General features: G+C 55.0%; 56 protein-coding genes, 1 pseudogene and 1 riboswitch (2 of these 58 only partly in view). Of the genes and pseudogenes, 32 read left to right on the top strand and 25 right to left on the bottom strand.

Annotated elements, in window-relative coordinates:
• Positions 1–613, top strand: partial view of a 6-phosphogluconolactonase gene (gene pgl, locus KAJ71_RS13285; RefSeq protein WP_248946168.1) — the 3' portion only. It extends 383 nt beyond the left edge of the window; only the last 613 of its 996 coding nucleotides appear in the window; the start codon falls outside the window, past its left edge; it ends in the stop codon at positions 611–613.
• Between the two features lie 78 nt (positions 614–691).
• Here the strand turns inward: pgl and KAJ71_RS13280 are convergent, their stop codons facing one another.
• A complete protein-coding gene (locus tag KAJ71_RS13280; protein WP_248946167.1) occupies positions 692–1,174 on the bottom strand; it encodes a kinase inhibitor in 483 nt (160 codons plus the stop codon).
• 75 nt (positions 1,175–1,249) lie between these two features.
• Positions 1,250–2,524, bottom strand: a complete 1,275-nt coding sequence (gene bioA / locus KAJ71_RS13275) for an adenosylmethionine--8-amino-7-oxononanoate transaminase (protein ID WP_248946166.1) — start codon at positions 2,522–2,524, stop codon at positions 1,250–1,252.
• Between the two features lie 91 nt (positions 2,525–2,615).
• Between bioA and bioB the strand changes: the two genes are divergently transcribed.
• The 4 genes from bioB to bioD are packed head-to-tail and all read left to right on the top strand — an operon-like array spanning position 2,616 to position 6,228.
• Entirely contained in the window at positions 2,616–3,653 is a 1,038-nt protein-coding gene (gene bioB / locus KAJ71_RS13270) for a biotin synthase BioB (RefSeq protein WP_248946165.1), read from the top strand.
• On the top strand, positions 3,653–4,804 hold the full coding sequence (bioF, locus tag KAJ71_RS13265) for an 8-amino-7-oxononanoate synthase (protein WP_248946164.1): 1,152 nt from the start codon (positions 3,653–3,655) through the stop codon (positions 4,802–4,804). Before bioB ends, bioF begins: the two co-directional genes overlap by 1 nt.
• On the top strand, positions 4,788–5,555 hold the full coding sequence (bioC, locus tag KAJ71_RS13260) for a malonyl-ACP O-methyltransferase BioC (protein ID WP_248946163.1): 768 nt from the start codon (positions 4,788–4,790) through the stop codon (positions 5,553–5,555). Before bioF ends, bioC begins: the two co-directional genes overlap by 17 nt.
• On the top strand, positions 5,548–6,228 hold the full coding sequence (bioD, locus tag KAJ71_RS13255; RefSeq protein ID WP_248946162.1) for a dethiobiotin synthase: 681 nt from the start codon (positions 5,548–5,550) through the stop codon (positions 6,226–6,228). Before bioC ends, bioD begins: the two co-directional genes overlap by 8 nt.
• A 26-nt stretch (positions 6,229–6,254) precedes the next feature.
• Here bioD and KAJ71_RS13250 read toward each other — a convergent pair whose 3' ends face one another.
• Entirely contained in the window at positions 6,255–6,965 is a 711-nt protein-coding gene (locus tag KAJ71_RS13250) for an ABC transporter ATP-binding protein (protein WP_248946161.1), read from the bottom strand.
• 127 nt (positions 6,966–7,092) lie between these two features.
• On the opposite strand from KAJ71_RS13250, the gene KAJ71_RS13245 reads away from it, so the two are divergent.
• The 3 genes from KAJ71_RS13245 (at position 7,093) to KAJ71_RS13235 (ending at position 10,388) form a co-directional block, all read left to right on the top strand.
• On the top strand, positions 7,093–7,446 hold the full coding sequence (locus KAJ71_RS13245) for a hypothetical protein (RefSeq protein ID WP_248946160.1): 354 nt from the start codon (positions 7,093–7,095) through the stop codon (positions 7,444–7,446).
• A 581-nt stretch (positions 7,447–8,027) separates the two neighbouring features.
• The gene (gene uvrB / locus KAJ71_RS13240) at positions 8,028–10,040 is read left to right on the top strand and encodes an excinuclease ABC subunit UvrB (RefSeq protein WP_248946159.1); all 2,013 of its coding nucleotides are present in this window, start codon (positions 8,028–8,030) and stop codon (positions 10,038–10,040) included.
• A 102-nt stretch (positions 10,041–10,142) separates the two neighbouring features.
• Positions 10,143–10,388 (top strand): VF530 family protein, encoded by a 246-nt coding sequence (locus KAJ71_RS13235; RefSeq protein WP_021180393.1) that lies wholly within the window; start codon positions 10,143–10,145, stop codon positions 10,386–10,388.
• Here KAJ71_RS13235 and yvcK read toward each other — a convergent pair.
• Complete coding sequence (gene yvcK, locus KAJ71_RS13230) at positions 10,385–11,302, bottom strand: uridine diphosphate-N-acetylglucosamine-binding protein YvcK (RefSeq protein WP_248946158.1); 918 nt, start codon at positions 11,300–11,302, stop codon at positions 10,385–10,387. The two genes, KAJ71_RS13235 and yvcK, sit on opposite strands and share 4 nt — an antisense overlap.
• 263 nt (positions 11,303–11,565) lie before the next feature.
• Positions 11,566–11,708: riboswitch (molybdenum cofactor riboswitch) on the top strand.
• Here yvcK and moaA point away from each other — a divergent pair.
• From moaA to KAJ71_RS13200, 6 genes are all read left to right on the top strand, one after another.
• Positions 11,699–12,682, top strand: a complete 984-nt coding sequence (gene moaA, locus KAJ71_RS13225; protein WP_248946157.1) for a GTP 3',8-cyclase MoaA — start codon at positions 11,699–11,701, stop codon at positions 12,680–12,682. Its footprint overlaps the riboswitch before it by 10 nt.
• A 69-nt stretch (positions 12,683–12,751) precedes the next feature.
• Complete coding sequence (gene moaB, locus KAJ71_RS13220) at positions 12,752–13,264, top strand: molybdenum cofactor biosynthesis protein B (RefSeq protein ID WP_248946156.1); 513 nt, start codon at positions 12,752–12,754, stop codon at positions 13,262–13,264.
• 3 nt (positions 13,265–13,267) lie between these two features.
• Positions 13,268–13,747: a cyclic pyranopterin monophosphate synthase MoaC gene (gene moaC / locus KAJ71_RS13215; protein ID WP_248946155.1), complete on the top strand. Its 480-nt coding sequence runs from the start codon at positions 13,268–13,270 to the stop codon at positions 13,745–13,747.
• Positions 13,744–13,989, top strand: a complete 246-nt coding sequence (moaD, locus tag KAJ71_RS13210; protein WP_248946154.1) for a molybdopterin synthase sulfur carrier subunit — start codon at positions 13,744–13,746, stop codon at positions 13,987–13,989. The genes moaC and moaD overlap by 4 nt, the downstream gene beginning before the upstream one ends.
• A gap of 2 nt (positions 13,990–13,991) precedes the next feature.
• Entirely contained in the window at positions 13,992–14,444 is a 453-nt protein-coding gene (moaE, locus tag KAJ71_RS13205; RefSeq protein WP_248946153.1) for a molybdopterin synthase catalytic subunit MoaE, read from the top strand.
• A 250-nt stretch (positions 14,445–14,694) separates the two neighbouring features.
• Positions 14,695–15,402, top strand: coding sequence for a Bax inhibitor-1/YccA family protein (locus KAJ71_RS13200; RefSeq protein WP_248946152.1), 708 nt, complete (start codon positions 14,695–14,697; stop codon positions 15,400–15,402).
• Positions 15,403–15,882: 480 nt separating this feature from the next.
• Here KAJ71_RS13200 and KAJ71_RS13195 read toward each other — a convergent pair whose 3' ends face one another.
• Genes KAJ71_RS13195 through KAJ71_RS13175 form a run of 5 tightly spaced genes read right to left on the bottom strand, consistent with a single transcriptional unit; the run spans position 15,883 to position 21,587 of the window.
• Positions 15,883–16,989: an ABC transporter permease gene (locus KAJ71_RS13195; RefSeq protein WP_248946151.1), complete on the bottom strand. Its 1,107-nt coding sequence runs from the start codon at positions 16,987–16,989 to the stop codon at positions 15,883–15,885.
• Positions 16,990–16,998: 9 nt separating this feature from the next.
• Positions 16,999–18,135 (bottom strand): ABC transporter permease, encoded by a 1,137-nt coding sequence (locus KAJ71_RS13190; RefSeq protein WP_248946150.1) that lies wholly within the window; start codon positions 18,133–18,135, stop codon positions 16,999–17,001.
• The gene (locus tag KAJ71_RS13185) at positions 18,132–19,868 is read right to left on the bottom strand and encodes an ATP-binding cassette domain-containing protein (RefSeq protein ID WP_248946149.1); all 1,737 of its coding nucleotides are present in this window, start codon (positions 19,866–19,868) and stop codon (positions 18,132–18,134) included. Before KAJ71_RS13185 ends, KAJ71_RS13190 begins: the two co-directional genes overlap by 4 nt.
• A gap of 9 nt (positions 19,869–19,877) precedes the next feature.
• Positions 19,878–20,864: a secretion protein HlyD gene (gene hlyD, locus KAJ71_RS13180; RefSeq protein WP_248946148.1), complete on the bottom strand. Its 987-nt coding sequence runs from the start codon at positions 20,862–20,864 to the stop codon at positions 19,878–19,880.
• Positions 20,865–20,888: 24 nt separating this feature from the next.
• Entirely contained in the window at positions 20,889–21,587 is a 699-nt protein-coding gene (locus tag KAJ71_RS13175; protein WP_248946147.1) for a transcriptional regulator, read from the bottom strand.
• A gap of 325 nt (positions 21,588–21,912) precedes the next feature.
• Between KAJ71_RS13175 and rhlE the strand changes: the two genes are divergently transcribed.
• The 3 genes from rhlE (at position 21,913) to dusC (ending at position 25,316) form a co-directional block, all read left to right on the top strand.
• On the top strand, positions 21,913–23,280 hold the full coding sequence (rhlE, locus tag KAJ71_RS13170; RefSeq protein WP_248946146.1) for an ATP-dependent RNA helicase RhlE: 1,368 nt from the start codon (positions 21,913–21,915) through the stop codon (positions 23,278–23,280).
• Positions 23,281–23,352: 72 nt separating this feature from the next.
• Entirely contained in the window at positions 23,353–24,312 is a 960-nt protein-coding gene (locus KAJ71_RS13165; protein ID WP_248946145.1) for a D-2-hydroxyacid dehydrogenase family protein, read from the top strand.
• 74 nt (positions 24,313–24,386) lie between these two features.
• Positions 24,387–25,316, top strand: coding sequence for a tRNA dihydrouridine(16) synthase DusC (gene dusC / locus KAJ71_RS13160; protein ID WP_248946144.1), 930 nt, complete (start codon positions 24,387–24,389; stop codon positions 25,314–25,316).
• Here the strand turns inward: dusC and KAJ71_RS13155 are convergent.
• The gene (locus tag KAJ71_RS13155; protein ID WP_248946143.1) at positions 25,313–26,074 is read right to left on the bottom strand and encodes an arylamine N-acetyltransferase family protein; all 762 of its coding nucleotides are present in this window, start codon (positions 26,072–26,074) and stop codon (positions 25,313–25,315) included. The two genes, dusC and KAJ71_RS13155, sit on opposite strands and share 4 nt — an antisense overlap.
• 76 nt (positions 26,075–26,150) lie before the next feature.
• Positions 26,151–27,086 carry a LysR substrate-binding domain-containing protein gene (locus KAJ71_RS13150; RefSeq protein WP_248946142.1) on the bottom strand — a complete coding sequence of 312 codons (936 nt, stop codon included), beginning with the start codon at positions 27,084–27,086 and terminating at the stop codon, positions 26,151–26,153.
• Between the two features lie 78 nt (positions 27,087–27,164).
• Here KAJ71_RS13150 and KAJ71_RS13145 point away from each other — a divergent pair, with 78 nt between their 5' ends.
• Together KAJ71_RS13145 and KAJ71_RS13140 are read left to right on the top strand one after the other, a co-directional pair.
• A complete protein-coding gene (locus KAJ71_RS13145; RefSeq protein WP_248946141.1) occupies positions 27,165–28,028 on the top strand; it encodes an EamA family transporter in 864 nt (287 codons plus the stop codon).
• A gap of 815 nt (positions 28,029–28,843) precedes the next feature.
• Positions 28,844–29,596 (top strand): SDR family NAD(P)-dependent oxidoreductase, encoded by a 753-nt coding sequence (locus KAJ71_RS13140; RefSeq protein ID WP_248946140.1) that lies wholly within the window; start codon positions 28,844–28,846, stop codon positions 29,594–29,596.
• A gap of 131 nt (positions 29,597–29,727) precedes the next feature.
• On the opposite strand, the gene ansP is transcribed toward KAJ71_RS13140, so the two are convergent.
• Positions 29,728–31,194: an L-asparagine permease gene (ansP, locus tag KAJ71_RS13135; protein WP_248946139.1), complete on the bottom strand. Its 1,467-nt coding sequence runs from the start codon at positions 31,192–31,194 to the stop codon at positions 29,728–29,730.
• Between the two features lie 354 nt (positions 31,195–31,548).
• Entirely contained in the window at positions 31,549–31,986 is a 438-nt protein-coding gene (locus tag KAJ71_RS13130; protein ID WP_248946138.1) for a PACE efflux transporter, read from the bottom strand.
• 119 nt (positions 31,987–32,105) lie between these two features.
• On the opposite strand from KAJ71_RS13130, the gene KAJ71_RS13125 reads away from it, so the two are divergent.
• The 5 genes and pseudogenes from KAJ71_RS13125 to KAJ71_RS13105 all read left to right on the top strand — a co-directional run bounded on the left by KAJ71_RS13125 (position 32,106) and on the right by KAJ71_RS13105 (position 37,014).
• The gene (locus KAJ71_RS13125; protein ID WP_248946137.1) at positions 32,106–32,993 is read left to right on the top strand and encodes a LysR family transcriptional regulator; all 888 of its coding nucleotides are present in this window, start codon (positions 32,106–32,108) and stop codon (positions 32,991–32,993) included.
• A 34-nt stretch (positions 32,994–33,027) separates the two neighbouring features.
• Positions 33,028–33,504 (top strand): annotated as a pseudogene (locus KAJ71_RS13120) (outer membrane protein); the annotation flags it as partial.
• A 227-nt stretch (positions 33,505–33,731) separates the two neighbouring features.
• A complete protein-coding gene (locus KAJ71_RS13115; RefSeq protein WP_248946136.1) occupies positions 33,732–34,835 on the top strand; it encodes an adenosylhomocysteinase in 1,104 nt (367 codons plus the stop codon).
• Between the two features lie 156 nt (positions 34,836–34,991).
• Positions 34,992–35,921, top strand: coding sequence for a D-alanyl-D-alanine endopeptidase (gene pbpG / locus KAJ71_RS13110; protein ID WP_248946187.1), 930 nt, complete (start codon positions 34,992–34,994; stop codon positions 35,919–35,921).
• A 172-nt stretch (positions 35,922–36,093) separates the two neighbouring features.
• A complete protein-coding gene (locus tag KAJ71_RS13105; RefSeq protein WP_248946135.1) occupies positions 36,094–37,014 on the top strand; it encodes a DUF808 domain-containing protein in 921 nt (306 codons plus the stop codon).
• An 82-nt stretch (positions 37,015–37,096) separates the two neighbouring features.
• On the opposite strand, the gene KAJ71_RS23715 is transcribed toward KAJ71_RS13105, so the two are convergent.
• The 6 genes from KAJ71_RS23715 to KAJ71_RS13080 form a co-directional block, all read right to left on the bottom strand.
• On the bottom strand, positions 37,097–37,180 hold the full coding sequence (locus KAJ71_RS23715; RefSeq protein WP_023654377.1) for a small membrane protein YohP: 84 nt from the start codon (positions 37,178–37,180) through the stop codon (positions 37,097–37,099).
• A 109-nt stretch (positions 37,181–37,289) separates the two neighbouring features.
• On the bottom strand, positions 37,290–37,838 hold the full coding sequence (locus tag KAJ71_RS13100; RefSeq protein WP_248946134.1) for a GNAT family N-acetyltransferase: 549 nt from the start codon (positions 37,836–37,838) through the stop codon (positions 37,290–37,292).
• 278 nt (positions 37,839–38,116) lie between these two features.
• Entirely contained in the window at positions 38,117–38,929 is an 813-nt protein-coding gene (locus tag KAJ71_RS13095) for a MetQ/NlpA family lipoprotein (RefSeq protein ID WP_098928156.1), read from the bottom strand.
• Between the two features lie 118 nt (positions 38,930–39,047).
• Positions 39,048–39,881: a DUF1460 domain-containing protein gene (locus tag KAJ71_RS13090; protein WP_248946133.1), complete on the bottom strand. Its 834-nt coding sequence runs from the start codon at positions 39,879–39,881 to the stop codon at positions 39,048–39,050.
• Positions 39,882–39,960: 79 nt separating this feature from the next.
• Positions 39,961–40,503: a GNAT family N-acetyltransferase gene (locus tag KAJ71_RS13085; protein ID WP_248946132.1), complete on the bottom strand. Its 543-nt coding sequence runs from the start codon at positions 40,501–40,503 to the stop codon at positions 39,961–39,963.
• Positions 40,504–40,971 (bottom strand): acyltransferase, encoded by a 468-nt coding sequence (locus tag KAJ71_RS13080; protein WP_024485763.1) that lies wholly within the window; start codon positions 40,969–40,971, stop codon positions 40,504–40,506.
• Positions 40,972–41,178: 207 nt separating this feature from the next.
• On the opposite strand from KAJ71_RS13080, the gene KAJ71_RS13075 reads away from it, so the two are divergent.
• Positions 41,179–41,769 carry a Yip1 family protein gene (locus KAJ71_RS13075; protein WP_248946131.1) on the top strand — a complete coding sequence of 197 codons (591 nt, stop codon included), beginning with the start codon at positions 41,179–41,181 and terminating at the stop codon, positions 41,767–41,769.
• A gap of 57 nt (positions 41,770–41,826) precedes the next feature.
• On the opposite strand, the gene KAJ71_RS13070 is transcribed toward KAJ71_RS13075, so the two are convergent.
• From KAJ71_RS13070 to KAJ71_RS13055, 4 genes are all read right to left on the bottom strand, one after another.
• On the bottom strand, positions 41,827–43,200 hold the full coding sequence (locus KAJ71_RS13070) for an NAD-dependent succinate-semialdehyde dehydrogenase (RefSeq protein ID WP_248946130.1): 1,374 nt from the start codon (positions 43,198–43,200) through the stop codon (positions 41,827–41,829).
• Positions 43,201–43,350: 150 nt separating this feature from the next.
• Positions 43,351–45,048, bottom strand: coding sequence for a D-lactate dehydrogenase (gene dld, locus KAJ71_RS13065; protein WP_248946129.1), 1,698 nt, complete (start codon positions 45,046–45,048; stop codon positions 43,351–43,353).
• Between the two features lie 43 nt (positions 45,049–45,091).
• The gene (map, locus tag KAJ71_RS13060; RefSeq protein WP_248946128.1) at positions 45,092–45,886 is read right to left on the bottom strand and encodes a type I methionyl aminopeptidase; all 795 of its coding nucleotides are present in this window, start codon (positions 45,884–45,886) and stop codon (positions 45,092–45,094) included.
• Complete coding sequence (locus tag KAJ71_RS13055) at positions 45,883–46,086, bottom strand: ParD-like family protein (protein WP_248946127.1); 204 nt, start codon at positions 46,084–46,086, stop codon at positions 45,883–45,885. Before KAJ71_RS13055 ends, map begins: the two co-directional genes overlap by 4 nt.
• Before the next feature lie 170 nt (positions 46,087–46,256).
• On the opposite strand from KAJ71_RS13055, the gene ddlA reads away from it, so the two are divergent.
• Complete coding sequence (gene ddlA / locus KAJ71_RS13050) at positions 46,257–47,363, top strand: D-alanine--D-alanine ligase (RefSeq protein WP_248946126.1); 1,107 nt, start codon at positions 46,257–46,259, stop codon at positions 47,361–47,363.
• A 50-nt stretch (positions 47,364–47,413) separates the two neighbouring features.
• Here the strand turns inward: ddlA and KAJ71_RS13045 are convergent, their stop codons facing one another.
• A complete protein-coding gene (locus KAJ71_RS13045; RefSeq protein WP_248946125.1) occupies positions 47,414–48,196 on the bottom strand; it encodes an ABC transporter substrate-binding protein in 783 nt (260 codons plus the stop codon).
• A 33-nt stretch (positions 48,197–48,229) separates the two neighbouring features.
• A complete protein-coding gene (locus tag KAJ71_RS13040) occupies positions 48,230–49,384 on the bottom strand; it encodes a pyridoxal phosphate-dependent aminotransferase (RefSeq protein ID WP_248946124.1) in 1,155 nt (384 codons plus the stop codon).
• Between the two features lie 141 nt (positions 49,385–49,525).
• Here KAJ71_RS13040 and KAJ71_RS13035 point away from each other — a divergent pair, with 141 nt between their 5' ends.
• From KAJ71_RS13035 to KAJ71_RS13010, 6 genes are all read left to right on the top strand, one after another.
• Positions 49,526–50,452, top strand: coding sequence for a LysR substrate-binding domain-containing protein (locus KAJ71_RS13035; protein ID WP_248946123.1), 927 nt, complete (start codon positions 49,526–49,528; stop codon positions 50,450–50,452).
• A gap of 96 nt (positions 50,453–50,548) precedes the next feature.
• Entirely contained in the window at positions 50,549–52,846 is a 2,298-nt protein-coding gene (gene bglX / locus KAJ71_RS13030) for a beta-glucosidase BglX (RefSeq protein ID WP_248946122.1), read from the top strand.
• Positions 52,847–53,018: 172 nt separating this feature from the next.
• Complete coding sequence (locus KAJ71_RS13025; protein ID WP_248946121.1) at positions 53,019–54,059, top strand: ABC transporter substrate-binding protein; 1,041 nt, start codon at positions 53,019–53,021, stop codon at positions 54,057–54,059.
• Positions 54,056–55,054 (top strand): FecCD family ABC transporter permease, encoded by a 999-nt coding sequence (locus tag KAJ71_RS13020; protein ID WP_248946120.1) that lies wholly within the window; start codon positions 54,056–54,058, stop codon positions 55,052–55,054. Before KAJ71_RS13025 ends, KAJ71_RS13020 begins: the two co-directional genes overlap by 4 nt.
• Entirely contained in the window at positions 55,047–55,826 is a 780-nt protein-coding gene (locus tag KAJ71_RS13015) for an ABC transporter ATP-binding protein (protein WP_248946119.1), read from the top strand. Before KAJ71_RS13020 ends, KAJ71_RS13015 begins: the two co-directional genes overlap by 8 nt.
• Positions 55,819–56,453, top strand: partial view of a substrate-binding domain-containing protein gene (locus KAJ71_RS13010; RefSeq protein ID WP_248946118.1) — the 5' portion only. The gene runs 97 nt beyond the window's last position; only the first 635 of its 732 coding nucleotides appear in the window; it begins with the start codon at positions 55,819–55,821; the stop codon falls past the right edge of the window. The genes KAJ71_RS13015 and KAJ71_RS13010 overlap by 8 nt, the downstream gene beginning before the upstream one ends.

Raw genomic sequence — 56,453 nt, 5'->3', positions numbered from 1 at the left:
GCCGCATTCGGCCAATATTGACCCGACCAATCAATTGCTGCTGGTGCCGTGCCTGAAAGAGGACCGCATCCGCCTGTTCAATCTGAGCCAGCAGGGCCAACTGACGCCACACGGCCAAGAGGCCGTCGCAACGGCAAGCGGAGCAGGCCCTCGCCATATGGCATTCCATGGCAACGATAAATTCGCTTACTGCGTCAATGAACTGGATGGCACGGTGGACGTGTTCGCCATCGAAGCCAACGGTGGCAAATATACGCTGGTGCAAAGCCTGGACATGATGCCTGCCGATTTCACCGGCACGCGTTGGGCGGCGGATATCCACCTCACGCCAAACGGCCGTTTCCTGTATACCAGCGATCGCACCGCCAGCATCCTGACCGTATTCAGCGTCTCGGAAGACGGCGGCAAGATTGCGGTGGTAGGCCACCATGCCACAGAAGAGCAGCCACGCGGTTTCAACATCGATCACAGTGGTCGCTTCGTGATTGCGGCAGGGCAGAAATCTGGCCATATCGGTGTGTATCAGATTGACCAGAACAGCGGTGAACTGACGGACTTGGCGCGTTACCCGGTCGGCAAAGGCCCAATGTGGGTGAGCGTGCTGGCAAAATAATGGGTTAAAAATCGGGGCGAAGTACTTCGCCCCTGAAACCGCGAACATGGCGCTGTATGCTGCGCCCATCAACGTTTCTCAGCTGTATTTTACAGATAGCGTCGCTTTGCCAAGGCTATGGAAATGGATGTTAAAACCGACCATTGCGCCGCTCGCCTCTGCATCCACTGGAATGCTTTCTACGTCCAACGCATGCACGGTGAACTGATAACGATGACTTTCACCCTGCGGCGGAGCCGCGCCACCGTAACCGGCTTTTCCGAAATCGGTCCGGGTTTGTACTGAGCCTGCCGGTAGCCCTGGTTTGTCGGAACCTGCACCTTGCGGCAGTTCATGCACGTTTGCCGGGATATTGGCGACCACCCAGTGCCACCAGCCGGAGCCGGTAGGGGCATCGGGATCGTAAACCGTGATGGCAAAGCTCTTGGTGCCTGCAGGTGCATCTTCCCAGGCCAGATGAGGGGAGAGGTTATCCCCGTGGTAGCCCATGCCGTTAAATACCTGCCGCTCAGGCATTTTTGCGCCGTCTTGCAAATCGTTGCTGTGCAAGCGAAAAGCCATAATGACTCCCAGTTGTCTAAAATACCGAACCCCTAAGCTAGATCGGTTTACCGCCACAATACAACCTGAAAACCGTTACTCCACCGCAGCGGCGATAGCCGCAGTCAGCCGGGTGAGCTGCCCTGGCGTAATGATATAAGGCGGCATCAGGTAGATCAGTTTACCGAAGGGCCGGATCCACACGCCGCGTTCGACAAATCCTCGTTGCAGCAACGCCACATCCACCGGCTGATGCATTTCCACCACGCCAATCGCCCCAAGTACCCGCACATCGGCCACCTTGGGTGATGACATCAGTGGTAAGAGCTGCTGTTTAAGCTGTGTTTCAATGGCGGCGACCTGATGTTGCCAGTGATTTTCCTCCAACAAGCTCAGGCTGGCGCAGGCGACGGCACAGGCCAACGGGTTGCCCATAAAGGTTGGCCCATGCATAAAGCAGCCTGCGGCCCCGTTACTGATCGTTTCTGCTATTTGGCGTGTGGTCAGGGTGGCGGAAAGGGTCATATAGCCACCGGTCAGCGCTTTGCCCAGGCAAAGAATATCCGGCACTACGTCGGCATGTTCACAGGCAAACAGTTTGCCGGTGCGGCCAAAACCGGTGGCGATCTCGTCGGCAATCAGCAGGATCTGGTGGCGATCGCACAGCTCCCGCACGCGTTGCAGATAGGTTGGATGATAGATACGCATCCCACCGGCTCCTTGCACCACCGGCTCCAGGATCACGGCGGCTATTTCCCCGGCGTGCTGCTCCAGTAAATCGGCAAACGGCGCAATGTCCTGTTCGTCCCAAGGCTGGTCAAAGCGGCACTGAGGCGCAGTGGCAAACAGGTGTGTGGCCAAATAGCCCTGATACAGACTGTGCATGGAGTTGTCTGGATCGCAGACCGACATCGCGCCAAAGGTATCGCCATGATAGCCGTGGCGTAAGGTCAGAATACGCTGCCGCCGTTCGCCACGGGCTTGCCAATATTGCAGCGCCATCTTTAATGCCACCTCGACCGCTACCGAACCAGAATCAGCCAGGAATACGCACTGCAAGGCTTCCGGTGTCATTGCCACCAGCTTGCGGCACAGTTCGATAGCGGCGGGATGAGTGATGCCGCCGAACATCACGTGCGACATTTTCTCCAACTGTTGCACGGCTGCTTGATTCAGTTGCGGATGATTGTAACCGTGGATCGCCGCCCACCAGGAAGACATGCCATCCACCAGCAGGCGGCCATCGTCCAGTTGCAGCTCGACGCCGCTGGCGGACACCACCGGATAGCAAGGCAAGGGCTGAGTCATGGAGGTGTAAGGGTGCCAGATATGGCGTCGATCGAATTCAATATCGCAGGGAGAAACAGACATTAACTGTAAACCAAATTTTAATAGAATGGTTGACAGTATAATCGCAAACTCTACACTGACGACACTTTTTTCCCTTTTGGAGACGCCGTAAATGGCCGATCGCATTCACTGGACAGTAGGGCAAGCCCAGGCCCTGTTTGATAAACCCTTACTCGAACTGCTGTTCGAAGCACAAACCGTTCACCGCCAACATTTTGATCCGCAGCAGGTGCAGGTTAGCACGTTGCTGTCGATCAAAACCGGTGCCTGCCCGGAAGACTGTAAGTACTGTCCGCAAAGTTCGCGCTATAAAACCGGCTTGGAATCCGAACGGCTGATGCAGGTGGAACAGGTGCTGGAGTCGGCGCGCAAGGCCAAAGCGGCTGGTTCGAGCCGTTTCTGTATGGGGGCTGCCTGGAAAAACCCACATGAGCGCGATATGCCTTATTTGCAACAGATGGTGCAGGGCGTCAAAGCGATGGGGATGGAAACCTGCATGACGCTGGGCACGCTGGATGGCGCACAGGCAGAACGGCTGGCCGAAGCGGGGCTGGATTATTACAACCATAACCTGGACACCTCGCCGGAATTCTACGGCAACATCATCACCACCCGCAGCTATCAGGAGCGCCTGGATACCTTGGATAAGGTGCGTAACGCTGGGATCAAAGTTTGCTCTGGTGGGATTGTCGGGTTAGGCGAAACGGTGCGTGACCGCGCTGGACTGCTGGTGCAACTGGCCAATCTGCCCAAGCCGCCGGAGAGCGTGCCGATCAATATGCTGGTGAAGGTGAAAGGCACGCCGCTGGCCGATAATGAGGACGTCGATCCGTTCGACTTCATCCGCACCATTGCCATTGCCCGCATCATGATGCCAACGTCCTATGTCCGCTTGTCGGCAGGCCGTGAACAGATGAGTGAGCAGACTCAGGCGATGTGCTTTATGGCCGGTGCCAACTCCATCTTCTATGGCTGTAAATTGCTGACTACACCCAACCCGGAAGAGGATAAGGATCTGCAACTGTTCCGCAAGCTGGGCCTGAATCCGCAGCAAACCGCCACCGAACAGGGTGACAATCAACAGCAGCAAGTGCTGACCGAGCAGTTGTTGCACGCCGATACCGTTGAATTCTACAACGCGGCGCTGTAATGGGCTGGCAGCAACGGATCGAACAGGCGTTGGAGGAGCGGCGCGGGGCCGCTGCTTATCGTCAGCGGCAGGTGAATCAAGGTGGTAATGGCCGGTATCTGCAACTCGACGGCCAGCGCTATGTGAATTTTTCCGGCAACGACTATCTGGGCCTGAGCCAACATCCTGAGGTGATCACCGCCTGGCAGCAGGGGGCGCAGCGCTTCGGTGTTGGCAGCGGCGGTTCTGGCCACGTTACCGGTTTTTGCCATGCTCATCATGAGCTGGAGCAGCAACTGGCAGAGTGGCTCGGCTACCCGCGTGCGTTGCTGTTTATCTCCGGCTATGCGGCTAATCAGGCATTGTTGGCCGCCCTGATGCAGGCCGACGATCGCATTCTGGCGGATAAGCTTAGCCACGCCTCTATATTGGAAGCGGCCACTCACTCACCGGCACAACTGCGGCGCTTTCGGCATAACCAGCCCCAGGCATTAGCTACCTTGCTGCAGAAAGCGTGTGCAGGCCAACAGTTAGCGATCACCGAAGGGGTGTTCAGCATGGACGGCGATAGCGCACCGCTGGCCGAACTACATCGGTTGACGCAGCAGGCAGGTGCCTGGCTGATGGTAGATGATGCACACGGTATTGGTGTGCGTGGCGATCAAGGGCGCGGCAGTTGTTGGCAGCAAGGGGTGCGCCCGGAGATGCTGGTCGTGACCTTTGGCAAGGCATTCGGTGTCAGCGGCGCGGCGATCCTTTGCGATGAACCATTGGCTGAATATTTGCTGCAATTCGCTCGCCATCTGATTTACAGCACCGCGATGCCGCCAGCCCAAGCCTGTGCCTTGCAGGCGGCGTTAGGCTGTATTCAGCAAGGGGATGAGCTACGTGAGCAGTTGCAAAAACGCATCCAGTATTTTCGTGCTGGAGTAGCGAGTCTGCCGTTAACGTTAAGCGCATCGGATACCGCTATCCAACCGTTGTTGGTGGGGGATAACCAACGGGCGCTGGATTTGGCGCAGCGCCTGCGAGAGCAGGGATTGTGGGTCAGCGCCATCCGTCCGCCGACGGTGCCACCAGGGGGGGCGCGGTTACGCATTACGCTCACTGCGGCACACCAGCCACAGGATATCGATCGCTTGCTGGAGGTATTGCATGACGTCTGCCATTGAGACAGTGAACAAGCAGGCGGTGGCGGCGGCCTTCAGCCGGGCAGCGGCGAGCTACGATACCGCAGCGGTGCTGCAACGGGAGGTTGGTGAACGCTTACTGGGGATGGGGCTGTCTCATCCTGGCCAACAGGTATTGGATGCCGGGTGCGGCACGGGCTATTTTAGCCGTCGTTGGCGTGAGCTGGGTAAGCAGGTCAGCGCGCTGGATCTGGCACCAGGCATGCTGGCATTTGCCCGTCAGCAGCAAGCGGCGGATCGCTATCTGTTGGGGGATATCGAGCACATCCCTTTGCCGACCGCCTCGGTGGATATCTGTTTTAGCAGCCTGGTGGTGCAGTGGTGCAGCGATCTGCCTCTGGCGCTGGCTGAGTTGTATCGGGTGACGCGGCCCGGTGGACTGATCCTGTTTTCTACTTTGGCTCAAGGGGCTTTGCACGAGTTAGGTGACGCCTGGCAGCAGGTGGATGGCGAGCGTCATGTTAATGACTTCCTGCCGCCAGCTAACATCGCCGCCGCCTGTCATCCCTATCGGCACCAGCTTACGGTCGATTGGCAAACGCTCAGTTATCCCGACGTGATGACGCTGATGCGATCGCTAAAGGGCATAGGCGCGACTCACCTGCATCAAGGGCGTGAAACCGGCCTGCTTTCCCGCCAGCGGCTAGCCGCGTTGCAGGCAGCCTACCCTTGTCGGGATGGGCAGTTTCCTCTCAGTTATCATCTGGTTTATGGAGTGATTTATCGTGATTAAGCGCTGGTTCGTTACCGGAACTGACACCGAAGTGGGCAAAACCGTGGCCAGTAGTGCCCTGCTACAGGCCGCCTGTGCGGCAGGATGGGTATGTGCTGGCTATAAACCGGTAGCGTCAGGTAGTGAGATGACCGATAAAGGGTTACGTAACGGCGATGCGTTGGCGTTGCAGAGAAACAGCAGCGTAGCGCTGGATTACGCCGTAGTGAACCCTTACACCTTTGCCGAACCGACCTCGCCGCATATTGTCAGCCAGGCCGAAGGGCGACCTATCTCGTTGGCGCGGCTTTCCGCCGGTTTACGCCATCTTGAACAGCAAGCAGATTGGCTGTTGGTGGAGGGGGCAGGCGGTTGGTTCACCCCGCTTTCTGAGCATGACACCTTTGCCGACTGGGTACAGCAGGAGCAACTGCCGGTGATCCTGGTAGTAGGCATTAAGCTGGGCTGCATCAATCATGCTCTGTTGACTGCGCTGGCGATCCAACAGTCAGGCCTGACTATGGCAGGCTGGATCGCCAATGACGTTACCGCGCCAGGAAAACGCCATCAAGAGTACCTTGCTACCCTTAGCCGCCTATTGCCCGCGCCCCTATTGGGTGAGATCCCGCATTTACCACAGGTTGAGCAGCAGGCATTGGGGCAGTACCTCGATTTAACCAGACTGAACCCTTGACCTGATGGCCCACGGAAGGGCCAGATTCACACCGTCAGATAGGTATCAATCAATCCCTCATCCAACTGCCCCAGCGTGCCATTGGCCACGTTACGGCCTTTATCCATCAGACAGAAGCGGTCTGCCAGATGACGGGCAAAAGGGAGTTGGTGCTCAACCAGCAAAATGGTCATCCCCAACTCCTGATTCATCTTACGCAGCATCTGGCCGATCCCCGTCGCCAGTGAAGGCGACATCCCGGCGGTTGGCTCATCGAGGATCAGCAGTTCCGGTTCCAGCACCAATGCACGGCCTATCGCCAACTGCTGTTGCTCACTTTGGCACAGATCGCCCGCCCGGTGCATGCGCATCGCCTGCAACCGTGGGAACAGGCTGTAAATGATGGGGGGAATACGGCGTGCCTTGTCACGCCCGGCTAGCAGGGCCACTTGCAGGTTCTCTTCTACGCTCAGCTGGGAAAATATTTGCCGCCCTTGTGGCACGTAACCAATGCCCAGTAACGCCCGGTTTTCTACCGGCTGGGGTAGCAGGTTCTGTGGTGGCTCATCTGCCAGCTGCCAGGTAATACTGCCGCTGACGATCGGCAGGTGTCCCATGATGCAATTGATCAGCGTGGTTTTACCCACCCCATTGCGGCCAAGCAACAAGGTACATTGCCCACGAGGCAATTCAAGGCTGACATCCCACAGCGTATGCTGTTGCCCATAATATTGGTTTACCGCCCGTAAGCTTAACATTTGGCATCTCCTCCAAGACCGATATTCACGTATGGATAACGTTGACCGCAGCAAGCGGTGTCTCTCCCGGGTGTGGCAAATGCTGTGCTGATTACTCTAATCGAGGCTCAGGCTAAAAAATTGGAAAATGGCCGCTACCGGTCGTTTTGCGGCTCTAGGGGGGCTTTTGGATATGCAATGTGCTTTTTCGCCGAAGATAGCCGAGTTGGCTCCGGCCGGTTTTAACCAGATTTGCCGGTTCTTCACGCAGATAACGCCCCCGAACAAGGAATGCAATTCCCAGGCCAGCAGGCGTTGCGCAACAAAAAAGGAGTTTGTTATTGTTTTGTTAACTGATTTAGGCCTAGTGCGTAGGGGGCTTTATCAGGGCAATAAAGTTAACTTGGGCGTTTTTTGCACCGTTACCGTGCGGCAGGGCAAGCTGTTGGTGCAGGTAATAAAGGTCGTTGCCGCAACTTGCAACCCTTGTAAAGCAAAATAGCTAAAAGAGCGTTTTCGTTATCACGGCTTTTAGCATTAATCGGCATAACCAAAGCAGAATTATTGTAAAAAAATAACTAAAAAACCGGCTCCGCTGACGTTTCATTGGGAAAACTGTTCTTTCCGCAACTCCCGCCCCCCATGGGGTAGTGAGAGTTATCCACTATTCCTGTGGATAACCTTGTGCATTATACTTAGAAAAGCGGTGTGAACAGAGAGCGGGCGCGGGTTGTGTGCAGGTTGTCCGCATTCTCGTCTTTTTATTAAAAATACTTAATATCAATAAGTTAATTAAAATCAAGCCAACGGATATCGTTAACGTGCAGATGGGTGGTTTTTCAGCACAATGTCAGCCAAAAGTTAATTCGTGACGCAATCTGGGGATAACAGGTGATTGACAATAAAAATGCCATAGTATTGTCACCTTGTCGGTGCGCTCGTGCCCCGTTAACGGACGGGTATAGCGTAAATCAGCTTGAAGCTGGTTTTATATCCAGTATCATGTGTACTGGCGGAAATCTTCCGGTCTTTCCATAATTAGCCCGCTACCGTCTGGCCGCAAACCTGAAAGATGATGGAGATATGAGCAAAAAATTCAAACTGCATTCCGAATTCAAACCGGCCGGCGATCAGCCGCAAGCCATCCAAAAGCTGGAAGAGGGCCTGAAAGACGGCCTGGCGCATCAAACGCTGCTGGGGGTTACCGGCTCGGGTAAAACCTTTACCATCGCCAATGTGATCGCCGATCTCAACCGGCCCACCATGGTGCTGGCGCCTAACAAAACCCTGGCGGCGCAGCTGTATGGCGAGATGAAAGAGTTCTTTCCCGAGAATGCGGTAGAATATTTTGTCTCCTACTACGATTACTACCAGCCAGAAGCCTATGTGCCAAGCTCCGATACCTTTATCGAGAAAGATGCCTCGGTCAACGAACATATCGAGCAGATGCGCCTGTCGGCCACCAAAGCGCTGCTTGAGCGGCGCGATGTGATAGTAGTGGCTTCGGTTTCCGCGATCTACGGTCTGGGCGATCCGGATCTGTACCTGAAAATGATGCTGCACCTGACCAAGGGCATGATCATCGACCAGCGTTCGATCCTGCGCCGTCTGGCCGAGCTGCAATATACCCGTAACGATCAGGCCTTCCAGCGTGCCACCTTCCGCGTGCGTGGCGAAGTGATCGACATTTTCCCGGCGGAATCGGACGAGCTGGCGCTGCGCGTTGAGCTGTTCGACGAAGAGGTTGAACGCCTGTCGCTGTTCGATCCGCTAACCGGCCAGATTGAGCAGGTGGTGCCACGTTTTACCATCTATCCCAAATCTCACTACGTCACCCCGCGCGAACGTATCGTGCAGGCAATGGAGGAGATCAAGGTGGAACTGGCTCAGCGGCGCAAAGTGCTGCTGGAAAACAACAAGCTGTTGGAAGAACAGCGGCTGACGCAGCGTACCCAGTTCGATCTGGAGATGATGAACGAGTTGGGTTACTGCTCCGGTATCGAGAACTACTCACGCTATCTTTCCGGGCGCGGTGAGGGTGAACCACCGCCAACCCTGTTCGACTACCTGCCTGCAGACGGATTGCTGGTGGTGGATGAATCCCACGTCACCATCCCGCAGATCGGCGGCATGTTCAAAGGCGACCGCTCACGTAAAGAGACGCTGGTAGAGTACGGTTTCCGTCTGCCTTCGGCGCTGGATAACCGGCCGATGCGTTTTGAAGAGTTTGCCGCTGCGGCACCGCAGACAATCTATGTGTCCGCCACGCCGGGCAAATACGAGCTGGAGAAATCCGGCAGCGATATTATCGATCAGGTGGTGCGCCCAACCGGCCTGCTGGATCCGATCGTCGAAGTGCGCCCGGTGACTACTCAGGTGGACGATCTGCTTTCCGAGATCCGCAAGCGCGTTGCCATCAACGAGCGCGTACTGGTCACCACACTGACCAAGCGCATGGCAGAAGACTTGACGGAATACCTGGAAGAGCACGGTGAGCGGGTGCGTTATCTGCACTCGGACATCGATACGGTAGAACGTGTCGAAATCATCCGTGATTTGCGCCTTGGCGAGTTTGACGTGTTGGTGGGCATCAACCTGTTAAGGGAAGGTTTGGATATGCCTGAGGTGTCGCTGGTGGCGATCCTGGACGCAGACAAAGAAGGCTTCCTGCGTTCTGAGCGCTCACTGATCCAAACCATTGGCCGAGCGGCGCGTAACCTCAACGGCAAGGCGATCCTGTATGGCGACAGGATCACCGATTCCATGGCCAAGGCGATAGGCGAAACGGAACGCCGCCGCGCCAAGCAACAGGCGCATAACGAAGCCAACGGTATCGTGCCTCAGGGCCTGAACAAGAAGGTTTCGGATATTCTACAGCTTGGGCAACCAAGCAGCCGTGGCAAGCACAAAGGGAAGGGCAAAGCGGCAGAGAGTGCGGCGCAATACCAACTGCTCACCCCCAAAGCGCTGGAGCAAAAAATCCAGGCGTTGGAGGCACAGATGTATTCTCATGCACAGAATCTGGAGTTCGAGCAGGCCGCTGCGGTGCGTGATGAAATCCACCAGCTGCGCGAGCAATTTATCGCGCTATCATAATGAACCCAAGGGGTGTGGTATGCACGCCCCGGTAAATTTTCTTGCCGTACGCCCATTTGCTGATTAAGGTGTGCGCCCCAAGTATTGAGACGAGTAGCCGCCATGACCGCAACCCCATCCAAAGACCCGTTACACGGCATTACGCTGGAGCAACTGCTGAACAAGCTGGTAGCCCAATATGGCTGGAACGGGCTGGCAGAGCGTATTCGCATCAACTGCTTCAGCAGCGATCCGAGCATCAAATCCAGCCTCAAGTTCTTGCGCCGCACCCCGTGGGCACGCAAGCAGGTGGAAGATCTCTACATCGACAGCGTTAGCGATAATCCTTGGCTCCGGGGTCAAGATTAACCGCGGCTAGCTAGCTGCACTAACGCGGTATCCAGCGCCTGGCGTAATAGTTGGCGATCGTGGCGATACGGGATATCGCTGGCTTCCAGCGGTTGTTGCACCACAATGCGATCCTGCATGGCGCTGGTATCCACCGCCGGGCCAACGATCACGGCGTCAATCATTTTACGGCCGATCTTCTCTTCCATCAGCGCCAGTTTGTCTTGCAGCGTCAATGCGGCTGCGGCGACGCTCAACTCGCGGCCCAGGTTACCGATATACACCATATTGGCGCTACTGCGGCGCAGGGCCTGAGTCAGATCCCCAAGCAGCAACAGTGGCATCAGGCTGGTAAGAAAACTGCCTGGCCCGATCAGGATCAGATCGGCCTGCGCGATTGCCTCAACCGCTTCGCGGGTGGCGTGTACCGGCGGGGAGAGCATCAGCTCTTGCGGCATGATCCTCAGTTGATCGATATTGACTTCACCGTAGACCTGGTGCCCTTCATGATCGTGGGCCATCAGATCGACCGGCTGTTCCGACATCGGGATCAGCGCCGCGTCGATCTTTAGCAGACTACGAACCAGATTGATCGCCTCCAGCGGGCGCACGCTCAGGTGATCCAAGGCTTTCAGCATCAGATTCCCCAGGTTATGCCCCGCCAGTTCCCCGTTGCCGCTAAAACGGTATTCAAACATCGCCGAGGCGACGCTAGGCTCGGTAATCAGCTGATTGAGGCAATTACGGGTGTCACCCCAGGCAATACCGCCTTCAGAACGGCGGATACGGCCGGTAGAACCGCCGTTATCGGTAGTGGTGACAATGCCGGTCAGGCGAGAACCCAACGACGACAGCGAAGACATCACACGGCCAAGACCATGACCACCACCTAATGCCAAGACGCGATCAAGATCGGCCAGGGTACGGTTGCGCATAAAATTCCTTAACTCTGGGTAGGTAGACTGCCCGCTTAAAGTAGCGGATTTGGCACAAAAACGCGATAAAGAGTGTGATTTGCGTGATTCTGGTCAATTCGTTGGCGTAACGGTTGTTTATTATGGTTATCCAGACTTGAGGTGGTGAAAAATCGTTGTATACACAATTATATAGCGTAAATCCACATTGGCTATCGCGGTTGTTTAGCGCTAGAATTATCTGGAAAACCACGGTTTCGTTCCGGCTACTTGAGGTAGCGGGGATGGGATCAAAACTCCTAGCCTTGGTACCTACGTTGTTCTTTGGAGCAATAGGGTATCCTGGCCGTGGCGATGTCAGCCACCAGGGTGCAGAGTGGAAACGCTCGCATCTCCCGTATTTGGAAGGTGTTACAGGTGCCGCAACTCATTGATGCTTTTGAGCGCAAATTCTATTATTTGCGTCTATCGATCACCGACGTGTGTAACTTTCGTTGCACCTACTGTCTGCCGGATGGCTATAAACCGAGCGGCAGTCCCAAGACCTTCCTCTCTCTGGATGAAATTCGGCGTGTCAGCCGTGCCTTTGCCGAGCTGGGTACCGAAAAGGTACGCCTGACCGGCGGTGAGCCTTCTTTACGCCGCGATTTTACCGAAATCATTGCCGCCGTGCGCGAAAACCCGGCGATCCGTACTCTGGCCGTGACTACCAACGGCTACCGTCTGGCGCGTGATGTGGCCAGCTGGCGCGATGCGGGCCTCACGGCAATTAACGTCAGCGTAGACAGCCTTGACGCACGCCAGTTTCATGCCATCACCGGCCAGGACAAATTCCGTCAGGTGATGGAGGGCATCGATGCCGCCTTTACCGCCGGTTACAGCAAGGTGAAGGTGAATGCGGTGCTGATGCGTGATGTCAATCACCAGCAACTGGGCAGCTTCCTTAACTGGATCAAGGATCGGCCAATCCAACTGCGGTTTATCGAACTGATGGAAACCGGTGATGGCAGCGATCTGTTCCGTAAGCACCATGTGTCTGGCGAAGTGATCCGCCTGCAGTTGGAGCAGCAGGGCTGGCAGCGCCAAGTACGCGGCCGCAGCGATGGCCCGGCGCAAGTATTCAGCCATCCGGATTATCAGGGCGAGATAGGGCTGATCATGCCGTACGAAAAAGATTTCTGTGCCAGTTGCAACCGCCTGCGGGTTTCCGCCATTGGCAATCTGCATCTGTGCCTGTTTGGTGAGCAAGGCATTACTCTGCGCGATCTGCTAGCGGATGACGGCCAGTTGGAACAGCTGAAAATGCGCATTCAAAGTGGGCTGCAAACCAAAAAACAGACCCACTTCCTGCATCAGGGCAATAGCGGCCTCACGCAGAACCTATCGTTTATCGGTGGCTAGCCTTCACTAAATCGGTCCTCTCTTCCTCTGGGAGAGGGGGGCTTTCGACAATGAGGAGCACAACACACAATGAGCCAAACCAGTAGTGAATTTATTGCGGCAAAGATTGCCATTTTGACCGTTTCGGATCGCCGCACTGAAGCGGAAGATACCTCCGGGCAATATTTACAAGAAGCCGCCCAGGAAACTGGCCATCAGGTGGTGGCGCGCGCCCTGGTCAAAGACAATATTTATCAGATCCGTGCGCAGGTTTCCGCATGGATTGCCAGCGATGATGTGCAGGCCGTGTTGATAAACGGCGGCACCGGCTTTACCTCTGGGGACAATACGCCTGAAGCGCTATTGCCGCTGTTTGACCGCGAAGTGGAAGGGTTCGGCGAACTGTTCCGCATGGTGTCATACGAAGAGATCGGCACCGCGACCCTCCAGTCACGCGCCGTGGCCGGTATTGCCAACCAGACGGTGATCTTCGCGATGCCGGGTTCCACCCGCGCTTGTCGTACCGCATGGGAACGTATTATTGAAGAACAGTTGGACGCGCGCCATCGCCCGTGCAACTTCTTACCTCATTTAAAGAAATAATTCATGACGCAGCTAACCCACATTAATGCCGCTGGCGAGGCCCATATGGTCGATGTCTCTGCCAAAGCGGAGACGGTACGCGAAGCCCGTGCCGAGGCCTTTGTTGAAATGCAGGCGGCAACACTGGCGATGATTATCGACGGCAGCCACCATAAAGGTGACGTATTTGCTACGGCGCGTATTGCCGGAATTCAGGCTGCGAAGCGCACCTGGGAGCTGATCCCCCTTTGCCATCCGTTGATGCTGAGCAAGGTGGAAGTACAGCTTGAGGCGCAGCCGGCGTTTAACCGCGTGCGTATCGAAACCTGCTGCCGTTTGACCGGTAAAACCGGGGTAGAAATGGAGGCGTTGACCGCCGCTTCGGTGGCCGCGCTCACCATCTACGACATGTGCAAAGCGGTGCAGAAGGATATGGTCATTGGCCCGGTGCGGCTGCTGGCGAAAAGCGGCGGCAAGTCCGGTGATTTCAAGGTGGGATCATGATTAATATTTTGTTTTTCGCGCAGGTGCGTGAACTGGTTGGCACCAGCACGCTGAGCCTTCCGGCACAATATCTTACGGTGGAAGAGCTGCGTAAATCATTGTGCGAACGCGGCGAGCGTTGGGCACTGGCGCTGGAGTCCGGTAAATTGCTGACGGCGGTAAACCAATCGCTGGTAGCCGCAGAGCATCCGTTGAAAGCAGGTGATGAAGTCGCTTTTTTTCCACCGGTAACTGGAGGTTAACAGTGGGAAATACTCGTATCCGCGTTGGCCAGGAAACCTTTAGCGTAGGTGAAGAGTACCAGTGGCTGGCACAGTGTGACGATGACGGCGCGGTGGTGACCTTTACTGGCAAGGTACGCAATCACAATCTGGGGGATGACGTCAGCGCCTTGTCGTTGGAGCATTACCCTGGCATGACTGAAAAAGCCCTTGAAGAGATCGTTGCAGAGGCTCGCTCCCGTTGGCCATTGCAGCGGGCAACGGTGATCCATCGCATCGGTGATTTATTTCCTGGTGATGAAATTGTGTTTGTCGGCGTGACCAGCGCACACCGCAGCATGGCCTTCGAGGCGGCACAATTTATTATGGATTATCTGAAAACCCGAGCCCCTTTCTGGAAACGTGAGGCGACCGGACAGGGGGAGCGTTGGGTAGAGGCTCGCGATACGGATAAACAAGCTGCCAAGCGTTGGTAAATCTCGCCTCAACAGCGGAAATAAATCAATACCTTTGTTCTTTATTGCATACCTTGTGAATTTCAAGTTGTAACTAGGCGACAAGCTAACTCATCCCCAGGAGCTTACTTTTGTAAGTGACTGGGGTGAGTAAGTGCAGGTAACAACGTTACAACTTGAAAGGCGACAGGTATGGTGTTTTCTGTGATACGCTTACTATTTGGCAGGGGAAGTTCCCCGAAACTTGGCTCACATGTAAAAGGTAACCGTCATGGACCGATATCCACGTAATGGTTCTATAGTTGAACGTGCCAACAGCGGCATTCAGGCTTATATGGCGCAGGTGTATGGCTGGATGACCTGTGGCTTGCTGTTGACCGCATTTGTTTCCTGGTATGCAGCGCATACGCCTGCGATCATCAACTTTATTTTCTCTAGCCAAATCACCTTCTTTGGGTTGATTATCCTGCAACTGGGCCTGGTGTTTGTGATTTCTGGCATGGTTAACCGCCTGAGCGGCACCGTGGCGACCGGGCTATTTATGCTCTACTCGGCGCTAACCGGGCTGACGCTCTCAAGCATCTTTATTGCCTACACCTATAGCTCGATTGCCAGCACCTTTGTGGTCACTGCGGGTATGTTCGGTGCGATGAGCCTGTACGGCTACACCACCAAACGCGATTTGAGCGGTTTCGGCAGCATGCTGTTTATGGGGCTGATTGGTATTGTGCTGGCTTCACTGGTGAACATCTGGCTGAAAAGCCCGGCGCTGATGTGGGCAATCACCTATATCGGTGTGCTGGTGTTTGTTGGCCTGACGGCATATGACACCCAGAAACTGAAAGCCATGGGTGAGCAACTGAATGCCGATGATAAAGATAGCTTCCGCAAATACGCCATCGTTGGTGCGTTGACGCTGTATCTCGACTTTATCAACCTGTTCCTGATGCTATTGCGCATTTTCGGCAACCGCCGCTAATACCCGTCGTCTTTCAAGCCGCAGCGTTGTTACCTGCACAGCTATTCGGTCCATCCCTGGGCCTCACCCCTTCGGGGCCGCTGTGCACAGCGTTCAAATCTGTTCCCGACAGATTTGTCTCATCCCAGTCACTTACTAAAAGTAAGCTCCTGGGGATGAGATAGCTAGGCGCCTAGTTGTGCTGTACAGGGATGTACGAATGCCGCGAGCGCAGGGATGCGCAAGAGCGGCCAACTTGAAATCCATAGGGTATCGTGGAGTCTTTTGTTCTTTCAGTTATCCATATAGAAGGTTAATGGAACAGCTTTTTAGTGCGGGTACTGTCTACGAGCGTTCTCTCATCTTATTGAAAAATAAACCATTCTTAACGTATTATTTAACCGTTAGTTAAAGACCGTTCCATTCTGGCTAGAGGCATTAGTTTCATGCTAGGAAGTGTAAAAAACCGACCTCACCAGTCGGTTTTTTTACGTCTGCTATTCAGGCAATCTTCCGTCTGAACATGGCATAAGCCGCGCTACCGGTGGTGGCGGTAATCACCAACAGTGGCCACAGGCTGTGCCAGATGATGCCGAAACCGGCATCCTTGAGGTAGATCTGCTTGGTGATATCGGTGAAGTGGCGGATAGGGTTGGCCCAGGTGAGATGCTGTAGCCAAACCGGCATATTCTCCACCGGCGAGACATAGCCGGAAAGCAGTATCGCCGGCATCATAAACACAAACACCCCGATAAACGCCTGCTGCTGCGTCGCGCACAGCGAAGAAATCAGCAGCCCGAAGCCCACCAAAGACAGCCCGTAAACCAGCATAGTGCCGTAGAACAGCAGCAACGAACCGGCAAACGGGATCTGGTAGGCAAAGATACCGATAAACAGCACGATCGAAGCCTGAAAGGTGGCAATGATCAGAGCCGGTACCGCTTTGCCAATAAAGATCTGCCAGGTGGTCAAAGGGGAAACCAACAACTGCTCTAGCGTACCTTGCTCACGTTCACGCGCGACGGAAAGTGAGGTAACGATCAATACGCCGATGGTGGTGATCATCGCGATCAGCGAAGGCACCACGAACCATTTGTAATCCAGATTCGGGTTATACCAGTTGCGCACCACCAGCTCGCTGTTATTGGGCTTGGTACGCTGCCCAATCAGCGCATTCTGGTAGTCCTGCACGATCTGTTGCACATAGTTGGCGGCGATCTGCGCGCTGTTGGAGTTACGGCCATCGAGGATCAGCTGCAACGGCACGGTATTACCGCTGGCGATATTCCGTGAGAAGTTGGCCGGGAAGCGGACCAGCAGCAGCGCCTTCTGATTATCAATGGTGGTTCTAATCTCCTGCGGGCTACGCAACAACAGCACGTGAGAAAAGGCTTTGGCCTTGGCAAGGCGTTGAGTCAGCTCAATGGAGTGCTGGCCGCTGTCCTCACTGTACACCGCGATGGTGGCATTGGTGACTTCCAGCGTGGCGGCAAACGGGAACAGCACCACCTGCAACAACACCGGCATAATCAGGATCGCACGGGTCTGCGGATCGCGCAGTAGCGACTGCATTTCTTTAACGATCAACGTCCAGAGACGGTGAAACATGGCATCCCCTTAATCCAGCCGCCGCTGGGTTTTCCAGGCCGTCAGGCCGATAAACACCACCGCCGAGGCGATCAAAAACAACAGGTTAATCACCAGTACGGTGCCGATATTGCCCGCCAGGAACAGTGTTTGCAGCGTACTGACAAAGTAGCGCGCCGGAATGATATAGGTCACCGCACGTACCACGGCGGGCATGCTGTCGATCTGGAAGATAAATCCAGACAGCATAATTGAAGGTAAAAAGGCGGCGTTCAGGGCAACCATCGCCGCATTAAACTGGTTCCGGGTGATGGTTGAGATCAACAGCCCCATGCCGAGCGTGCTGGCCAGGAACAGGCTGCTGATCACAAACAGCAGCAACAAAGACCCCCGGTAGGGCACGCCGAGCACAAACACCGAAACCACCATACACAGCACCATGGCGATCATGCCCAGGAAATAGTACGGCACCAGTTTGGACAGCAGCAGCTCACTGCGCGTTACCTGAGTGGAAAGCAGTGCCTCCATGGTGCCACGCTCCCATTCGCGGGCGATCACCAACGAGGTCAGAATGGCACCGATCACCGTCATGATAATGGTGATGGCCCCCGGAATAATAAAGTGCTGGCTGATGGCCGCCGGGTTAAACCAGTAGCGCATCTGGACGTCAATCAGCGGTTTGTCATCACGCCCCAGATCGGTGGCACGCTGTTGCTGCCAGATTTGCCAGATCCCTTGGGTATAGCCTTGCACAAAGTTGGCGGTATTGGGCTCGCTGCCGTCGGTAATGACCTGCAACGGAGCGCGGTCGTTGGGCCGTGCCAGATGCTCGGCAAAATCATTGGGGATCACCACCAGGCCGCGAATGCTGCCAGCCTGCATCATCTGGATCAGTTGTTGGCGGTTATCGCTGACGGTCGGTTCAATATAGGGTGAGCCGATAAAGGCATTGGCCAGATCTCGTGCCTCTTCGCTTTGTTGCTCCATCAGGATCCCCAGCCGCAGCTTGCTGGAATCCAGGTTGATGCCGTAGCCAAAGATAAACAGCAGCATCAGTGGAATGACGAAGGCGATCAATCCGCTGCTGGGATCGCGTAGGATCTGCCGGGTCTCTTTCAGGCACAGCGCCCGCAGCCGCCGCCAGGAAAAGCCGTTGTCGCTGCTCATGCTGCCTCCTCCCGATCGTAGCTCTGCACCAGTTCGATAAACGCCTGCTCCATCGAAGGGTTGGGATTTTGCTCGCTGGCTACCTGCTGCTTGAGATCGTCCGGCGTACCAGCGGCGATGATTTTGCCGCGATACACTAGGCCGATACGATCGCAGTATTCCGCCTCATCCATAAAGTGGGTGGTGACCATCACCGTCACGCCTTTATCTACCATGCCGTTGATGTGCAGCCAGAACTCGCGCCGGGTTAGGGGATCCACGCCCGAAGTAGGCTCATCAAGAAACAGAATATCTGGCTCATGCATCAGTGCACAGGCCAGCGCCAACCGCTGTTTGAAACCGAGCGGTAGCGAATCCGGCGTTTGGTTGAGGATCGGGGCGAAGTTGAAGGCGCGCGACATCTCGTCGATTTTATCGCGCTGGCTCTTGCCGCTCAGCCCATAAACGCCGGAGAAAAACTTCAGGTTCTGCGCCACCGTCAGGTTGCCATACAGCGAAAATTTCTGTGCCATATAGCCCAGATGCTGGCGTGCCTTGCCCGAGCTGGTTTTTAGATCCATCCCCAGCACCAGCGCTTTGCCATCGCTAGGCACCAGCAGGCCACACATCATCTTGAAGGTGGTGGATTTGCCCGCGCCGTTGGGGCCAAGCAGGCCAAAGATCTCGCCGCGTTGCACTTTGAAATCCACATGGTCAGTGGCCGCAAAGTCGCCGAATTTTTTGGTCAACTCTTGTGCTTCGATCACCGTTTCCGAGCTGTCGCCCGTTACCGTGGGCATGATCTCGGCCAGGGCGGATTTGCTGCTTGGGCCGCCGCCTAGCAGATCGATAAACGCATCCTCAAAACGCGGTTCGGCCTCGGTTAATTCTGCCTGTGGCAGATCCAGATCCCGCAATACTTGCTGATGATCTTCATCCGACTTGAGGATCAGCCGCAGATATTTTCCCTGGATCACCCCGTCGCTAACCGCTGGTAAACAGATCGCCCGTTGCAACAGCGATCGGTGGCTACCGGCTGAGGTATCGAGCAGGATGGTGCGTCCCGCCATGCGCTGGGTAAGATCCTGTGGCGCACCGCTGAATAGCAGCTCGCCTTCGTTCATCAGCAGCACTTCGCGGCACTGCTCGGCTTCGTCAAGATAGGAGGTGCTCCACAGGATCAGCATGCCGTCGTTGGCCAGCTCATGCACCATTCGCCACAGTTCACGACGTGAAATGGGATCGACACCGACGCCGGGCTCATCCAGCAGCAACACCTGAGGTTGGCCAAGCAGCGTACAGGCCAGCCCTAGCTTTTGCTTCATCCCGCCGGAAAGCTTGCCCGCCAGCCGTTCGGTAAAGCGGGTCAGATCGGTAAATGTCAGCAATCGCTCAAAGGTTTGCTTACGCAGATCGCCGGTGACTCCGCGCAGATCGGCATATAGCGTGAGATTCTCCATCACCGTCAGATCTTCATACAGCCCGAACTTTTGCGGCATGTAACCGAGAATGGCGTGCAATTGGCGATCTTGTGCGATCGGATCCAACCCGGCGACGGTCAGCTTGCCGCTGCTGGGTTGTAGCAAACCTGCCAACATGCGCAACAGGGTGGTTTTACCTGCGCCATCGGGGCCAACCAGCCCGGTCACCGCGCCACTGCGTAATGTGGTCGTCAGGCTGGCCACCGCCGGTTTATCGAGTGATGGAAAGCGTTTTTCCAACGCCACCAGTTCAATCGTATGTGCCTGTGCCATCACGGTTCCTTACGGCTGTGTGAAATGGACGGTAACCGGCATCCCCTGGCGCAAGGCATCGTCGGCATCGTTAACGATGATCCGCAGGCGGTAGACCAGATCGGTACGCAGATCCGGCGTTTCTACGCTTTTAGGGGTGAATTCCGCAGTGGGGGAAACAAAGCCAATCTTGCCGTGATAAGGCTTGCCAGGACGGCTGTCAGTTTCTATCAAGACTTCAGTACCCGGCGTGGCGTTGCCCAAGCTGGTTTCATTAATGTAGGCACGAACCCACACTGGGCGGGTCAACGACAGGGTAAATACCGTGCTGCCAGCGCTGAGCATGGTGCCTGGCTCCACGGCTCGCGTCATGACCGTGCCAACCGAAGGGGAGAGCAGGGTGGTGTCATGCCAATCCAATTGGGCTTGCGCCAGTGCCGCTTCGGCCTGTGCCAGATTGGCCTTGGCTTCTTCGATTTCCTGTGGGCGGTTACCGGTCAGGTATTGCGACAGTTTGTCTTTCGACGCCTGCAAATTAGCCTGCGCCTGATTACGCGCGGTGCGTGCATCTTCCAGGGCATCGGCAGAGGTGGCCTTTTTCGCCCATAGACCCTGTTGGCGCTGGAAGAAACTGTCGGCATAACTGAAGGCCGACTGCCGTTGGGCAACTTCAGATCGCACCTGAGCGATCTCCTCGTTGCGGTAGCCTGCCTGCAATAAATCCAGTTTGGCTTTGGCGCTGGCTACGTTGGCCTGTGCCTGTAGCAACGCATTCTGGTAAGGGGCATCGTCCAGTTTGCCCAGCAACTGCCCGGGTTGCACGCTGTCCCCTTCGTCTACTGCCAGCGTGGCCAACCGACCATTAACGCGGAAACCCAGATTGACCGTGCGGATATCCACATTGCCATACAGCGTCAGTGGCCGATCCTGCTGGCGTTGGTAAGACCAGAAACCGTAAGCCGTAGCGGCGATTAGCACGATCGCCACACCCACAATGGCAACTCTTTGCTTGTTCATAACACTCCTTACCAAGACGGAAAGTCAGGCGCCGTAACGCTGGCGTAGCCCGCTAACCAGTATGTCGATATGTTCGGCCAGCACCTCGCTAATCTGCTGGGCTTCTTCTGCCGCGATTTGATGCCAGTCGGCCTGGCGTAGCAGGGTTTCACGGCCAACGCGGAATGCCAGCACTTCACCGATCAACGCATGGGTATGCAAGACGATTTTGGTGGAGCGCTCATCGATGCCGGTGTAGCCCGCCAACAGGCGACACAGTAAGTGATGTAACGGGGCTATCACCTGCTGGTGGATCAGCGGGTAGGCATCGGTTGGCGAAAGCTGTTCGCGAGACATGATCTTGCTCAGGTTGAGCGTGTGGGGCTGGGTCATCAGTTGGCTGAAGGCCAGCAACCCGCTTTTGAGATGGTACAGATAGCGCTCTGGCTGGCGTTGCTCCGCAGACAGCAGGTAGAAACGTTCGATCTCTTCGCTCAGTGGGCGGAAGCTTTGTTGGATAAAGTCGGCAATCCACTGGGCTACCGCCAGATATAATCCCTCTTTCGAGTTGAAATAATAGGTGATGGCGGCGATGTTCTGCCCGGCACGCTGGGCGATTTGCCGCGTGGTAGCACCCGAAATGCCATATTCGCCGAACACTTCAATGGCGGCGGCGAGCAGCTGTTGGCGGGCTTGTTCACCCCGTTTAACAGGGCTTACCGGCTGGTTTTCTGCAGAAGACATTGGCCGACCTGAAAAGTTAATCAATCATATGATTAACTTTAGGCAGGGGCGGATAAAAAGTAAACCACAGGCCAGAACATTTTGCTTTTCCGTGAGCTTGCTCGGCGAAAAGTGCTGTGAACACGTAAAATTGCCTTTTCTTATTCGATTTCTGCTACACTCTCGCGCTTGGTGCACTGCAGTTTGTGCCAATCCCTCGAGGTCATGCCTAGGATGTGCCGCAAATAAAGTGCGAGTATCTCCTTATGCCCCGTCTGATCATCCTCCCGGAAACTGCACCGAACGTTTTGTTTAGGTTAGGGGGGATCTGGAGTTTTTCTCTACTATGTCATTTGAAACCCTCGGCTTAAGTGCTGAAATTCTGCGCGCTGTTGAAGAACAGGGCTATCGCGAACCTACGCCAATTCAACGCCAGGCAATCCCGGTGGTATTGGCAGGCCGTGACCTGATGGCCAGCGCCCAGACCGGTACAGGTAAAACTGCCGGTTTTACCTTGCCGCTATTACAGCTGCTGAGCAAACACGATCACCCAATCAAAGGCCGCCGCCCGGTGCGCGCGTTGATCCTGACGCCAACCCGTGAACTGGCTGCACAAATCGGTGAAAACGTTGAGGCTTACAGCAAACACCTGCGCCTGCGTTCGCTGGTGGTGTTTGGTGGTGTGAGCATTAACCCACAGATGATGAAGCTGCGCGGCGGCGTTGATATCCTGGTGGCAACGCCGGGTCGCCTGCTGGATCTGGAGCATCAGAACGCGGTTGATCTCTCCAAAATTGAAATTCTGGTGCTGGACGAAGCCGACCGCATGCTGGATATGGGCTTTATCCATGATATCCGCCGCGTGTTGTCCAAGCTGCCCGCCAAGCGTCAGAACCTGCTGTTCTCCGCGACCTTCTCCGATGAAATCAAAGGGCTGGCCAGTAAACTGCTGACCAACCCGGCGTCGGTAGAAGTGGCTCGCCGCAACACCGCTTCCGAGCAGATTGAACAAAGCGTTCACTTTGTTGATAAGAAGCGCAAGCGTGAACTGCTTTCCCAAATGATCGGCGAAGGTGATTGGAAGCAGGTGCTGGTATTTAACCGTACCAAGCACGGTGCCAACCATTTGGCTGAACAGCTGAATAAAGATGGCATCACCGCTGCGGCTATCCACGGTAACAAAAGCCAGGGCGCACGTACCCGAGCACTGGCCGACTTTAAAGACGGCAAAATCCGCGTGCTGGTAGCTACGGACATCGCCGCGCGTGGTCTGGATATCGATCAGTTGCCGCACGTAGTGAACTACGAACTGCCAAACGTACCGGAAGATTACGTCCACCGTATTGGCCGTACTGGCCGTGCCGAACGTACCGGTGAGGCGATCTCGTTGGTCTGCGTGGATGAACACAAACTGCTGCGTGATATTGAACGCTTGCTCAAGCGTGAAATTCCACGTATTGCCCTGCCAGGCTATGAGCCGGACCCAAGCATTAAGGCTGAACCGATCATCAATGGCCGTCAGGCTGGTGGTGGCCGTGGTGCTCCACGTGGCAACGGCGCTCCGCGTACCGGTAACGGTGGTGGCCAGCGTAGTGGCAATGGCGGCGGTCAGCGTGAAAATCGCGGCGGCGGCAGTGCTCGCCCGCAGGGTGATGGCAAACCACGTTCAGGTGCTCCATCGCGCCGTCCGCGCAGCCGTAAACCTTCTGAGTGATCCTGCATTAATGTTCTATACTGAACCGCCGTAATTGGCGGTTTTTTTTCGCCTGTCTTCCAGGAGTTACCGATGAAATTGAAGTGTGCAATTCTTGATGATTACCAGGGTGTAGCGCTGACGATGGCAGATTGGAGCGTCCTTGGCGAGCAGGTTGAGGTCTTCTCACTGCGTGAGCATATTGACGATGAAGATCAACTGGTGAGCCGCATCAACGACTGCGAGATCGTGGTGATTATGCGAGAGCGCACGCCGTTCACCACCGCATTGCTTTCCCGTTTGCCAAAACTGCAATTGCTGATCACCTCAGGCATGCGCAACGCTTCGATCGATCTGCCTGCGGCAACCCGGCAAGGCGTTACCGTTTGCGGCACCGCCAGCGGTTCTGAAGCGCCGATGGAACTGACCTGGGCGCTCATCCTCGGCTTGGCCAAGCATCTGGTGGCTGAAAGCAGCGGATTGCGTGCCAACGGGCCTTGGCAGCAACATGTTGGCATCACCTTGCATGGCAAAACGTTAGGCTTACTGGGGCTGGGCAAGATCGGCGGCCAGATGGCGAAGGTAGCACAGGCGTTTGGCATGAACGTCGTGGCCTGGAGCCAAAATCTGACGGCTGAAAGGGCACAGGAATTCGGTGTGCAACTTGCCGAGTCAAAACAGGCGTTGCTGGCGGCGAGTGACTTTGTTTCGGTGCATCTGGTGTTAAGCGATCGCAGCCGTGGACTGATCGACCGTCAGGCGTTGGCGGAGATGAAAAACAGCGCTTTTCTGATTAACACCTCGCGCGCGGCGATTGTCGATCAACCAGCGCTGATTGAGGCGCTGCAAACCGGGCAGATCGCCGGTGCCGGGCTGGACGTATTTGAAGTGGAACCACTGCCTGCCGATCACCCATTGCGGCGCTTGCCCAACGTGCTAGCTACGCCGCATGTGGGCTATGTGGCGGATGATAACTATCGTACCTACTTCCGTGAAGCGATAGCCGATATCGAGGCGTTTATTGCCGGTGAGCCGCTGCGCAAGCTAGGGTAATTTTATTGGCGGGAGGCTTGTTGGCACCGCCTTTCGCCCGTATCATTGCGCCCTCTTTGATAGCAGGGGTAGGCATGCGCGTATTATTGGCTCCAATGGAGGGGGTACTCGACTCTCTGGTGCGGGAATTGCTCACCGAGGTGAACGATTACGATCTCTGCATCACCGAATTCCTGCGGGTGGTCGATCAGCGGCTGCCGGCCAAATCCTTCTACCGGCTATGCCCGGAACTGCACCATGCCAGCAGAACGCCGTCCGGCACTCAAGTACGGGTGCAACTGCTTGGCCAGTATCCCGAATGGCTGGCGGAAAACGCGGCTCAGGCGGTCGAACTGGGTTCTTACGGTGTCGATCTGAACTGCGGCTGCCCGTCCAAACATGTGAACGGCAGCGGCGGCGGGGCCACCTTGCTCAAAGATCCCGAACTGATTTATCAGGGCGCTAAAGCGATGCGCGCCGCGGTGCCAGCGCATCTGCCAGTGACGGTAAAAGTGCGCTTGGGTTGGGATTCGGATTCCCGCAGCTTTGAAATTGCAGATGCGGTGCAGCAAGCGGGGGCGACCGAAATCACCATCCATGGCCGTACCAAAGAGGACGGTTATAAAGCCGAACGCATCAACTGGCAGGCGATCGGTGAGATCCGCCAGCGTTTGACCATCCCGGTGATTGCCAACGGGGAAATCTGGGACTATCAAAGTGCGCAGGCTTGTATGCAGGCCACCGGCTGCGATGCGGTAATGCTTGGGCGTGGGGCGTTGAACATCCCCAACCTGAGCCGGGTAGTGAAATATAACGAACCGCATATGCCTTGGCCGCAGGTGGTGCAGTTATTGCAAAAGTACGTGCATCTGGAAAAGCAGGGCGATACCGGTTTATACCACGTTGCCCGTATCAAACAGTGGCTCAGCTACCTGCGCAAAGAGTATCAGGAAGCCACGGAGCTGTTTACCGAGATCCGCACGTTAAACAACTCCAAGGATATTGCGCGGGTGATTTGCCGCTAACCCCTTAGTTCAATGGCGAAATAGTCTCGCAGCGCCTCCAACCGTTCCTCTTCTGAATGCAACGTCGACTCCTTACGGTGATGGTCTTGGGTCACGATCAGCTTTAACTCACTGAGGGTGATGCGACCATCCTCTGTGGGGCGCGAACACACCAGCTTTTGGGTAAAGTGCGACTGTGGCGAAGTGCTGTGATAGTGACACATGTCGTTAAATTCTTCCGGCTGCCGGGGTTGCAGGGTAAAGCGATACAGCGTCTTGGCGTGGGAGGTCCGATCGCCATTGCGGCGCTCCAGATGATACCAGTCGCCAGCTTGTTCAAGATGAAAGGTACCGCTGGCCTGCGGCTGTTGCTCGGTGGTGGTGATTTTCAGCGGGGCTAGGAAAGAATCGCCAAAACCTACATCGACCAGATACGGCTGATCCAAGGTCACTACCAGCGCCATATGGTCAAACGGCGGGCCAAAAGAGCCGTCTCTGGCGTGGATTTCCCCGGAAATAAACGCCACCTGAAAGCCGAGCTGCTGCAATAGCAGGGCGAATATCCGGTTCAATTCATAGCAAAACCCGCCGCGATTATGCTCGACGATTTTGCTGAACAGCCCGGCCTCGCTAAGATCGATCCCCTGATGATAGATAATGCTCAAATTCTCGAACGGCACCGCCAGCATATGGCAGCGATGCAACTGTTGCAGAGTTTGCAGATCGGCCTTTGGTGTGCCAGTGAAGCCGATGTGTTGCAGATAGCGTGGTATGTCCACCAGAATTCTCGCTATACGGGAAATTTTGCATAAATTAGCGGGAATTGCGGCAGTCGGGGAAGCAATATGTGCGGTGTTAACAGTTGGCGGGGCGACCAGCCGCAGTTAATAGCAGATTTACCCAGCGGCGTGTAGCAGCCCCCACAAATTCCTGATTTGTCCAACAGAGGCGGAATTCATAGGCTGAAGGGAGCTGCCATTGTCCGACGAAAATCTCAACCAGCTTACCAGTGCGTAAAGCATCCTGTGCTATCGCCAAGCTGCCAAGTACCACGCCGTTACCATCAATTGCCTCTTGCAGGGCGTGACCTACGCTGTTGAAAGTCAGTAGTGAGCCGGGCTTACCGCTGAGCTTGCAGGCGGTGAACCAATCTTGCCAGGCAGCAACGCCCAAGCCTTGTGCATCTTTCCAGGGGGAGTGGATCAGGCGCAATCCCAGCAAATCTTCTGGGGATTTAATTGCTGGGCAACAGCGCAAGAAGTCCGGGCTGGCCAAGGGCGAAAAAGTATCGGTCAGCAGACGTCGTGAATGGTGCAATGGACTGTAAATCGGGCTGTAACGGATGGCGATATCTGCTTCACCGGCCTCAAGATCGCGCACGCTTTCATTGGCATCGATCACCAATGCGGTCGCGGGATCTTGTTGGTGTAATGCTGGCAAGCGTGGCGCCAACCAGTGGCTGGCTATACCCAGAGTGCAGGTTAGCTTGAGTGTACTCTGTTCCTCTGGGCGCATGCGCTCACAGGATTTCCTCAGTAGCATAAAGGCCCGGATAACCTCCGCAGACAGTTGTTTGCCGCTATCATTCAAGGTCACCGCATTACCTTTACGATGAAATAATGTCACGCCCAGTTCGCTTTCCAATAGCCGTATTTGACGGCTGACGGCACCGAGGGTCACATTCAATTCATCGGCGGCTTCGGTAAAACTGCTACAGCGTGCTGCCACCTCGAAAGTGTGCAGGGCCTTTAATGAAGGCAAACGTTGTTGAGCGTTCAGCTTGAGTTTCATTCAACCATATTGCCAATCTATCGATGTTGCACAAGTACTTTTTCTCTTAACCTGCGTCATGCATTCGGTGGAGAGAAAATGATGGATGTTTTGATGGGGCTGATGGCTGCAATATGTTGGGGAGGAACCGATTTCTTGGTGGGTATCAATGCCCGAGCTGTTGGTGTCAGGCGCGCCGTGCTTTTCTCGCAGGCCGTCGGGCTGGTTGTTTTAACCTTGCTGCTGCTGAGCATGCCGTTGCGTGTCTTCGATGTCCCGATTGCTATTTGGGGGCTAGCGTTAGTGGCCGCGGGATTGATCGTGGTTGGGGCGCTGGCCTTATCGCATGCGTTTGCGTTGGGCAAAGCGGCGCTGATAGCACCATTAGTCACCAGCTATGGCGCAGTGACGGCATTGTTGTCCTGGATCAGTGGCGAACGGCTAGGGGTATTCACCGTCCTGGGGCTGGCAATCTGCATGTTGGGCGTAATCTTGACCGCAATGAACGTGAACCGGCAGACAGAAACATCTGCGATGCGACTCCCGCTGTTGTTCGCCCTGTTGGCCTCACTGTGTTACGGCTGCAGTTTCTGGTTACAGGGGCGCTATACCTTGCCGGTGCTAGGGCCAGATCTCAGTTTGTGGATGGGTTATGCTGTTGGTCTGACGGCCCTGTTGATATTCGGCGATCGTAAAAAACTACTAGCATGTCCCAATCTGCGGCAGAGCGGATTATTACTGGCCGCCAGCCTGTTAAACTTAGCTGGTTTCGCAGCTTTTGCCGTGGGAAGTGGCCATGGTTCGCTCTCGGTCGTGACGGTATTAAGTACGCTTTCTGGCGGCGTTGCCGCTCTGTTAGGGGCATTATTACTGGGTGAAAGGTTGTCTGGCGTGCAATGGCTAGGCGTAATGACGGTACTTGCAGGGGCGCTGCTGCTGCAGGTAAATTTACCCGGTGTGTAGTTACCAATTAACCCATAAGGAAAATGCTAATCGATTTCACTCCGTTTAAAATTAGCGATTTAGCGAATAAACGTATGTTGTTAAAAACAGTATTGACATAGTTTGAAAAAGTCGTAAATTAGTATTCAGCAGCGGGAAATTGATAGTTGGCTGCTTAGCTAAATAACAGATTGAAAGGTTATTTTTAATAAGTTGTTTAGTGATGTTGCGATAAAGGCCACGAAGTTCTGTTGTATGGGGAAGTCGTCGTTGAGTAGCAAGTTCGAGCTCACACGACATGCTTTAAGGCCACGTAGTCAGTACCGATGATCGCAGGGTGTGTACCACAACGCGATGATGTAAGGCTCTGTTTCTATAGTATTAATGTTGCAACTTGTTAGTTTTATTGTGTAAGTTTGTTGCAATGAAAGTAAAGCCATGCATCAAAAGTTTATATCGCGAGGGGAATGTACCAGTTTAGCTTACTTTATCTCGGCTAATGATTATGAGATAGGTAAGTCGAAATTCTGTAAATCAGTCAGTATATGGGAGGATGCAGTTAGTTTTTTAACACCCAATATTATCTGTGATAAACAAGTACATTTTTAAGCAGTATCGAAAGTAGTACCTAGTTAGTAAGTTGATTAATGTTGAATTTTAAATCTGCAGTAACCTAAAAGCCCTGGCAAATATTGTCAGGGCTTTTTCGTTTTATCCTTTTGCCAGACCATGACTCGGGTAGTGACCCTCAGCACCTTTTGGAGGATAGCCACTGCCAGAAACTGTCATGTCCAAGCCTTAGCCTAAACGCCTCACTAAAGCGTTCAGGAGGCGTTATGCAAGATTTTACGGGTAAAGTGGCGTTGGTGACTGGTGCTTCCACCGGTATTGGTGAAGCTATTGCTCAAGAGTTGGTCCATCGCGGGGCGAAGGTAGCGATTACTGCCAGAAATAGCGCAAGGCTGGCAGCAACGGCGCAACGTATGGATCCGACAGGTAAATCGGTATTTCCGTTGGTTATGGATGCCCGCGATCCTGAATCGGTGCGCAGTGCGGTAGAGCAGACGCAGGCCCTTGGCGGGCAATTGCATCTATTGGTCAACAACGCCGGAATTACCGGGCCGCATGATGTGCCGCTGAATCAATACCCCATTGAAGATTGGCACGCAGTGATTGAAACCGATCTTGGCGGCACCTTTTATGGAATGAAGTACGGATTACCTGCTATCGCAGCAGCAGGCGGTGGCGCGGTAGTGAATCTCTCTGCCGTCAATGGCATGGTCGGCATTGCGGGCATTGCGCCTTATACCGCGGCCAAGCATGGCATTATCGGTTTGACACGGGCCGCCGCTCTGGAGTTTGCCGATCGGGGGATACGCATCAACGCCGTCGGGCCGGGTTATGTCGATACGCCTTCGATGGCCAAATTACCAGCCTTGGTGCGGGAGGAAATGGCTGCCTCCCATCCGATGGGGCGTATGGCAACGCGTGAAGAGGTGGCGAAAACGGTGGTTTTTTTGCTTTCTACAGACAGCAGTTTTACCACAGGGGCCTTTTACACCATTGATGGCGGTTATACGGCGCAGTAAAACTCCGTAGTGAACGTGATCCCGATCGCCGCGCTACAGGCCACTTTGTGCTGGTGGTCGTCCCGGAGAGCATCGTGACCGTAGTCAGGTTTACCCAGCGAAAGTACTGGGTAAACCCGATAAGGGTTAGTTTATTGACCGCTGTGTTGCTCGTGAGCCTGTTGTTCCAGTTTCACCTGTGCGGCTCGCTTGCGCAGGCCAAACCAGCCAAGTAGCAATAACACGACCAGCGCTGGGATGGTGGCAATAGTCCAGGTGCCATTCGGGTAATCAAAGGCCATCATGATCACCACCGCTAACAGGAACAACAGCGTCAGCCATGAGGTGACCGGTGCACCTGGCATTTTAAACGCCACCGGTTTGGCTTTCCCCGCCTTGATCGCCTTACGCAGTTGCATCTGACAAACGATAATAAACGCCCAAGAGCAGATGATGCCCAGTGAAGCGATATTTAGCACGATCTCGAACACCTGCGATGGCACCAGATAATTCAGCACCACGCCAATTACATAGATGCCGCAGGTCACCAGAATACCGGCGTAAGGTACCTGCTGGCTGCTCATTTTAGCCATCAGCTTTGGTGCTGACCCCCCCATGGAGAGTGAGCGCAGGATACGGCCTGTTGAGTACAGGCCAGAGTTCAGGCTGGAAAGGGCGGCGGTCAGCACCACGATATTCATGATGGTACCGATGTAGGGTACGCCAAGCTTGGAAAAGAAGGTGACAAACGGACTTTGTCCTGCCTGATAGGCGTTCCAGGGTAACAGTAGAACCAGCAGTACCACCGAGCCGACATAGAACAAGCCGATACGCCAGATCACGCTGTTGATCGCTTTCGGCATCATTTTTTCCGGATCTTTACACTCGCCAGCGGCGGTGCCTATCAGTTCGATACCGGCAAAGGCGAAGATCACCCCTTGTACCAATACCAAAGCAGGCAACAGACCGTGTGGGAACATGCCGCCGTTATCGGTGATCAGGTGGATGCCGGTTGTATTACCCGCTACCGGTGTACCGACGCCAAGGAAGATGACCCCCACGACCAGGAACACAGAGATGGCGGCGACCTTGATCAACGCAAACCAGAACTCCATTTCGGCGAACCATTTCACGCCGATCATATTCATGGTAGCCACAATCCCAAGCGCCCCCAAGGCAAACAGCCACTGGGGAACCTCGGCGAAGGTGCCCCAATAATGCATATACAGCGCTACGGCGGTGATATCGACAATGCCGGTCATCGCCCAATTAAGAAAGTACATCCATCCTGCAACGTAGGAGGCCTTTTCACCGAGAAATTCGCGGGCATAGGAAACGAAACTGCCGCTGGAAGGGCGGTGTAGTACCAGTTCGCCCAAGGCACGTAGGATGAAAAAAGAAAAGACGCCACATACCAGATACACCAGCGCCAGTGCCGGACCAGCCATCTGTAAACGTGCACCGGTACCAAGGAATAGGCCGGTGCCGATAGAGCCACCAATGGCGATCATCTGTATCTGCCGTTTACCCATGCTTTTGTGGTAACCGGACTCGTGTGAGTCCAACCAACGCTTTCTCGCCGCCTGCTTGTCATGTGCAGTCGTTTTGTCTGAGTGCATTATTCGTCCTGTTTCCTGTCTGTTTGCATCATGGGAATGAGGTCATGGCAACATTCCGCAGTTTATGGTTGATACTAGTACCGTTAAATAACGGCGAAGCATGCTACCCGTTCTGTGTAATCGAGGCAAAAAAACTGTGGTTCCATTGGCGATTTATCCTGACTGCTTTCTGCTTATATTAAAAAACATTATTCAGTTGGATAGGTTTTAGATAGTCGGGAGGGGACGTTGGGGGATAATTATCTTATGAATTATAAGGTATTTTATCTGATAGACTGCTTGAGAGTAGGTCAGCCAATATGATCTCCCCCTGCCCAACGGATATGTTATCCAGGCAGAAGGAGAGGGTGTCACTCAGGCCGATTCGGCGGCTGGTAGGGCGGAGGTCGGCAGCCCGAATATTTTGTCGAAGGCCCAGTTAAACACAAAGGTATAGCAGGGGATAATCACGATCAGCGCCATATCCAGCAGGAAGGCTTGCACCAGGGAAATTTCCATCCACCAGGCGATCAGCGGGATCAGGTAAACCACCAGCGTCAGTTGGAAGCCTACCGCGTGCAGAATGCGGCGTTTCAGCGTACGGGTGCGTGATGCCTGGCGGCTTTCCCAGAATTCGTACAAGTAGTTGTAAATCAGGTTCCAACTGACGGCAATGGTGGTGATGATCACTGCCAACGGCCCGGTACTGCTGGGGGCGTTACCGGACAGCAGTGCCAGCCCAAGGGCCGAAATGGCCATACCGATAATTTCATATGCGGTCACATAGACCAGTTTGCGTTTCACGCCTTGCATGTTTTTCTCCTGCTTTATTTTTCGTGCCTGATGACGCCCGGCAACCCGATGCGTAAGATAACGTCAATACTATTGATAGAAAAAGTCAGGAGTTGTCAGTTTTACTGACAGGTGAGACGATGAATTTTTCCAGTGACAATATCGAACTGTTTTTAGCCGTGTTGGATCGCGGCTCATTCTCGGCGGCAGCCAGGGCGTTGCGGCGTGTGCCTTCGGCGGTCAGCATGGGGATCGCCAATATGGAGGCGGAGTTGGGTTTTCAACTTTTCGACCGCTCGCATCGCGAACCGGTGCCTACCGCGCTGGCATTGGCACTGGCTCCTCACGCACGCTTGATCGCCGAACAGCTCAAGCAGCTGCAGATCCACGCCATTGAGCTTTCTCAGGGGCTGGAAAGCAGGCTGTCGATCGCTGTGGCATCTGATATCAACAGCAGCGGTCTATTGGCGGCGGTGAAAGCGTTGGCGGAACGCTACCCGCTGTTGGATATCGAGGTGCTGACTGCCCCACAAGATGATGTTTTGCATATGCTGCATCAACAGCGGGTCAGCCTGTGCCTGGCATTCGGCGGGCTGGACGTTAACAGCCAGGAACATTTTCACTATGTGGGTAGCGAGTCGTTGGTGGCAACCATTGCGGCGCAGCATTCGGCCCTGGGCGCTGGCGGTGCCGAGTTGTTTCTGGAGGAACTGGTCAACGTGCGGCAGATCATGGTGGCCAGCCGCGACTTGCCTATGGCCGACAAACGCCCGCAGGTAGCGGAATCCTTCTGGCGCACCGACAGTTTGCCGATGGCGTTAAGCATGGTGGAAGCCGGGCTGGGGTGGGGCAACTTTCCGCTGTCGTTAACTGCGCCATTGCTGGAACAGGGCCGGTTGATCCGCCTGAAATTTAAAAATACCAAAAACGAACTGCGTCTGCCGGTGCACCTGATTTGGCTAAAGAATCAGCCGCAACAGAAGGCGGCCAGGGAGTTGCTGGCGTTGATGACGAGCCCCTCACCCTAACCAGCCGTTGATGATCGAAGCGGTTGGCGGCCAGCAGCTAGGCTATCAATTTGGCAATGGCTGGCGCAGTGAGGCGGAGTATGTGTTCAAAAAGAAAAGCGAATACACCAGCGGCTCCACCACCTTTGCCAGTAGCTATAATCACCACAAAGTGGACGCTGAGCGCCTGATGCTCAATGCCTATCGTGACTACGCGCTAGGGTATGACTTCTCGGTTTATGGCACGGTTGGCCTGGGTATCGCCAAAGTGAAATCCGACGGCTGGCAGGGGAATACCTCGCGCCAATACGCGGCAAGCACGCAAAATAATCTGGCTTACGCCATTGGCGCAGGGATCAGCTATGCGGCCATGGAGCGGCTCAATCTTGATTTGGGCTACCGCTACATGGATATGGGCAAGATTGAAAGTGGCTACAATAACTTTACCAATGCCCGTGGGTTAAAAGATGAGCAAATGAAAGCACGCCTGGTTTCCAGTGAGTTTGCCTTAGGCGTGCGTTACCTGTTCTAGTCTTATCATTGATATCGGGCCGTGAGTTGCGCCCTCGCGGCCTGTACCTGCTGAACAATCCGCTCGGAGGTTCCTCCCCCTGATAGATCGGAAAAACCATCACTCATGCTGCTGTCATGACAGTCACCTCGGTTTTTTGCGGTGAGATAAGTGATAATAGCCGCCATGCGATGCAGATTAATCATTCTGCCATGCCCTGGCGGCGTGGCGTAGTAGAGGAGTAACCGATGTATCAGGATTTTGACAGTGAGTTGAAATGGGCCATGCGTCATATGCCACGTACCCGCGCGGCAGTAGCGGCGTTACCGGATCTGCACGGCGTGCGCCTGGCGTGTAACATGCACCTGGATCTGAAAATGGCCCCGCTGGTAGCCGGGCTGTTGGATAAGGGCGCGGCCATTTATCTCACCACCTGTAACCCGACGACGGTACAGGATGACGTAGTGGCCTGGCTGGAGCGTCACGGTGCCCAAGCGCACGCCTGGCGTGATATGAGCGATGCCGACTGGTCTGAATCTTTCGACCGCGCGCTGGCCTGGGGGCCGACTCATTTGTGTGAGATGGGAGCCGATCTGACCACTCGCCTGCATCAATCTGCCAATGGCCCGCAGATCAAGGCTGGGCTGGAAGCGACCGGTTCAGGCATCAGCCGCTTGGGGGGGATTACACCGCGTTACCCGATCTTTAACTGGGATGACCTGCCGGTAAAAGAAGGGCTGCATAATCGCCACATGGTTGGGCTGACCGCCTGGCATACCTTCTTCCAAACCACCCATCTGACGCTGCATGAAAAATGTGTGGTGGTGATTGGTTATGGGCTGGTAGGCCAAGGTGTTGCAGCCTCTGCCAAAGCTTATGGTGGGCAAGTTATCGTGGCGGAAATCGATCCGGCCCGTGCTTTGCAAGCGCGCTACGATGGTTGGCCGGTAGTTGATTTAGCCATTGCCGTAGAGCAGGCGGACGTGATTGCCACGGCCACCGGAGCCAAAAACGTACTGTCTGCACGGCACCTGGAGCGGGCCAAGGATGGGGTGTTTATCCTCAACGTTGGGCATGTCGCGGAAGAGATCGATGTCGGTTTCCTACAAGGCCTTCCGCACAGTGAGCCAATGCCATTTGTGAATGCTTACCAACTGGCAGACAAAACGCTGTATCTGCTGGCCAACGGGTCAATGTTCAACTTGACGGCAGGCTACGGCGACAGCCTGAATGCCTTCGATGTGACCCTGGCCGTGATGGCCGCCGGTATCGGGCATATTGTCGGGGCAGGTGAGCAGCATGTTGCCGGATTGTACCTGTTGCCACAATCAGCCTGGCAGCCAGCGCTGTAACTTTTACCTCGCGGGCGTACAACCCAGTACGCTCGCGGGTTGCATAAATTTTGCGCCGATAGATTTTGTCACAAATAGCTACTCACAATCACAGTGCAATTCTATACCCCTCACTTATAATTCAACGCAGTCGGTTCTCTCCTCCGTTACAGAGTAATACATGTGAAAATCCGTGTTTTGGTTCTAACCCTGCTCGCGTTGCAAGCCGGTACTGGACTGGTGCCGAGTGCATTCGCCAGCAATAAAACCGCCGCAGTGCAGGCAACCCAGCCTGAGCTGGCTTCTGGCAGTGCCATGGTGCTGGATATGCAAACGCATCGGGTGATTTATTCACGTAACCCCGATGAAGTGGTGCCTATTGCCTCGATCACCAAGCTGATGACGGCGATGGTGACGCTGGATGCCCACCTGCCGCTGGACGAAATGCTGTCGGTCGATATCAGCCAGACGTCAGAAATGAAAGGGGTCTACTCCCGGGTGCGTTTGAACAGCGAAATCAGCCGCAAGGATATGTTGCTGTTGGCGCTGATGTCGTCGGAAAACCGGGCCGCGGCCAGCTTGGCGCATCATTATCCAGGGGGCTATAACGCCTTTATCAAGGCGATGAATGCCAAGGCGAAAGCGCTAGGCATGACCAATACGCATTACGTTGAACCGACCGGGCTATCGATTCATAACGTGTCCACCGCGCGTGACCTGACCAAGCTGATGTTGGCGACCAAGCAGTACCCGCTGATCGGCCAGTTGAGCACCACTACCGAACGGATGGCGACCTTCAAGGATCCCAACTATACGTTGCCGTTTCGCAATACCAACCACCTGGTCTACAACCAGAAATGGAATATCCAGCTGACCAAAACCGGTTTTACCAACCAGGCCGGGCACTGCCTGGCGATGCGTACCGTGATCGGTAACCGCTCCGTTTCGTTGGTGGTGTTGGACGCCTTTGGCAAATATACCCACTTTGCGGATGCTAGCCGCCTGCGTACCTGGATTGAAACCGGCAAAGTAACGCCGATCCCTGCGGCTGCGCGGGATTATCGCCGCCAGAAAGATGCCGCCCTGGCGAAGAACGACACGGAATAAAGTGTTATTTAGCCTGCCGCCTGTCGCGGCAGGCTATCGCTTCCCCATTGCGCAAAATTCACGCTTTCAGCCTGTACCTACAATAAAATCATTAAGATTTCCCCTCTTCATGTTTTCAACACGCTATGCTAAACCGGTATGGCTATCTCACCCATGATAAGGAAAGTGCATTTTGGCAGGCAGTAGCTTATTAACCCTGATCGACGACATTGCTTCGTTACTGGATGATGTTTCGCTGATGACGAAAATGGCGGCCAAAAAGACCGCCGGAGTGCTGGGAGACGATCTGGCGCTCAATGCCCAACAGGTCAGCGGCGTTAAGGCCGATCGTGAAATCCCCGTGGTGTGGAAGGTGGCCAAGGGCTCGTTTATCAACAAGACAATCCTGGTACCGCTGGCATTGCTGATCAGCGCTTTTGCCCCTTGGGCGATTACACCGCTGCTGATGGTCGGTGGGGCTTACCTTTGCTATGAAGGGTTTGAAAAGGTTTACCACAGCCTGACGCACCGCAAGGGCGCAGAGGCAGAAGAGAAAGCGGAACTGGATACCAGTGAGGACGTTGCGGTCTATGAACAGCGCAAAATCAAAGGCGCCATTCGTACCGACTTTGTACTCTCCGCCGAGATTATTGCCATCACGCTGGGGACCGTAGCCGGAGCCACCTTTAGCCAGCAGGTGATCGTGCTGTGTGGCATCGCCATTGTGATGACGGTTGGGGTATACGGCATCGTGGCAGGCATCGTCAAGCTGGACGATCTGGGGTTTTACTTAGCTCGTAAGAGTAGCGCGTTAGCACAATCGTTAGGGCGCGGTATCGTCAGTGCGGCACCTTATCTGATGAAAACGCTGTCGGTGGTGGGGACCCTGGCCATGTTTATGGTGGGGGGCGGGATTTTGACCCACGGCTTACCGCCAGTGCATCACCTGTTTACCGACTGGGCGAGTTATTCTGCGGTGGTACCTGGCGTAGGTGCGATCCTGGGGGGCCTGACCCCAACGCTGCTGAATGCAGTGTTCGGCCTGATTGCCGGTGGCGTTGTGATGCTGGTGGTCTCTGGGGTGAGTTCGGTGCGTGCTCGTTTTAAGGCTTGATGCAAAGAGGATATGGTAGACCATTCTCAATCAACTCTCTTACCACCATTGGGCGCATTGATGCGCCCAATGGTGGATAGAACTAGAAGATCAGTTTGAACACACCGGTAATGGTCAGTAGGCCAACAATAAAGATAATCGCAATAATCCACAGAAAAATTTTCATCCGTCTCTCCCGACTGTTTATGTTTAGTGAATGCGTGAATGCACGCTAAGATCGCTAAGCCACGACAGAATTAACTATAGATGAAAATCAGCAGCTTGCCCGGAGGGGCCTAAGGCAGCGTATGGCTGCCGTCATTCAGTGACCGCTGCATAATGTGGGTATCCAGCCAACCGCCAAATTTAAACCCAACGCCGCTTAGGGTGCCGATGCTGGTGAAGCCTAGCTTACGGTGTAGGGCAAGGGAACCAGCATTACCTGCGGCGTCGCCAATCGTTGCCAGCATTTGCCGCCACGGGCCATGTTCACAGCGAGCAATCAATGCGCCGAGTAATGTCTTGCCAATACCGTGCCCTTGCAGGCCTTCGGCGACATAGACCGAATTTTCGATGGTATAGCGATAAGCAGGTCGCGGCCGATACGGCGTGGCATAGCAATAGCCCACGATGCGGTCTTCCATCTTCGCCACCAACCATGGCAACCCCACAGCCAAGACGTTATGGTGGCGCTGTTGCATCTCCTCCAACGTCGGGGGCGTTTCTTCGAACGAGGCTGGCCCGTAAAGCACGTGATGGGCATAAATCTGTTGAATGGCGGCCATATCCTCAGTGCTGGCATCGGAAACGCTTAGCGTTGCCAGCGGTGGGGTTGCAAGTGACATAGTGCTCCCTTTTATGATGAGAAATCAGAGTACCAAGGCATTATGCTCTGTACCTGGCGGCAAGATAAATTGGCTTTTTGTCTGGCGGGGATAAGAAAAAATGATGGCATTTTCATGCTGAGAAATCTGTTAAGTGAAGAAAAGTATGTTATTGCGTTAGGTGTTGCCCCTCACCCTAGCCAGCCTGACGTTACGTGAGGGTCAAGCAGGGAGGTGGTGAATTTTTGTGAAGTGTTGCAGGCACCAACAACCGGCACCTGCAACAGATAGTGGGGGAGTTACCAGCCTTTGACTGCACCGCCGTTGAAAATCTTCTCTGCCGCTTTGGCGACTTCATCGGACTCGTAGGCTTTCACGAAGTTCTGCACGTTCTGCGCATCTTTATTATCTTCGCGCGCCACCACGATATTGGTGTACGGCGAATCTTTATCCTCGATAAAAATCCCGTCTTTGGTCGGCGTCAGGCCAATCTGGTTGATGTAGGTGGTGCTGATCACCGCCACCGCGACTTTAGGATCGTCCAATACCTGGGGCAGTTGTGCACCTTCCAGTTCCATAATCTGGTAGTTGTGCGGGTTGGCACTGATATCCAGCGAGGTTGGCAGCAGACCTTTGCCCTGCTTGAGTTCGATCAGCCCAACCTTTTTCAACAGCAACAGCGCTCGGCCCAGGTTGGTAGGATCGTTCGGGATAGCAATTACCGCGCCGTCCTGCAACTCTGACAGCGATTTGATCTTTTTCGAATAGCCAGCCATTGGGAACACAAAGGTATTACCTACCACCACCAGTTTGTAGCCGTGATCTTTATTTTGCTGTTCCAGGAAGGGGCGGTGCTGGAATACGTTGGCATCCAGTTCGCCTTTGTCGGTGGCATCATTGGGTAGCAACGAACCGCTAAAGCCAATCAGCTCCACGTCCAGGCCATATTTCTCTTTGGCCACCCGTTTGGCGACTTCTGCCACGTCCTGCTCGGCACCGTTAATGACGCCAACCTTGATATGGTTTTGATCGGCCTTCTGATCGCACCCTTGTAATAACAACGTTGCTGCTAATGCTGCGGCCAAGGCGGTGCAGCGCCAAACAATTGCCATGAGTGACTCCCTGTAAAAACAATAAGATCGGTCAGTGTTGTGTCAACAGCTAAACCTATGGCCGTAGCCAAGTCAAATCCTGGTTAAGCACAATTTCTTATAGCTCATAACGCGGCGATCAGCGTGGCCGTAACACCACGATGCCCGGCGTATTCAACACATAGCTGGCAAACGCCGAGTCCATCACTTTGTGGTTTTCCGGGCGTGAAGAAGCATGGCGCAGCACCGGCCCATTTTGGGTCATGATAAAGAAACCGGTATGGGTAACGTCCAGCCCAGCAAGCTTGGTATAGATGCCGATATAATCGCCGGTCTGTAATTGGCTAATCACCTGCTCATCGATAAATTCGCTGGGGATATAGGTGACGCTGCGCTCGGTGACCGCGACGCCAGGCAGATAGAGCTCGCCATCCGCCTTGCGGTTGAGCTGTTTGACCACGGTGACGGCATGCGGGCTGAGTTGCGCGGTGACGTCGTCGGCAAGGATCTGGCGGGTGTGCGCCCAGTCGGTGAAGAAATGCTTGCGCTGCGGGAAACTGACGTCACCATTGATATAGCGCGTCTGAATCACATTTTCGACGAATTCGTTTTCGCTGGTGGCGGTTCTGAGCGCCTGCACGTAATCCAGATAGGTAAAGCAATCTACCCCACGGAAATCGATCACCAATTGTTCCGCAGTGGTGGCGGAACCGATCAGCCGGTTGGCTACGTAAGGGGTTTCCAGGAAAGTCTGCGAGAGCAACTCAATGGCCCGCCCTTTATCTATATCCGGTACCGCCGCATGCAGAGCCAGCGCAGCCTGCAATCTGTTTACTGTGTAATCGTCCATTACTATCGCCATTGTCAGAGGTTTCACCTGTTGCGGTAGTGATTCTACCGGGATTTTGGCCGGTTGTTTACCGCTGCAACCCATCAGCGTCGTACTCAATATTATCAGGGCCAAGCCACGCATTCCTCTCTCCCCAGCGATCATTGGTTTGGCCAGTATGGCGTGCGCAAAGTAAACCCAGCGTCACCCAAAAAGCGGTAAATCAATAGCCCACTTCATTATTGAACGGCAAATACCAGAACAATGCGATCTCATGATCGGCAATGCCCGGTTGCCCACGATAGAGTAAATGATCGATGCCACCGAGCACAAAGCCATAGCGCTGATAGCAGTTGCAGGCGGTCAGATTATTGTTTTGGGTTTCCAGCATCAGCCCGGCGGTGTCCTGCTCCCTTGCCCAATGACGTGCGGCATCCAATAGCGCCGTGGCTATGCCTTGGCGACGAGCGTGGCGGCTGACGGCAATCTCCTCGATCAGCGTATAGTCGTTCCAGTTTTTGCTGAGTGTGATATGCCCTACGGCTTCCCCTTGGTAACGAGCGAGGAAGGTCTCCCCATCGTCATTGAGGAACGGGGCCAGCGGGTAGACTTTATTGAAAGGAGCCACTGGCTGAGTCGGCCACAGCTCGACTGGCTTATCAAAACAGGGCTGGGCGTAACAGGAGACGGCAAAGGAAAAATCACCGTATTCCAGGTAACCGAAGGGGAGTTCGCTGATGATTTCGATGCTGATCGCCTGATGCAATTATTCCAGCTCCCTTAGCAGCCTGGCGGGGTTGCCCGCATAAATGCCTTTGCGGGTGATGCTCTTGCTGACTACGGCACCAGCACCAATCACCACGTCATCGCAGATTTCCACGGCCAGTATGGTGGCGCCAGAACCGACAGAAACCCGGTTGCCGAGCCGCGTGTGTCCCCAGCTTGCCGGGTCGGCGTTAGGGGTTCCCCCTTTGAACAGATCGTTGGCAAACATCACGCCGTGGCCAATAAAGCAATCTTCGCCCAAGGTCACGTATTCACAGATAAAGCTATGCGACTGGATCTTGCTGCGCGCGCCCACGCAGACGTTCTTCTGGATCTCGACAAACGGGCCGACAAACACGTCGTCCCCCAACTGGCAGCCATACAGGTTGCTGGGCTCGATCACCATCACGTTCTGCCCGGCCTGCACGTTATTAATCCCGCTTTGGCGAGTGCGGATCTTGGTTGTCATGGTCTCCCTCCATCAAGTAACGCAACATATTGATTATAGTGCAGAGTAACCCACAGGCCGCTGACAGCGTACGTTTTTTCAACCAAAGACTATAATTGATACAGGGCAGAGAGCCTGATAGCCGCAACCCTTGCGCGGTGTCTGAACCGCCAGTGGTGTGTTTTCCGTTCGCCGATCGCGGTTGGCGGCGAAATGAGGAGGTGTCTCATGGTCAATCATGTCTGGGGTCTGCTGGCCCATCCCAACGTCGAGTTGAAACAGATCAAAAGCGAGAATGAATCCGTCTCGCACCTGTATACCCACCACGTGCTGTTAATGGCGTTGATTCCGGTGGTCAGTGCATTTATCGGGACCACGCAGCTGGGCTGGCTCTCTGGTCAAGGGCAGGCAATCCGCCTGGATATCTTCACCGCTCTCTACACCGCCGTGGCGTTTTATCTGTTGATGCTGGCTGGCGTGGCGATCATGGGCAAGGTGATCCACTGGATGGCGCGGCGTTATGAGTCACGGCCAAGCCTGCATCTGTGTATGGTCTTTGCGGGCTATGTGGCGACTCCGATGTTCCTCAGCGGATTAGTGGCGCTGTACCCGGTGGTTTGGCTGTGCCTGTTTGTCGGGATTATCGGCCTGGCTTATTCGGGCTATCTGCTGTATCTCGGCATTCCTCATTTCCTGAATATCGATCGCAAAGAGGGGTTTATCTTCTCCAGCTCGACGTTGGCTATGGGCATCCTGTTGCTCGAGCTGTTACTTGGGCTGACCGTACTGCTGTGGGGGTATGGTTCCTGGTTATTCTGAAGTTAGCGTGATTTTTGCCCCTCATACCCTGCGGTATGGGGGGCTTTCCTTAATAGGCTAGCTGTTGCTTACCACCACCAGCTTCTGGTTCACAAACTCCTTAATCCCCAGATCTGACAACTCACGGCCAAAGCCGGAACGTTTCACACCGCCAAACGGCAGCTCGGGTGCGGTATCGGTTAATGAGTTGATATACACCATGCCGGTCTCAATGCGTGAGGCCAGCTTTTTGGCTCGTTCAATATCAGTACTGAAGATGGCCCCGCCTAGCCCGTAATGGGAGTCGTTGGCCAGCTTGACGATCTCCTCGTCATCTCTCACCACATAGACCTGCGCCACCGGGCCGAAGAACTCGGTGAAATAGGCCGGATTATCGCGGCTGATATGCGTGAGGATGGTGGGTTCAAAGAAGTTGCCTTCGTGCTGTAACGCTTTGCCGCCCAGGTGTAGTTTGGCCCCTTGTTTCACCGCGTCATTGACCTGCTCGATCAGCCCTTCCAGGGCAGACTTGGAGGATAGCGGCCCTAAAGTGGTGGTTTCATCCAGCGGATCGCCCATTTTCACATTTTTGAAATGCTCGGTGAGCTGTTGCAGGAAGGCCTTTGCCACTTTCTCCTGCACGATAAAACGCTTGGCGGCGGTACAGACCTGCCCGGCATTGTTGAGCCGTGCCTGTGCGCCCACTTTGGCGGCCTTCTCGAGATCGCAATCGTCGAGCACGACGAAAACGTCGTTACCCCCCAGTTCCAGCGTAGCTTTTTTCAGCTTCTTGGCTGCCTGAGCCGCCACGATGCTGCCCGCTTTTTCCGAACCGGTCAGCGCCACACCTTGCACCCGAACGTCGGCGATGATGCTTGCCACCTGATCCTGGGAAATATACAGGTTGGTATAGGCCCCTTTGGGCGCTCCGGCCTCATGCACCAGCTTCTCGAACGCTTCGGCGCAGTGCGGCACGATGCTGGCATGTTTGACCACTACCGGGTTCCCGGCCGCCAGGTTAGGGGCGAGCACGCGCATCAGTTGGTAGAAAGGAAAGTTCCAAGGCTCGACCGCCATCAACACCCCGATGGGATGATGTTCGACCCAGGCCTCACCCAGGCTGGACTCATAGCTTACCGGGGCCAGGAATTTTTGCGCATTATTGGCGTAGTAACGGGCAATTTGGGCACACAACTTTACTTCGCCACGGCTTTGCTCGATCAGCTTACCCATCTCAACGCTGGCAATGTTCGCCAGTTCCTCTACCCGGCTCTCCATCAGATCGGCCAGCTTATGCAGCACGGGTAAACGCTGGTTGATTTCGCCCTTGGCCCAGTCGGAATGATACAGCGCATCTGCCTGGGCCAGCGCCAGCTCCAGCTGATCGTCGTTATGCGGGGTATATTCTTTAATTAGCTGATTGTTAAAGGGGTTTACTGTCTGGTATGGCATGAAGTGCTCCTTTCGTCGCTCATGTTGACGCCTGACAGACGCCTTATTCAGAACATTAAGTCTAGACGACAGGGCAGAAGAAGAGGGGCATAAAGAGCGATAGCGCGCCAGTGCCCCGTGGTCAGGGGACTCTGGCGACAGGATAAAATGTTACTGGATATTGTTACCCCAGTGTTTTTGCTTACTGGTTTTGCCAATGCCGGGATTAAAACTGTTGGTGGGATCGGCATCCTGATAGAAGGCCTGCAAATCGGCCTTGGCATGATACAGATGGCCGACGTTGTGCTCCGCTGGATACTCTGCACCACGCTGATTGAGGATCTCCAACATTTGCTCTTTCAGCGCATGGCTGTCCGCACCTTTTTTCACCACGTAATCCTGATGGAACACGTGACACATAAAGTGGCCGTAATACAGCTTGTGCACCAACTGGTTGTCGATTTCCGGCGGCAGGGTTTCGAACCACTCGGTATCGTTGCGGCGTAGGGCGATATCCAGCGCCAGAATGTCCTCTACCTGGTCGGCATGTACCGCGTGATAGCGCACGGCGGCGCCCGCAGCGGCAAAGCGGTGCAGGAACGCTTTCTTACCTTCTTCTGGCGTGCAGACGAAAAAGTCACCTTCGGCCTGGGCAAAGTAATTTTGCAGATACTGTTCGGCCTCAGCCACACCCGGCCCGGCCATTTTCAGCAGCAGATGGTGTTCAAAGCGCTGGCGATACTGTTTCATGCGCGGCGGCAGATGGTTGGGGGCCAGCGTGCTCAGCTTTTGCATCAGGTTGTCGGTGAGGTTATGCGGTAACAGCGGCAGTTTGTTCAGCGTGGCATCCACCCGGCCTTTCAGGGTGAAGAAGCGCGGCATTTGATCGGTGCCGAGCTTATCGATCATCATAAAGGTGTCTTTGCCATACACCTCGGCGATATCGAAAATGTCGCGGTGCATATATTCCCCGGCCACCGGCAGATTTTCAAACAGGCTCAGCATATGGCGGCGCAGCTCGGTCAATACTGCGGTGTCGTTGGTGCCGATATAGAACACCTGCTCTTTATCTTCTTTGGCAAAGGTGTCCAGACGTACCGCAAACACCGCCAGCTTACCGGCACAGCCAGAAGCTTCAAACAGGCGGCGTTTATCGGCGTTAAAGCGGGAAGGGGTATCGGCATCGACATCGCGCACCCGGCTGGCGTATTCGTTATCCGAAGCGCGCAATTCGCCATGTTCAACATCGGTTGGTCGGTAATCGCCCTTTTCCAACCGCGTAAGGATCTCTTCCGGCGTATCGCCTAGGTTAATCCCCAGATGATTGACCAACCGTAACTGACCATCGGCGTCCAGCTTGGCGTACAACGCCATTTCGGTATAGGCCGGGCCGCGCTTGACCAGCGAGCCGCCGGAGTTGTTACACACGCCACCGATCACCGAAGCGCCGATGCAGGAAGAGCCGATCACCGAATGCGGTTCGCGGCCATAAGGTTTCAGTAACCTTTCCAGCTTATTGAGCGTGCTACCAGGGAAGCCGATCACCTGCTTGCCGTTGTCCAACACCTGAATATGATCGAGCCGCAAGGTGCTGATGATCACAATCTCACGGTCATAATCCTCGCCGCTGGGGGTAGAGCCTTCGGTCAAGCCGGTGTTGGCCGCCTGCATAATCACAATCTTATCGGCGGCGACGCAGGCTTGCAGAACCTGCCACAGTTGCAGCAGACGGGTAGGGAACACGACGGCCAATGCTTTGCCACCGCCGGAGCGGAAACCTTTGCGATAACGTTCGGTGCTTCGCTCGCCGGTCAGCACTTGCACGTTGCCAACGATATTCTTCAACTGAGTGATAAATGCCTGCGTCATGACCCTCTCCATGTCCCCGCCTGGCTGCAACGGGGTTTAATGTTTAATAGCGTTCCTGATATCCCGCCTCACGTTCTTCTGCGCGTAGCGTCAGGATCTCCACGCCGTCGGCGGTGACCGCCACGGTGTGCTCCCATTGGGCGGAAAGTTTTTTATCGCGGGTGACCACGGTCCAGCCATCTTTCTTCTGTTTGATGCGGTGGTCGCCCTGGTTAATCATCGGTTCGATGGTAAACACCATCCCTTCCTGCAACACCGTACCGGTTCCTGGCTGGCCGAAGTGTAGCACCGCTGGGCCTTCGTGCATTTCACGGCCAATGCCATGCCCACAATATTCCCGCACTACGCTGTAACCCGCCTGTTCTGCATGTTGCTGAATGGCGTGGCCGATGTCACCTAGCGTAGCACCAGGTTTCACTGCCCGGATGCCTTGCCACATCGACTCATACACATTGTTGACCAGGCGCTTGGCAATCGGGGTGGTTTGGCCAATACAGTACATCTTGCTGGAATCGGCAATAAACCCATTGTTTTCCAGGGTGATATCCACATTGACGATCATCCCTGAACGCAGAATTTTGCTGGCCGACGGGATGCCGTGGCAGATCACCTCGTCGATCGAGGTATTGAGCACGTAGGGGAAATCATACTGGCCCTTGCTGGCAGGGCGTGATTTCAGCTCATTGACGATAAAGGCTTCGGTAAGGTCATTGATCTCCATGGTGGTGATCCCTTCGCGGATCACCTCATCGAGCATGGCAAACACCTTGGCCAGCAGCGCGCCGGAGTGGCGCATGATGGCAATCTCCTGCGGCGTTTTAATCACAATCTCTTTCACCCAACAATCTCCTTTAGCGTCAGCGTGTTATCTTTCATCATTTTCTTTACCAGTTGCGGATAGGTCAGCTCCGGGTTCAGCTCTGCCAGCATACCGATCCTGATCCAGTGTTCCGCCTGTGCGTTGATAGAACGTGACATGGTCAGGCTGGCGAGCCTGAGATCGTCATGTAGCGTCTCCGAGATTTTTACGATCCCCATAGCAGACTCCGTAAGCGAACAATATACGGAGTGTATACGTTTTGGATGCTGTGGGTTTGGCATTCTGTGGCGTAGGCATTTTAGGCCCCATGATGATTGCCGGGGCTGCACAATGCGTTTATTGTGAGGGTCGGCTTTGTTGCCATGACTTTTTAAGAAGGATTTAGGGCGTGACTAAACTACGTGTTGGGGTGATCTTTGGGGGCAAATCGGCGGAGCATGAGGTTTCGCTGCAGTCGGCAAAAAATATTCTGGATGCCATCGACAAAGAGAAGTTTGACGTCACGCTGTTGGGTATTGATAAGCAGGGACAGTGGCATCTTAACGATGCCTCCAACTTCCTGCTGAATGCGGAAAACCCGGCGCTGATCGCGCTGAACCACTCGAATAAAAATGTGGCGCTGGTCCCTGGGTATGAGAAACAGCAACTGATTGAAGCCGATGGAGCAGGTGCGCTGGGCCAGCTCGACGTGGTGTTCCCTATCGTCCACGGCACCCTGGGGGAAGATGGCTCGCTGCAAGGGCTGCTGCGCATGGCTAATATGCCGTTTGTGGGGGCGGGCGTGTTGGGGTCGGCGGTCAGCATGGATAAAGACGTTACCAAACGTCTGCTGCGGGATGCCGGGCTGGCAGTGGCACCGTTCGTCACGCTGACGCGTTCCAACCGCAACAAGTACGGTTTTACTCAATTAAGTGAAAGCCTGGGGTTACCGCTGTTTGTTAAACCGGCGAACCAAGGCTCCTCCGTTGGCGTCAGCAAGGTGCATGACCAGGCTGAGTACGAGCAGGCTATCGCCTTGGCATTCAGTTTCGACCATAAAGTGCTGGTGGAGTCGGCCATTGTGGGCCGTGAGATCGAATGCGCGGTATTGGGCAACGATAATCCGCAGGCCAGCGTCTGTGGCGAAATTATCTTGAGCGATGAGTTCTACTCTTACGACACCAAATATATCAACGAGCAGGGCGCACAGGTGGTGGTACCGGCGGTGATCGATCCGGATGTCAGCGATAAAATCCGCGATGTGGCGCTGCAGGCTTTCAAGGCGTTGGACTGTCTGGGCATGGCGCGTGTCGACGTGTTCCTGACACCGGACAATAATGTGATTATCAACGAGATTAATACGCTACCGGGGTTCACCAATATCAGTATGTACCCAAAACTGTGGGGAGCCAGCGGGGTGAGCTATACCCAGCTGATTACCGCGTTGATTGAGCTGGCTTTGGAACGCCATCAGCAGGATCGTGGGCTGAACAGTTCGGTGTTTGACAGCAAGTAAATGGCGTTTTCCTGGCACTCTCCGAGTTGAAGAGTGCCAGAGGACAACGGTTACTTCACCGTCACATCGATATCGCCAAAGTACTTCTTGGACAGTTCGCCAATGGTGCCTTGCTGCTTCACCTTGGCGATGGCTTCGTTGAGCTTTTTCAGCGTCGCGGTATCGTCTTTACGCAGGCCGAAGGCGATGCCTTCACCGAGGATTTTATCGTCCTGCACCGCATCACCAACAAACGCAAAACCCTTACCATCCGGATGTGCCAGGAAACCGCTCTGCCCGGCAGGGGCCATGATCAAGGTGGCATCCAGGCGGCCAGCGGTCAGATCCAGATAGACCTGGTTTTGATCCTGATAGGATACGACATCAACCCCTTCCGGTGCCCAGTGTGCCTTGGCATAATTTTCCTGAATGGAACCCTGCAACACGCCGACGTGTTTACCCGCCAGCGATTTGGCATCGGGTTTCAGGCCGCTGTCGGCCTTGGCAATCAGGCGGTTTGGCACCTGATAGATCGAATCGGTAAACGCAATCGCCTGCCTGCGTTGCTCGGTGACGTTCATCGCCGAGTTAATCACGTCAAATTTGCGGGCCTGCAACGCCGGGATCAGGCTGTCGAACGAGGTTTCTACCCAGCTGCATTTGACCTGTGCGGCGGCGCACACGGCGTTACCCAGATCGATATCAAACCCTTCCAACTGGCCGCTGGCGGATTTGGACTCGAAAGGCGGATACAGGGCTTCAAGCCCAAAACGCAGGCTATTCTCTGCCGCTAGTGTGGAACCGGCAGCCAGTAAACATCCCGCCGCGATCAGCTTTTTCAGTGTTTTTTTCATTGTTGTTGCTTCCCCATGGTAAAAATCAATGGATCACACCTGACACAGACGGCGAGCGCCTTCCAGCAGGGTGTCATTATCTTTCGAGAAACTAAGCCGGATAATGCCGGTATCGGTGCCGTCGCTGTAGAACGCCGACAGCGGGATGGTTGCCACCTTGGCTTCGCGGATCAAGCGGACCGCAAAGTCGTTGTCGCTTTCATTACTGAAACCGCTAAAGCGGGCCAACATAAAGAAGCTGCCACGGCTGGGCAGTAACTCAAAGCGTGATTTTTGCAACGCGGCTGCCAGCAGATCGCGCTTTTGCTGGTAGAACTCCGCCAACCCCAGGTAGCTCTGTGGATTATTCAGGGCGGCGGCAAAGGCATATTGCATCGGCGTATCGGCAGAGAACACCATAAATTGGTGCACCTTGCGGATTTCGTCCATCAGCGCTGCCGGTGCCATGCAGTAACCGACGCGCCAACCGGTGACGTGATAGGTCTTGCCAAAGGAAGAGACGATCACGCTGCGCTCTGCCAGAGCGGGATGGCAGGCCATGCTGTGGTGAATGCCGCCGTCGAAGACCACGTGCTCATACACTTCATCGGAAAGAATGACGATATCGGTATTACGGGTCAAGGCGGTCAGGCGCTCGATATCGTGTTCATCGAATACGCTGCCGGTAGGGTTGTGCGGGCTGTTGACGATGATCATTCGCGTTTTGCTGTTGATTGCCGCCGCCACCTCATTCCAGTCGATGGTTAAATCTTGCAGCGAAAGCTTGATGGCAACCGGGGTCGCCCCTTGCAGACGCACAATCGGGGCGTAGCTGTCGAAGGCGGGTTCGAAATAGATCACCTCATCGCCGGGATGGACCAGCGCGCTGATGGCGGAGTACAACCCTTCGCTGGCGCTGGCGATCACCGTGATTTCGTCGTCGGCGTCATAGCGGGCGCCATACAGCCGCTCAACTTTTTCCGCCAGTGCATGACGCAGTGCTGCTACGCCGCTCATCGGGGCGTACTGGTTATGACCTGCACGCATGGCTTGGGCGACGCCTTCGATCAGTTGTACATCGCAGGCAAAATTGGGGGCGCCCTGCGAAAGATTCAGGGCCTGATGTTCGGCGCTCAATTGGCCAATCACGGTGAAAATGGTGGTGCCAACGTCCGGCAGTTTTGAACGTTGCGAGCAGGCGCTTTGCATGGTGGGCTCCTGGCGAAATATATCGAGTGTTGAATGATTAAGCATCAGTTAGGATGGGCTAACAAGAGAAAATTCGTCATGCTTGCCATGCAGCCAGATCATGGCTGACAGTGAAAATAAATGCAGGTATCGGGATTTATTATGCAAACATCGCTGCCGTCGCTCGACGTGCTGAAAACCTTTGTGGTGGTCGCTGAGCGTCTCAATTTCACCCATGCCGCCCAGGCGCTGCATCTGACGCAGGGCGCAGTCAGCCGCCAGATCCTGGGGTTGGAACAGCAATTGGGCTACCCGCTGTTTAGCCGCCGCGCACGCGGGTTAACGCTCACGCCACAGGGCGCGCTGCTGTTGGCACCGGTACAGCTGGCGTTAGAGCAGTTGGCGCAAGCACTGGGCAAGGCGGGGGAACAGCCGGGTACGCTACGCGTCAAATGCCCAACCTGTGCGATGCGCTGGGTATTGCCGCGTATTATTCGCCTGCAGAATGAACGGCCAGAGATGCATATCGAATTGACCGCGTCGGTGTCGCACGGGCTGGATTTTGGCAGTGAACATTTTGATGCTGCGGTGGTGTTCGGCAAACCCCAGAGCAAACGGCTGGTAGTGCACCACCTGTTTGACGAGATCCTGACGCCGGTCTGCACGCCGAACTACCTGCCTGATTCGGCTCAGCCACCAGAACCTGCCGATCTGGCGGAGAAAACCTTGCTGCATCCCACACGTGATCGTCGTGATTGGTTGCTATGGCTGAAAGCGGCGGGGCAAACGGCTTTGCCCTCCGCCAAGTCACAGCATTTTGATACGCTCGATCTGGCGATGAGCGCTGCGTTGCAGGGTTGTGGCATCGCCATCGGCGATCTGTGCCTGCTGGAGGAGGATATTCAGGCCAACCGCATTATTACGCCGTTCCCTATCAGCGTGGTTAGCGGCGCCGCCTATTATCTGGTTTACCCCGAACACGCGGTGGTGCCTGTGGCATTAACCCGGCTGGTGGAGTGGCTGGGGGCAGAGGCGCAAGCCAGCCGGGCCAGACTGCATCATCTGCTAACAACAACGCAGACGAATTGATTCTGCAAACAAAAAGAGTATGGCAAACTGCGTGCTCACATCTATTAATGCCTCCTGGCCGACATTACCGGCGGGGACGTGCCTGAGAATCAAACTATGAAATGGCTTTGTGTGGTGAGTATGTTGTCCGGCCTGGCGTTCGGCCCGGTTTTTGCGCAGGAAAGCAGTGCAACCCAAGGGATCTATGCTCAGGAGCGTGATGCCTTTGTCTCCAACCTGATGAAGCAGATGACGCTGGAAGAGAAAATCGGCCAGCTGCGCCTGATCAGCGTTGGCCCGGATAACCCGAAAGAGGCCATCCGCGAAGGCATCAGCAAAGGCCAGATCGGGGCGATCTTTAACACCGTGACCCGCCAGGATATCCGAGTAATGCAGGATCAGGCCATGCAGCTCAGCCGTTTGAAGATCCCGCTGTTCTTTGCCTATGACGTAGTCCACGGCCAGCGTACCGTGTTTCCGATCAGCCTGGGGTTGGCGGCGAGCTTTGATCTGGAGGCTATCGCCCTGAGTGGCCGCGTTTCGGCGCAGGAAGCCAGCGACGACGGCCTGAACATGACCTTCTCTCCGATGGTGGATATTACCCGCGATCCGCGCTGGGGACGGGTTTCTGAAGGGTTCGGTGAGGATACCTGGTTGGTATCGAAGATTGCCAAGGTGATGGTGGATGCTTACCAGAATGGCGATCCGTCCAAGCCAGGATCGGTGATGGCCAGCGTGAAGCACTTTGCCCTGTATGGCGCAGTTGAAGGGGGCCGTGACTACAACACCGTTGATATGAGCCCGTTGCGTATGCATCAGGATTACCTGCCGCCGTATAAGGCGGCGGTAGATGCTGGCAGCGGTGGCGTGATGGTTTCGCTTAACTCAATCAACGGCGTACCGGCGACGGCCAACCCGTGGCTGCTGAAAGATCTGCTGCGTGACCAGTGGGGCTTTAAAGGCATCACCATCAGCGATCACGGCGCGATTAAAGAGTTGATTAAGCATGGCGTGGCTCAGGATGCGCGTGATGCGGTGCGTTTGGCGATCACTTCCGGCGTCGACATGAGCATGAGCGATGAGTATTACGATCAATACTTGCCGGGGCTGGTGAAGGAAGGTCTGGTTGCTGAAAGCGAGATCGACCGGGCCTGCCGCGACGTGCTGAACACCAAATATGATATGGGCCTGTTTAAAGATCCGTATAACCACCTTGGCCCGGTCGGCTCCGATCCGCAAGATACCAATGCTGAAAGCCGTCTGCACCGTGCGGAAGCCCGCGTGATTGCCCGCAAGACCATGGTGTTGCTGAAAAATGACAAGCAGACGTTGCCATTGCAAAAGCAGGGCACTATTGCGCTGATCGGGCCGATGGCCGACAGCCAGCGCGATATCATGGGGAGTTGGTCGGCGGCAGGCGTGGTGAAGCAGTCGGTCACCGTGCGTGAAGGGTTGCAGAATGCGGTGAAGGATAAGGCCAGCATCCTGTACGCCAAAGGGGCCAACATTACTCAGGACAAGAGCATTGTTGATTATCTGAACGAGTATGAAACTGCGGTGGCCTTTGACACGCGTCCACCACAACAGATGATCGATGAAGCGGTGAAGATCGCCAAACAGGCCGATGTGGTGGTGGCAGTAGTGGGTGAAGCGCAGGGAATGGCTCATGAAGCCTCCAGCCGGGCGGATATCACCATCCCACAAAGCCAGCGTGACCTGATCGCGGCGTTAAAAGCCACCGGTAAACCGCTGGTTCTGGTGTTGATGAATGGCCGTCCGTTGGCATTGAGCTGGGAAAGTGAACAGGCAGATGCGATGCTGGAAACCTGGTACAGCGGCACCGAAGGCGGCAACGCCATCGCCGACGTGCTGTTTGGTGACTACAACCCTTCCGGCAAGCTACCAATGACCTTCCCGCGTTCGGTGGGGCAGATCCCGATTTACTACAACCACCTGAATACTGGCCGACCGTTCGGCAAGGAAAACCCGGGCAAGTACACCTCACGTTACTTTGATTCGCCGAATGGCCCGCTGTATCCGTTTGGGTATGGTTTGAGCTATAGCCAGTTTGCCCTATCGGACTTCAAGCTCTCCAGCCCAGAGATGGCGCGCGACGGCAAAATTACCGCTAGCGTGATGCTGAAAAACACCGGTAAATATAACGGTGCCACCGTGGTACAGCTGTATGTGCAGGATGTGACCGCCTCGGTCAGCCGCCCGATCAAGGAGCTGCGTAACTTCAAGAAAGTCACGCTGCACGCGGGGCAGGAACAGCGGGTGGAATTACCTATTACCGAGGACGATCTGAAGTTTTATAACGCCAGCCTGAAATGGGGCGCGGAGCCGGGTAAATTCAACGTGTTTGTTGGCCTAGACTCGGACAACCTGCAACAGCAGAGCTTTACCCTGAAATAAGTTTGTAAGCGTTTACTTTCGCTGTCTTCCCCTCTCCCACAGGGTGAGGGTGAGGGGCGTCATTTTCCCCGTTTATTCCCCCTTTACAACGCGTTGTTTGATCCGGCAGATTGTTTCATTGTGGCTATCGTTATATTATTTAGTATATAACGACAGTCCACCGGAAACTCCCATGTTCAAATGCCTATTACTGCTTGCTCTTCTCTTCTCATCCGCCGTCTTGGCGGAGCGCCAGATCACCGATCAACTCAACCGCACCGTAACGCTGCCGGAGCACATTACCCGTGCCGTGGTGCTACAACATCAGACCTTGAACCTGTTGGTGCAGTTAGATGCAATGCCGCAGGTGGTCGGGGTGCTCAGCAGTTGGCAGAAACAGTTGGGATCTCACTATCTGCGCCTGGCCCCGAGCCTGGCCAAGATGCCCATGCCGGGCGATCTTACGGCAGTCAATATTGAAAGCCTGCTGGCTCTGCACCCGCAGGTAGTGTTTGTGGCCAACTATGCCCCGGCGGAGATGATCGCCCAGATCGAACGTGCCGGTATTGCGGTGGTGGCGATCTCGCTGCGCCGTGAACCGGCGGCTCAGGCTGGGAAAATCAACCCAGTGTTGGAAAATGAAGATCAAGCCTATAACCTCGGTCTGCAGGATGGTATTCGCCTGATCGGTAAGGTGATGGGCCGCGAGGCCCAAGCGGATGCGATGGTGAAAGATGTCTTTGCCCAGCGAGCACAGGTGGCTGGACGCCTACAGGATATCCCACAAGCTCAACGAGTGCGGGTCTATATGGCCAACCCGGATTTGACCACCTACGGATCGGGAAAATATACCGGCCTGATGATGCAACATGCCGGTGCCATTAATGTGGCAGCCAAAGACATTCAGGGTTTTAAACAGGTTTCCATCGAAGACGTGCTGAAGTGGAACCCTGCGGTGATCTTTGTGCAGGAGCGTTATCCAGATGTTGTTCAGCAGATCCTCACCTCGCCGCAGTGGCAGGAGATTGACGCAGTGAAACACAAACGGGTTTACCTGATGCCGGAATATGCCAAAGCCTGGGGCTACCCAATGCCAGAAGCCTTGGCGTTAGGGGAACTGTGGATGGCAAAAACGCTCTACCCACAGCGTTTCACCGATGTTGATCTGCAACAGCAGGTGGATGCTTACTACCAACGCTATTACCGCGCCAGCTGCTGCCAGAGCGGCAAATGAAACTGGGATTGTTGCTACTGCTCACGGCCTGTTGCGCACTGCTCTCCCTGGGTATTGGCCGTTATCCGGTCACGGCTGGCCATAGCCTGATGATTTTGTTGGAACCGGTTATCGGTCAGCATGCAGATATCACCGCGATTGAACGGCAGGTGATCCTCGGCGTGCGTGTGCCGCGCGTGCTGTTGGCGCTGGGGGCGGGGGCGGCTTTGGCACTGTGTGGCGCCGCCCTGCAAGGGGTCTTTCGTAACCCGTTGGTCGATCCACATATTATCGGCGTTTCTTCTGGGGCCGCTTTTGGCGGCACCTTGGCGATCCTGCTTGGCCTGCCGGTATTGGTGCTGTTGCTGAGTGCCTTCGTCTTTGGCATGTTGGCGCTGTTGCTGATTTTTGCCATCACCAGCGCCATCGCTCGGCGTAATATCCTTTCTTTGGTGCTGGCCGGGGTGATCCTTAGCGGCTTTTTTTCGGCCTGCGTTAGCCTGGTGCAGTATCTGGCCGATAGCGAAGAAAAACTGCCCAGTATCGTGTTCTGGTTACTAGGCAGCTTTGCCACGGCGGATAGCCATAAGCTGCTGATGCTGTTCTTGCCGCTACTGTTGGCCGGTGGCCTGTTATTGGCACTGCGTTGGCGTATCAACCTGCTTTCTTTGGGGGATGAGGATGCCGCCGCGCTTGGGATTAACGTTGAACGTACCCGTTGGTTGATCCTGACGCTGTGTGCAGTGATCGTGGCTGCGCAGGTGGCCGTCAGCGGCAGCATTGGTTGGGTGGGGCTGCTGATCCCGCATTTGGCCCGCCTGCTGGTGGGGCCAGACCATCGGCGTTTATTGCCCGCCGCGATGTGCCTTGGTGCGTTGTATATGGTGTTGATCGATGATCTGGCCCGTATCCTCAGCAGCAGCGAAATCCCGTTGGGTATTCTCACCGCTTTGATCGGTGCTCCGTTGTTTGCCTTGCTGTTGCGCCGTGCTCAGGTAAGGGGCTGGCATGGCTGAAACGTTATTACAGGTCACTAATCTGGGCTTTGGCTGGCCGGGCCAACCTCGGTTGTTTCAGCAGTTGAATTTGCAGTTGCGACGAGGGGAAGTGCTGGCGGTGCTAGGCCCCAACGGGTGTGGTAAAAGCACCTTGATGCAACTCTTATTGGGCACTTTGCCGCTGCAACAGGGGAGCGTGACTGCTCACCGTGGGCTAGGGTTTGTGCCACAATATTTTACGCCGCCGTTTGCTTATAAGGCGTTGGATATTGTGTTGATGGGTCGGGCCCGGCATGTCGGATTGTTCCATTCGCCTTCGGTTCAGGATCAGCAGTTGGCCAAACAGGCGCTAGAATCCCTCGACATGCTGGCATTCGCCGATCGTGAGTTTGGCAGCCTTTCCGGAGGGCAACGCCAATTGGTACTGATAGCCCGTGCATTGGCGATGGCTTGTGAAGTGCTGATCCTCGATGAGCCGACCTCGGCATTGGATTTGCACCATCAGGACCGGGTGCTGACCATGATCGACCAACTGGCACGAGAACGGCAGATGGCGGTGATATTTTCGACTCACCAACCTAATCATGCTCATGCCGTGGCAGACCGTGCACTCTTGCTGGGGGCAGAAGGGCGACATCAGTTAGGCAGTTGCCAGCAGGTACTGACGGCAGACAATCTTTCACCGCTGTTCCATTTGCCGATTGAACGGGTATCCATTCCCTTTGCTGGCAGCCAGCTGGAAACGTTAGTGCCCATCTTCCACAGCCAACGGGAGCGCAATCGTGAATAACATGACTCTTTTTGCCGCAGGCAGTTTGCGGCTGGCGTTCACTCCACTATTGGCAGCGTTTGAACAGCAAACTGGCCTGTGGGTCGAGGCCACTTTTGGCCCGGCGGGGCTATTGCGGGAACGCATTGAACAGGGGGAAAGGCCGCAGGTGTTTGCCTCTGCCAATCTTGAACATCCGCAGCGGTTGGTGGCTAACGGTATTGCACAGGCGGTACAGCCGTTTACCCGCAATCGCCTGTGTGCCACGGTGCGCAATATCCCGAAGTTAACGCAACCGGATTTGCTGACGTTGCTGTGCGACCCCCAATGGCGTGTCGGCACCTCGACGCCGGTAGCCGATCCTTCCGGTGACTATGCGCAGCAACTGTTCGATCGTCTTGAGCAGTTATTGCCGGGGCAGGGGAGCGCGTTGCGTAGCAGGGCAGTGGCGTTGGTCGGTGGGCCAGATTCTACGGCAATACCGGCAGGCCGGTTGGCGGCGGAATATTTGATTGCAGAAAGTCAGGCCGATATATTTCTTGGCTACGCCAGCTATAGCGATGCACTAGCCGCCTGCCCGCAGGTAAAAGTGCGTAGCTTGCCAACCGTGCTCGATTTCAAAGTGATCTATGGACTATGTCTACTGGA

The sequence above is a fragment of the Serratia silvae genome, from assembly GCF_023282985.1.
GTDB lineage: Bacteria > Pseudomonadota > Gammaproteobacteria > Enterobacterales > Enterobacteriaceae > Chania > Chania silvae.
The sequence above is the reverse complement of the archived record's forward strand: the minus strand, read 5'-3'. Positions and strand labels throughout refer to the sequence as shown.

What these genes read in the sequence shown, in the direction of transcription:
- KAJ71_RS13185 (WP_248946149.1), bottom strand. Translation starts at nt 19,868, where the DNA reads ATGGCACAGGCACATACGATTGAACTGGTGGCGTTGGAAAAACGCTTT.
- KAJ71_RS13280 (WP_248946167.1), bottom strand. Translation starts at nt 1,174, where the DNA reads ATGGCTTTTCGCTTGCACAGCAACGATTTGCAAGACGGCGCAAAAATG.
- dusC (WP_248946144.1), top strand. Translation starts at nt 24,387, where the DNA reads ATGCGCGTATTATTGGCTCCAATGGAGGGGGTACTCGACTCTCTGGTG.
- KAJ71_RS13070 (WP_248946130.1), bottom strand. Translation starts at nt 43,200, where the DNA reads ATGCCATACCAGACAGTAAACCCCTTTAACAATCAGCTAATTAAAGAA.
- KAJ71_RS13130 (WP_248946138.1), bottom strand. Translation starts at nt 31,986, where the DNA reads ATGCAAGGCGTGAAACGCAAACTGGTCTATGTGACCGCATATGAAATT.
- yvcK (WP_248946158.1), bottom strand. Translation starts at nt 11,302, where the DNA reads ATGCGCAACCGTACCCTGGCCGATCTTGATCGCGTCTTGGCATTAGGT.
- KAJ71_RS13040 (WP_248946124.1), bottom strand. Translation starts at nt 49,384, where the DNA reads ATGCAAAGCGCCTGCTCGCAACGTTCAAAACTGCCGGACGTTGGCACC.
- KAJ71_RS13080 (WP_024485763.1), bottom strand. Translation starts at nt 40,971, where the DNA reads ATGACAACCAAGATCCGCACTCGCCAAAGCGGGATTAATAACGTGCAG.
- KAJ71_RS13075 (WP_248946131.1), top strand. Translation starts at nt 41,179, where the DNA reads ATGGTCAATCATGTCTGGGGTCTGCTGGCCCATCCCAACGTCGAGTTG.
- KAJ71_RS13140 (WP_248946140.1), top strand. Translation starts at nt 28,844, where the DNA reads ATGCAAGATTTTACGGGTAAAGTGGCGTTGGTGACTGGTGCTTCCACC.
- bglX (WP_248946122.1), top strand. Translation starts at nt 50,549, where the DNA reads ATGAAATGGCTTTGTGTGGTGAGTATGTTGTCCGGCCTGGCGTTCGGC.
- KAJ71_RS13150 (WP_248946142.1), bottom strand. Translation starts at nt 27,086, where the DNA reads ATGAAACTCAAGCTGAACGCTCAACAACGTTTGCCTTCATTAAAGGCC.
- KAJ71_RS13055 (WP_248946127.1), bottom strand. Translation starts at nt 46,086, where the DNA reads ATGGGGATCGTAAAAATCTCGGAGACGCTACATGACGATCTCAGGCTC.
- KAJ71_RS13195 (WP_248946151.1), bottom strand. Translation starts at nt 16,989, where the DNA reads ATGTTTCACCGTCTCTGGACGTTGATCGTTAAAGAAATGCAGTCGCTA.
- KAJ71_RS13015 (WP_248946119.1), top strand. Translation starts at nt 55,047, where the DNA reads ATGGCTGAAACGTTATTACAGGTCACTAATCTGGGCTTTGGCTGGCCG.
- KAJ71_RS13100 (WP_248946134.1), bottom strand. Translation starts at nt 37,838, where the DNA reads ATGTCACTTGCAACCCCACCGCTGGCAACGCTAAGCGTTTCCGATGCC.
- KAJ71_RS13115 (WP_248946136.1), top strand. Translation starts at nt 33,732, where the DNA reads ATGTATCAGGATTTTGACAGTGAGTTGAAATGGGCCATGCGTCATATG.
- KAJ71_RS23715 (WP_023654377.1), bottom strand. Translation starts at nt 37,180, where the DNA reads ATGAAAATTTTTCTGTGGATTATTGCGATTATCTTTATTGTTGGCCTA.
- KAJ71_RS13190 (WP_248946150.1), bottom strand. Translation starts at nt 18,135, where the DNA reads ATGAGCAGCGACAACGGCTTTTCCTGGCGGCGGCTGCGGGCGCTGTGC.
- KAJ71_RS13165 (WP_248946145.1), top strand. Translation starts at nt 23,353, where the DNA reads ATGAAATTGAAGTGTGCAATTCTTGATGATTACCAGGGTGTAGCGCTG.
- KAJ71_RS13200 (WP_248946152.1), top strand. Translation starts at nt 14,695, where the DNA reads ATGGACCGATATCCACGTAATGGTTCTATAGTTGAACGTGCCAACAGC.
- KAJ71_RS13090 (WP_248946133.1), bottom strand. Translation starts at nt 39,881, where the DNA reads ATGCGTGGCTTGGCCCTGATAATATTGAGTACGACGCTGATGGGTTGC.
- KAJ71_RS13145 (WP_248946141.1), top strand. Translation starts at nt 27,165, where the DNA reads ATGATGGATGTTTTGATGGGGCTGATGGCTGCAATATGTTGGGGAGGA.
- KAJ71_RS13035 (WP_248946123.1), top strand. Translation starts at nt 49,526, where the DNA reads ATGCAAACATCGCTGCCGTCGCTCGACGTGCTGAAAACCTTTGTGGTG.
- moaB (WP_248946156.1), top strand. Translation starts at nt 12,752, where the DNA reads ATGAGCCAAACCAGTAGTGAATTTATTGCGGCAAAGATTGCCATTTTG.
- uvrB (WP_248946159.1), top strand. Translation starts at nt 8,028, where the DNA reads ATGAGCAAAAAATTCAAACTGCATTCCGAATTCAAACCGGCCGGCGAT.
- KAJ71_RS13175 (WP_248946147.1), bottom strand. Translation starts at nt 21,587, where the DNA reads ATGTCTTCTGCAGAAAACCAGCCGGTAAGCCCTGTTAAACGGGGTGAA.
- ansP (WP_248946139.1), bottom strand. Translation starts at nt 31,194, where the DNA reads ATGCACTCAGACAAAACGACTGCACATGACAAGCAGGCGGCGAGAAAG.
- KAJ71_RS13025 (WP_248946121.1), top strand. Translation starts at nt 53,019, where the DNA reads ATGTTCAAATGCCTATTACTGCTTGCTCTTCTCTTCTCATCCGCCGTC.
- bioA (WP_248946166.1), bottom strand. Translation starts at nt 2,524, where the DNA reads ATGTCTGTTTCTCCCTGCGATATTGAATTCGATCGACGCCATATCTGG.
- bioB (WP_248946165.1), top strand. Translation starts at nt 2,616, where the DNA reads ATGGCCGATCGCATTCACTGGACAGTAGGGCAAGCCCAGGCCCTGTTT.
- dld (WP_248946129.1), bottom strand. Translation starts at nt 45,048, where the DNA reads ATGACGCAGGCATTTATCACTCAGTTGAAGAATATCGTTGGCAACGTG.
- hlyD (WP_248946148.1), bottom strand. Translation starts at nt 20,864, where the DNA reads ATGAACAAGCAAAGAGTTGCCATTGTGGGTGTGGCGATCGTGCTAATC.
- bioC (WP_248946163.1), top strand. Translation starts at nt 4,788, where the DNA reads ATGACGTCTGCCATTGAGACAGTGAACAAGCAGGCGGTGGCGGCGGCC.
- rhlE (WP_248946146.1), top strand. Translation starts at nt 21,913, where the DNA reads ATGTCATTTGAAACCCTCGGCTTAAGTGCTGAAATTCTGCGCGCTGTT.
- KAJ71_RS13045 (WP_248946125.1), bottom strand. Translation starts at nt 48,196, where the DNA reads ATGAAAAAAACACTGAAAAAGCTGATCGCGGCGGGATGTTTACTGGCT.
- KAJ71_RS13250 (WP_248946161.1), bottom strand. Translation starts at nt 6,965, where the DNA reads ATGTTAAGCTTACGGGCGGTAAACCAATATTATGGGCAACAGCATACG.
- KAJ71_RS13235 (WP_021180393.1), top strand. Translation starts at nt 10,143, where the DNA reads ATGACCGCAACCCCATCCAAAGACCCGTTACACGGCATTACGCTGGAG.
- moaD (WP_248946154.1), top strand. Translation starts at nt 13,744, where the DNA reads ATGATTAATATTTTGTTTTTCGCGCAGGTGCGTGAACTGGTTGGCACC.
- KAJ71_RS13020 (WP_248946120.1), top strand. Translation starts at nt 54,056, where the DNA reads ATGAAACTGGGATTGTTGCTACTGCTCACGGCCTGTTGCGCACTGCTC.
- moaC (WP_248946155.1), top strand. Translation starts at nt 13,268, where the DNA reads ATGACGCAGCTAACCCACATTAATGCCGCTGGCGAGGCCCATATGGTC.
- bioF (WP_248946164.1), top strand. Translation starts at nt 3,653, where the DNA reads ATGGGCTGGCAGCAACGGATCGAACAGGCGTTGGAGGAGCGGCGCGGG.
- KAJ71_RS13095 (WP_098928156.1), bottom strand. Translation starts at nt 38,929, where the DNA reads ATGGCAATTGTTTGGCGCTGCACCGCCTTGGCCGCAGCATTAGCAGCA.
- KAJ71_RS13125 (WP_248946137.1), top strand. Translation starts at nt 32,106, where the DNA reads ATGAATTTTTCCAGTGACAATATCGAACTGTTTTTAGCCGTGTTGGAT.
- KAJ71_RS13245 (WP_248946160.1), top strand. Translation starts at nt 7,093, where the DNA reads ATGGCCGCTACCGGTCGTTTTGCGGCTCTAGGGGGGCTTTTGGATATG.